Annotated in this window: 43 protein-coding genes; 15 read left to right on the top strand and 28 right to left on the bottom strand. The window is 72.3% G+C overall.

Features of this window, described 5'->3' with window-relative positions:
- The 3 genes from ABZ807_RS28245 to ABZ807_RS28235 form a co-directional block, all read left to right on the top strand.
- The coding region (locus ABZ807_RS28245) for a zinc ribbon domain-containing protein (protein WP_357164362.1) at nucleotides 1-255 on the top strand (255 nt) is incomplete at its 5' end.
- A gap of 15 nt (nucleotides 256-270) precedes the next feature.
- Nucleotides 271-525 (top strand): DUF6457 domain-containing protein, encoded by a 255-nt coding sequence (locus ABZ807_RS28240; protein ID WP_357164359.1) that lies wholly within the window; start codon nucleotides 271-273, stop codon nucleotides 523-525.
- 91 nt (nucleotides 526-616) lie between these two features.
- Nucleotides 617-1,726 carry a hypothetical protein gene (locus ABZ807_RS28235; protein WP_357164356.1) on the top strand — a complete coding sequence of 370 codons (1,110 nt, stop codon included), beginning with the start codon at nucleotides 617-619 and terminating at the stop codon, nucleotides 1,724-1,726.
- Between the two features lie 55 nt (nucleotides 1,727-1,781).
- Here ABZ807_RS28235 and ABZ807_RS28230 read toward each other — a convergent pair whose 3' ends face one another.
- Nucleotides 1,782-2,738, bottom strand: coding sequence for a zinc-binding dehydrogenase (locus ABZ807_RS28230; protein WP_357164353.1), 957 nt, complete (start codon nucleotides 2,736-2,738; stop codon nucleotides 1,782-1,784).
- Between the two features lie 66 nt (nucleotides 2,739-2,804).
- Nucleotides 2,805-3,263 carry an Lrp/AsnC family transcriptional regulator gene (locus ABZ807_RS28225; protein ID WP_357164350.1) on the bottom strand — a complete coding sequence of 153 codons (459 nt, stop codon included), beginning with the start codon at nucleotides 3,261-3,263 and terminating at the stop codon, nucleotides 2,805-2,807.
- Nucleotides 3,264-3,322: 59 nt separating this feature from the next.
- Here ABZ807_RS28225 and ddaH point away from each other — a divergent pair, with 59 nt between their 5' ends.
- Nucleotides 3,323-4,156 carry a dimethylargininase gene (gene ddaH / locus ABZ807_RS28220; protein WP_357164347.1) on the top strand — a complete coding sequence of 278 codons (834 nt, stop codon included), beginning with the start codon at nucleotides 3,323-3,325 and terminating at the stop codon, nucleotides 4,154-4,156.
- A 73-nt stretch (nucleotides 4,157-4,229) separates the two neighbouring features.
- Here the strand turns inward: ddaH and ABZ807_RS28215 are convergent, their stop codons facing one another.
- Both ABZ807_RS28215 and ABZ807_RS28210 read right to left on the bottom strand, forming a co-directional pair.
- Nucleotides 4,230-5,447, bottom strand: coding sequence for an ABC transporter substrate-binding protein (locus ABZ807_RS28215; RefSeq protein WP_357164344.1), 1,218 nt, complete (start codon nucleotides 5,445-5,447; stop codon nucleotides 4,230-4,232).
- A gap of 77 nt (nucleotides 5,448-5,524) precedes the next feature.
- On the bottom strand, nucleotides 5,525-6,322 hold the full coding sequence (locus ABZ807_RS28210; RefSeq protein ID WP_357164341.1) for an alpha/beta hydrolase: 798 nt from the start codon (nucleotides 6,320-6,322) through the stop codon (nucleotides 5,525-5,527).
- A gap of 80 nt (nucleotides 6,323-6,402) precedes the next feature.
- Here ABZ807_RS28210 and ABZ807_RS28205 point away from each other — a divergent pair, with 80 nt between their 5' ends.
- Entirely contained in the window at nucleotides 6,403-7,005 is a 603-nt protein-coding gene (locus tag ABZ807_RS28205; RefSeq protein ID WP_357164338.1) for a bacterial proteasome activator family protein, read from the top strand.
- A gap of 13 nt (nucleotides 7,006-7,018) precedes the next feature.
- On the opposite strand, the gene ABZ807_RS28200 is transcribed toward ABZ807_RS28205, so the two are convergent.
- The 3 genes from ABZ807_RS28200 to ABZ807_RS28190 form a co-directional block, all read right to left on the bottom strand.
- On the bottom strand, nucleotides 7,019-7,831 hold the full coding sequence (locus ABZ807_RS28200) for an HAD family hydrolase (protein ID WP_357164335.1): 813 nt from the start codon (nucleotides 7,829-7,831) through the stop codon (nucleotides 7,019-7,021).
- The gene (locus tag ABZ807_RS28195) at nucleotides 7,831-8,652 is read right to left on the bottom strand and encodes a Cof-type HAD-IIB family hydrolase (protein ID WP_357164332.1); all 822 of its coding nucleotides are present in this window, start codon (nucleotides 8,650-8,652) and stop codon (nucleotides 7,831-7,833) included. The genes ABZ807_RS28200 and ABZ807_RS28195 overlap by 1 nt, the downstream gene beginning before the upstream one ends.
- 198 nt (nucleotides 8,653-8,850) lie before the next feature.
- Nucleotides 8,851-9,570: a hypothetical protein gene (locus tag ABZ807_RS28190; protein WP_357164329.1), complete on the bottom strand. Its 720-nt coding sequence runs from the start codon at nucleotides 9,568-9,570 to the stop codon at nucleotides 8,851-8,853.
- A gap of 130 nt (nucleotides 9,571-9,700) precedes the next feature.
- On the opposite strand from ABZ807_RS28190, the gene ABZ807_RS28185 reads away from it, so the two are divergent.
- The 3 genes from ABZ807_RS28185 to ABZ807_RS28175 all read left to right on the top strand — a co-directional run bounded on the left by ABZ807_RS28185 (nucleotide 9,701) and on the right by ABZ807_RS28175 (nucleotide 11,415).
- Nucleotides 9,701-10,132 (top strand): OsmC family protein, encoded by a 432-nt coding sequence (locus ABZ807_RS28185; RefSeq protein ID WP_357164326.1) that lies wholly within the window; start codon nucleotides 9,701-9,703, stop codon nucleotides 10,130-10,132.
- A gap of 102 nt (nucleotides 10,133-10,234) precedes the next feature.
- Complete coding sequence (locus tag ABZ807_RS28180; RefSeq protein ID WP_357164323.1) at nucleotides 10,235-10,594, top strand: metallopeptidase family protein; 360 nt, start codon at nucleotides 10,235-10,237, stop codon at nucleotides 10,592-10,594.
- A 92-nt stretch (nucleotides 10,595-10,686) separates the two neighbouring features.
- A complete protein-coding gene (locus ABZ807_RS28175; RefSeq protein ID WP_357164320.1) occupies nucleotides 10,687-11,415 on the top strand; it encodes an AIM24 family protein in 729 nt (242 codons plus the stop codon).
- A gap of 40 nt (nucleotides 11,416-11,455) precedes the next feature.
- Here ABZ807_RS28175 and pheA read toward each other — a convergent pair whose 3' ends face one another.
- The 5 genes from pheA to ABZ807_RS28150 form a co-directional block, all read right to left on the bottom strand.
- Nucleotides 11,456-12,412, bottom strand: coding sequence for a prephenate dehydratase (gene pheA, locus ABZ807_RS28170; protein WP_357164317.1), 957 nt, complete (start codon nucleotides 12,410-12,412; stop codon nucleotides 11,456-11,458).
- Between the two features lie 10 nt (nucleotides 12,413-12,422).
- Nucleotides 12,423-12,920: a hypothetical protein gene (locus tag ABZ807_RS28165; RefSeq protein WP_357164371.1), complete on the bottom strand. Its 498-nt coding sequence runs from the start codon at nucleotides 12,918-12,920 to the stop codon at nucleotides 12,423-12,425.
- Nucleotides 12,921-13,058: 138 nt separating this feature from the next.
- Nucleotides 13,059-13,448, bottom strand: coding sequence for an ACT domain-containing protein (locus ABZ807_RS28160; protein ID WP_357164314.1), 390 nt, complete (start codon nucleotides 13,446-13,448; stop codon nucleotides 13,059-13,061).
- Nucleotides 13,449-13,523: 75 nt separating this feature from the next.
- Nucleotides 13,524-13,982, bottom strand: a complete 459-nt coding sequence (locus tag ABZ807_RS28155) for a PAS domain-containing protein (protein WP_357164311.1) — start codon at nucleotides 13,980-13,982, stop codon at nucleotides 13,524-13,526.
- A gap of 185 nt (nucleotides 13,983-14,167) precedes the next feature.
- Nucleotides 14,168-14,905, bottom strand: a complete 738-nt coding sequence (locus tag ABZ807_RS28150; protein ID WP_357164308.1) for a hypothetical protein — start codon at nucleotides 14,903-14,905, stop codon at nucleotides 14,168-14,170.
- Between the two features lie 163 nt (nucleotides 14,906-15,068).
- On the opposite strand from ABZ807_RS28150, the gene ABZ807_RS28145 reads away from it, so the two are divergent.
- Nucleotides 15,069-16,280: an arginine deiminase gene (locus ABZ807_RS28145; protein ID WP_357164305.1), complete on the top strand. Its 1,212-nt coding sequence runs from the start codon at nucleotides 15,069-15,071 to the stop codon at nucleotides 16,278-16,280.
- A gap of 12 nt (nucleotides 16,281-16,292) precedes the next feature.
- On the opposite strand, the gene ABZ807_RS28140 is transcribed toward ABZ807_RS28145, so the two are convergent.
- From ABZ807_RS28140 to ABZ807_RS28085, 12 genes are all read right to left on the bottom strand, one after another.
- Nucleotides 16,293-17,177, bottom strand: coding sequence for a DUF5926 family protein (locus ABZ807_RS28140; RefSeq protein WP_357164300.1), 885 nt, complete (start codon nucleotides 17,175-17,177; stop codon nucleotides 16,293-16,295).
- Nucleotides 17,178-17,238: 61 nt separating this feature from the next.
- On the bottom strand, nucleotides 17,239-17,655 hold the full coding sequence (locus ABZ807_RS28135; protein ID WP_357164368.1) for an ATP-binding protein: 417 nt from the start codon (nucleotides 17,653-17,655) through the stop codon (nucleotides 17,239-17,241).
- 70 nt (nucleotides 17,656-17,725) lie between these two features.
- A complete protein-coding gene (locus ABZ807_RS28130) occupies nucleotides 17,726-19,183 on the bottom strand; it encodes a PAS domain-containing sensor histidine kinase (protein ID WP_357164297.1) in 1,458 nt (485 codons plus the stop codon).
- A 52-nt stretch (nucleotides 19,184-19,235) separates the two neighbouring features.
- On the bottom strand, nucleotides 19,236-20,027 hold the full coding sequence (locus tag ABZ807_RS28125) for a glycerophosphodiester phosphodiesterase family protein (RefSeq protein ID WP_357164294.1): 792 nt from the start codon (nucleotides 20,025-20,027) through the stop codon (nucleotides 19,236-19,238).
- 11 nt (nucleotides 20,028-20,038) lie between these two features.
- Nucleotides 20,039-20,374 (bottom strand): rhodanese-like domain-containing protein, encoded by a 336-nt coding sequence (locus tag ABZ807_RS28120; protein ID WP_357164291.1) that lies wholly within the window; start codon nucleotides 20,372-20,374, stop codon nucleotides 20,039-20,041.
- Between the two features lie 49 nt (nucleotides 20,375-20,423).
- Nucleotides 20,424-21,365, bottom strand: a complete 942-nt coding sequence (locus ABZ807_RS28115; RefSeq protein WP_357164288.1) for an LCP family protein — start codon at nucleotides 21,363-21,365, stop codon at nucleotides 20,424-20,426.
- A 204-nt stretch (nucleotides 21,366-21,569) separates the two neighbouring features.
- Nucleotides 21,570-22,781 (bottom strand): LCP family protein, encoded by a 1,212-nt coding sequence (locus tag ABZ807_RS28110; RefSeq protein WP_357164284.1) that lies wholly within the window; start codon nucleotides 22,779-22,781, stop codon nucleotides 21,570-21,572.
- 172 nt (nucleotides 22,782-22,953) lie between these two features.
- Nucleotides 22,954-24,186 carry an LCP family protein gene (locus ABZ807_RS28105; protein WP_357164281.1) on the bottom strand — a complete coding sequence of 411 codons (1,233 nt, stop codon included), beginning with the start codon at nucleotides 24,184-24,186 and terminating at the stop codon, nucleotides 22,954-22,956.
- A 77-nt stretch (nucleotides 24,187-24,263) separates the two neighbouring features.
- Nucleotides 24,264-25,238, bottom strand: coding sequence for an NAD-dependent epimerase/dehydratase family protein (locus ABZ807_RS28100; RefSeq protein WP_357164278.1), 975 nt, complete (start codon nucleotides 25,236-25,238; stop codon nucleotides 24,264-24,266).
- A 99-nt stretch (nucleotides 25,239-25,337) separates the two neighbouring features.
- Nucleotides 25,338-27,011 carry a cation acetate symporter gene (locus ABZ807_RS28095; protein WP_357164275.1) on the bottom strand — a complete coding sequence of 558 codons (1,674 nt, stop codon included), beginning with the start codon at nucleotides 27,009-27,011 and terminating at the stop codon, nucleotides 25,338-25,340.
- Entirely contained in the window at nucleotides 26,989-27,360 is a 372-nt protein-coding gene (locus ABZ807_RS28090; protein ID WP_357164272.1) for a DUF485 domain-containing protein, read from the bottom strand. The genes ABZ807_RS28095 and ABZ807_RS28090 overlap by 23 nt, the downstream gene beginning before the upstream one ends.
- A 177-nt stretch (nucleotides 27,361-27,537) precedes the next feature.
- The gene (locus ABZ807_RS28085) at nucleotides 27,538-28,293 is read right to left on the bottom strand and encodes a flavin reductase family protein (protein ID WP_357164365.1); all 756 of its coding nucleotides are present in this window, start codon (nucleotides 28,291-28,293) and stop codon (nucleotides 27,538-27,540) included.
- 493 nt (nucleotides 28,294-28,786) lie between these two features.
- On the opposite strand from ABZ807_RS28085, the gene ABZ807_RS28080 reads away from it, so the two are divergent.
- From ABZ807_RS28080 to ABZ807_RS28070, 3 genes are all read left to right on the top strand, one after another.
- Nucleotides 28,787-29,572 carry a helix-turn-helix transcriptional regulator gene (locus tag ABZ807_RS28080; RefSeq protein ID WP_357164269.1) on the top strand — a complete coding sequence of 262 codons (786 nt, stop codon included), beginning with the start codon at nucleotides 28,787-28,789 and terminating at the stop codon, nucleotides 29,570-29,572.
- Nucleotides 29,569-29,787 (top strand): DUF397 domain-containing protein, encoded by a 219-nt coding sequence (locus ABZ807_RS28075; RefSeq protein WP_357164266.1) that lies wholly within the window; start codon nucleotides 29,569-29,571, stop codon nucleotides 29,785-29,787. The genes ABZ807_RS28080 and ABZ807_RS28075 overlap by 4 nt, the downstream gene beginning before the upstream one ends.
- An 81-nt stretch (nucleotides 29,788-29,868) precedes the next feature.
- The gene (locus ABZ807_RS28070) at nucleotides 29,869-29,997 is read left to right on the top strand and encodes a hypothetical protein (protein ID WP_357164263.1); all 129 of its coding nucleotides are present in this window, start codon (nucleotides 29,869-29,871) and stop codon (nucleotides 29,995-29,997) included.
- A gap of 64 nt (nucleotides 29,998-30,061) precedes the next feature.
- Here ABZ807_RS28070 and ABZ807_RS28065 read toward each other — a convergent pair whose 3' ends face one another.
- From ABZ807_RS28065 to ABZ807_RS28050, 4 genes are all read right to left on the bottom strand, one after another.
- A complete protein-coding gene (locus ABZ807_RS28065; RefSeq protein ID WP_357164261.1) occupies nucleotides 30,062-31,750 on the bottom strand; it encodes an ABC transporter permease in 1,689 nt (562 codons plus the stop codon).
- Nucleotides 31,735-32,499, bottom strand: a complete 765-nt coding sequence (locus ABZ807_RS28060) for an ABC transporter ATP-binding protein (protein WP_357164258.1) — start codon at nucleotides 32,497-32,499, stop codon at nucleotides 31,735-31,737. Before ABZ807_RS28060 ends, ABZ807_RS28065 begins: the two co-directional genes overlap by 16 nt.
- 123 nt (nucleotides 32,500-32,622) lie before the next feature.
- Nucleotides 32,623-34,263, bottom strand: coding sequence for a cation acetate symporter (locus ABZ807_RS28055; protein ID WP_357164255.1), 1,641 nt, complete (start codon nucleotides 34,261-34,263; stop codon nucleotides 32,623-32,625).
- A gap of 1 nt (nucleotide 34,264) precedes the next feature.
- Nucleotides 34,265-34,678, bottom strand: coding sequence for a hypothetical protein (locus ABZ807_RS28050; RefSeq protein ID WP_357164252.1), 414 nt, complete (start codon nucleotides 34,676-34,678; stop codon nucleotides 34,265-34,267).
- Between the two features lie 233 nt (nucleotides 34,679-34,911).
- Here ABZ807_RS28050 and ABZ807_RS28045 point away from each other — a divergent pair, with 233 nt between their 5' ends.
- The 3 genes from ABZ807_RS28045 to ABZ807_RS28035 all read left to right on the top strand — a co-directional run bounded on the left by ABZ807_RS28045 (nucleotide 34,912) and on the right by ABZ807_RS28035 (nucleotide 40,767).
- On the top strand, nucleotides 34,912-36,291 hold the full coding sequence (locus ABZ807_RS28045) for a hypothetical protein (RefSeq protein ID WP_357164249.1): 1,380 nt from the start codon (nucleotides 34,912-34,914) through the stop codon (nucleotides 36,289-36,291).
- Between the two features lie 155 nt (nucleotides 36,292-36,446).
- Nucleotides 36,447-38,525: a hypothetical protein gene (locus ABZ807_RS28040; protein ID WP_357164246.1), complete on the top strand. Its 2,079-nt coding sequence runs from the start codon at nucleotides 36,447-36,449 to the stop codon at nucleotides 38,523-38,525.
- Nucleotides 38,526-38,685: 160 nt separating this feature from the next.
- A complete protein-coding gene (locus ABZ807_RS28035) occupies nucleotides 38,686-40,767 on the top strand; it encodes a hypothetical protein (RefSeq protein WP_357164243.1) in 2,082 nt (693 codons plus the stop codon).
- The last annotated feature ends 741 nt before the right edge of the window (nucleotides 40,768-41,508 follow it).

The following is a 41,508-nucleotide window of genomic DNA, read 5'->3' as shown; positions in this document are numbered from 1 at the left end:
CGTAGCGGGGACCGGTTTCACTGCACCCGGTGCGGGGTGGTGTGGCAGGCCGACGTGAACGCCGCGATCAACATCCTGCAGCGAGCCGGTGATCCTGACATCACCCTGCACACTCCGCACCAGCGGGTGAAGCAGATCTTGCAGAACCGAACCGATCGCCACCGGACCAGACTGCCGGTCCAGGACTCCAGCGCGGCCACCACGGCCGGGCGGAGAGCGAATTATCCGAACCGCTCAACAATGAGCAAAAAGTAGGAAGCAGTGGACGCGATGACGGTGATGGACGACTGGGTCACGGCGGCCTGCGCCGAACTGGGGCTGGACCCGGCCGAGGTGCCGGTCTCGATGGTGCTCGGCCTGGCCGGGGACGTCGCCCACCAGGTGCTGCGACCGGGCGCGCCGGTCAGCGCGTACCTGGTCGGGGTGGCGGTCGGGCGCGGCGCCGATCCGGCGGACGCGGTCGCACGGCTGACCGGCCTGGCCGGGACCTGGCCGGTGGAGCTGGGTGGCGACCGCCCCGACTGAGCCGCACCGGCCGTGTTGTCCGATCCCGGCCGCGGTGGATTCGATCCCGGGTGGGCCTGGGTAGGGTGACCTTGACGGGACGGAGGCGATCATGACGGCAGAGCACCCCTCGAAGCCGACCGGTGATCAGCCCGGCGGTTCGCCGGAGCAGCACGAGTCGATCCTGCTGGACGAGCCGACCACGGCCGACCTGCGGGCCAAGGTGACCGAGGCGTGGCGGGAGTTCGCCCGGGCGCTGGCCGAGCGGCTGTCCGCACTGCCCACCGGGGCGCACGTCGAGCTGACCCTCGATCCGACGGCGTCCGGCACCGGCGACGCCGTCTACTCGATCAGCGTGAACGTGGGCGACGGGGGTCGGATCTCCGCGCGGGCGGTCGGCAACGCCACCCTGCCGCCGGGCTACCGGCTGGACCGGGCCGCCGTCGCTGACATGATCGCCTTGGGCTGGTCGCCCCCCGGGGTGCTGGAGGGCTCCCGCCAGCAGTTCGGCCTGGAGGGCTCGACCGGCGACCCCAGCAAGCTGGCCGCGCTGCTCTCCCGCACCCTGCGCGACGTCTACGGCGCTCCGCACCCGGCCTTCCTGGTCTACCTGGTGCACGACGCCGAGGGGGAGCCGCTGCCGGTCGAACCGCTGGGCACCGCGCGCAGCGAGTTCGGCCCGGACCTCGACGTCGAGGCGGACCTCGACGAGGCGCTGGCCGTCGCCGCGAGCGCGCAGCAGGGCGAGGGCGACGACGTGCTGGCGCTGGAGGACCGGGTCCGCACCGTCGTGTCGACCATGCTCAAGTCGAAGTCCGATCAGATCCAGGTGGACTCGGACGGCGACATCAACATCCGCGCCGGCTCGGCGATGGTGTTCGTCCGGGTACGGGACAGCCCGCCCCTGGTCGACGTCTTCTCCCCGGTGCTCACCGAGGTGGAGCCGACCGAGCGCCTGTACGTGAAGCTCTCCGAGCTGACCAACCGGATGCCGATCGGCCGGCTCTACTGCGCCGACGACACCGTCTGGGCCTCCATCCCGGTCTTCGGCCGCAACTTCCAGGCCACCCACCTGATGCTGGCGGTGCAGGTGATGACCGGGCTGGCCGACGAGCTGGACGACCGGCTGCACGGCGAGTTCGGCGGCAAGCGGTTCTTCGGCGAGGGCGACAAGCCGAGCCGGCCGGCGGAGTCCGAGCACCGGACGGGCATGTACCTCTGACACCCCCGCGCCGCGCGGCGGGTGCGTGGGCGCGGTCAGGGGGCCGCCGCTCCGGTCAGCCGACGTCGAGCAGGGTCTTGCCGACGGTGACCCGCGACTGCATGGCGGCGTGCGCCTCGGCGGCCCGCTCCAGCGGGAACCGCTGCCCGATCCGCGGGCGCAGCCGCCCGGCCGCGCCCTCGGCCAAGGCCCGCGCGGTGAGCGCGCGCAGCTCGTCGGGGCCGGCGGCCGGTCGCAGCAGGGTCACCCCGCGCGCCGTGGCGGTCGCCTCCGGCACGTCGGTCCAGCTGCCGCTGGCCAGCCCGAAGCTGACCATCCGGCCACCGGGGTCGAGCAGGTCGAACGCCGTACGGCCCACCCCGCCGCCGACGCCGTCGAAGACGACGTCCACCCCGCCGGTGGCGGCGCGTACCCGGTCGGCCCAGTCCGGCTCGCGGTAGTCGATCACGACGTCGGCGCCGGCGGCCCGCACCAGGTCGGTCTTGCGGGCGCCGCCGGCGAGCGCCACCACCCGTGCTCCCGCCCGCGCGGCGAGCTGGACCAGCAGGCCGCCCACCCCGCCGGCGGCCGCCTCGACCAGCACGCGTTCCCCGGCGCGCGGCGCGGCCGCGCCGGTCAGCAGCAGCGCGGTCCGGCCGTCGGCGAGCAACGCCACCGCCTCGTCCAGCGCCAGTCCGTCCGGCACCTCGACCGGCGTGGCCCGGTCCACCACGACCCGCTCGGCGTACCCGCCGGAGCCGCCGGTGCCGCTGACCACCCGCCGGCCGACGAGCCCGGGATCCACCTCCGGGCCGACCGCGCCGATCACACCGCCGACCCCGTTGCCGGGGATCACCGGCAACGGGCCGCGGAACGGCCCGAACCCGGTGGCCCGGAACATCGTCTCGACGAAGGTGAGGTTGACGTGTGCCACCTCGATCAGGACCTGCCCCGGCCCGGGCGTCGGGTCGGGTGCCGTTCCCGGCACCAGCACCTCCGGCCCGCCGAACTTCCGCAGCCACACCGCCCGCACGGTCCCCCCTCACGTCGTCGTCCGGCACAGTCGACGACATGAAGCCAGGTTGAGGTCAAGCGCGGGTCAGCCGGTGGACGGGCCGACGCCGGGGGACTCGACCAGGCGGGAGAGCACGATGGTGCTCCGGGTGGAGGTCACGAACGACTCCGCCCGCAGCCGCTCCAGTGCCTCCTCCAGGTGGGCGATGTCGGCGGCCCGCAGGTGCACCAGGGCGTCGGCCTCGCCGGAGACGGTGTACGCCCCGACCACCTCCGGGTGCCGGCGGGCGGCCACCCCGATCTGCGCGGGGGTGGTCCGGCCGGCGCAGAAGAGCTCGACGAAGGCCTCGGTGGTCCAGCCGACGGCGGCCGGGTCGACCACTGCGGTGAAGCCCCGGATCACCCCGGCGGAGCGGAGCCGGTCGACGCGTCTCTTGACCGCCGGAGCGGAGAGTGACACCCGGATGCCGATGTCGGCGTACGACGCGCGGGCGTCCGCCACGAGCAACGCAATGATTCGCTGGTCGACCGCGTCTATCTGCAACGTTCCGCCTTCACAAAGCAAGAGTTGTGGCTGTTACCAAAGTTCTAAGCTACCTACTCTTGGTCACCGTGAACCAGCAGCGAGTCCCGCGAAAGCGGACATATCTCATGTGCTCGCCCGGGCATTTCGCCGTCGAGTACGCGATCAACCCGTGGATGGACGTCACCACCGCCGTCGACGCGGAGCTGGCGGTCAAGCAGTGGGACCGGCTGCGCGAGACGCTGGTCGGTCTGGGCCACGAGGTGCACCTGCTCACCCCCGAGGCCGGGCTGCCGGACATGGTCTACGCCGCCAACGGCGCCTTCGTGGTGGACGGGACGGCCTACGGCGCCCAGTTCAAGCACGAGCAGCGCGCCGCCGAGGCGGCCGCCCACCGGGCGTTCTACGAGTCGCAGGGCTGGCGGTTCATCGCGCCGAGCGAGACGAACGAGGGCGAGGGCGACTTCGCGTACCTGCCGGAGGCGCACGGCGGGCTGGTCCTCGCCGGCCACGGCTTCCGTACCGAGCTGCCGGCGCACGCCGAGGCGCAGGAGGCGCTCGGCCGGCCGGTGGTGTCGCTGCGCCTGGTCGACCCGCGCTTCTACCACCTCGACGTGGCGCTCGCCTCGATCGACGACGAGAACATCGTCTACTTCCCGGGCGCCTTCTCGGCGGCCAGCCAGAAGGTGCTCGCCCAGCTCTTCCCGGACGCGGTGGTCGCGGACGACGAGGACGCGATGGCCTTCGGCCTGAACCTGGTCAGCGACGGGCTCAACGTCGTGCTCAACAGCGAGGCGACCCGGCTGGCCGGCAAGCTCAAGGCGGCTGGCTACCACCCGGTCCCGGTCGAGCTGGCCGAGCTGAAGAAGGGCGGCGGCAGCGTGAAGTGCTGCATCGCCGAGCTGCGCCACTGACGCCGGCACGACGTACGCGAGGGCCGGTCTCCCCGCGGGGAGACCGGCCCTCGCGGCGTACGGGCCCGGCGGCTCAGCCGAGCGTGGCGATCTCGTTGATCATGACGTTGGACAGCAGCCGCCCGTCGAACTGGACCGTCCGCAGGTACCACCGCTGCTGCGGCGTGCGGGGCTGGTTGAACTGCCACACCCCGCGCGGGCTGTCGATCTGGCCGATCTTGCCGAGGGCCAGGTTGACCTGCTGCGGGTTCGGTTCCGCCCCGGCGATCCGGATCGCCTTGTCGAGCACCTGCGCGGCGTCGTACGAGGCCATCGCGTAGGTGCTGGGGGAGACGTTGAACGTCTTGCGGTACGCGGAGGCGAAGACCCGGTTGGCGTTGTTGTTCAGGTCCGCGGAGTAGTTCGACACGGTGTGGATCGGGCCGGGCAGCATGGCGTCGGCGCCGTCCGCCAGCACTCCGCGCAGTTCGTCGAGCACGGTGCCCTCGGTGAGGAAGCCGGGCGCGTAGATCGGCCCGGTGTAGGCCGGGTGGGTCCGGCGCAGCTGCCGGATGAACTGGATCGCGGCTGTGCCGGAGAAGTGGCAGAAGATCGCGGTGGGCTTGCGGTTGAGCGCCTTCCGGATGTCGGAGGCGTACGAGTTCTCGCCCGGGTTGCCGGCGGCGCCCGTCCAGACCGGCCCGCCGGCGAGCCGCGGGTCGTCGACGCCGAAGCCCTGGCGGAAGCCCTGCACGACGTCGAGGCTGCCCTCCGGCGCGATGATCACCACCCGGCTGCTGGCGGGCAGCCGCTGCTTCAGGTACGCCCCGAGCGCCCGGCCCGGCTCGTCCAGCACGTACGAGGTGCGCCAGATGTAGACCACGCTCTGGAGGCTGACCGGCGAGGCGTTCGACCCGATCAGCGGCACCCGGGCCTCCTCCACGATGTCCCGGATGCCGGACATCACCGTCGGGTTGACCACCCCGGTGAGGGCGAGCACGCCCTGCTTGAGCAGGTCGTTGACGGCGGCCTGGCCGGTCTTGGCGCTGTCGCCCTCGTCGGCCTTGACCAGGGTCACCGGGTGCCCGCCGAGGCGCTGCCCGTGGGCGGCGAGGTAGAGCTCGAAGCCGTTGACGATGTCCTCGCCGATGGTCTTGCCGGAGCCTCTGTTGGGAGCGACGAGACCGATCTTGATCGGGGAGCCCGCCGCGGCCGATTCGCCCTCGTCGTCCGTGCCGCAGCCGGCGACCAGCCCGGTGGTACCGAGCGCGGCCAGCAGCTGCAGGGCACGCCTGCGGTTCATCTGCGACACCGAAATCCTCCCGGGAGCGTTGCCGGGCGTCACCGCCCCCTCGGCGTTCTACCCGGTTGGCGACGCTGCGTCAATGGCTATTGATCTTTGTGCAGCGACTGCAACGCATCCCTGACCCGCCGCCATGCCGCCGAATCCGGGTCGATGAGCCCGTAGTGCTCGCATTCCGGCAGCTCAACGAGGCTGACGTCGGATCCCACCGCCCGGGCCGCGGCGGCGTACCCCCGGCTGACGGTGACCGGCACGTGGCGGTCCCGGACCCCGTGCACGATCACGGTGCGTGTCCGCATAGGCACCAACGCCCGTGGATCGGCTGCCGCGTACCGGTCCGGGTACTCCGCCGGGCCGCCGCCGAGCAGCGCGGCCACCGCCCCCGCGTCCAGGTCCAGCCGGTACGCCTCGGCGAGGTCGGCGACCGGGGCCAGCGCCAGCACCCCGCGTACGGCGGCCGGGGCGTGCGCCGCCGCGTAGAGCGCGAGGTGCCCGCCGGCCGAGTGCCCGAGCAGCAGCGGCGGCCCGGCGGCCACCCGGCCGGGCAGGGCGCGGGCCGCCAGCTCGGGCAGCGCCGCCACCCCGGCCAGCACGTCGGTGAGGGTGCCCGGCCAGCCGCCGCCGGGTTGTCCGGTCCGGCGGTACTCCAGCTGGGCCACCGGCCAGCCCAGCGCGGCCAGCGCCGCGGCCAGTGGGCCGGTGTGGGTCCGGTCGTACTCGGCGCGCCAGAAGCCCCCGTGCAGCACCGCGACCAGCGGCCGGGCCGGGCCGTCCCCGGCGGGGCGGCGCAGGTCGACGATCTGGTCGGGGTGGTCGCCGTAGGCGACGGTCCGGTCGGGGGCCGGAGCGGGACGGGTGAGCACGGCGCGTGGGTCGGCGGGCATGTCGGCGACGGTAGCGCGACCGCCACCGGCCGGGGGTCGTGACCGGTCCCAATGCGTGCGGCTCGCCGGCGTGGGTAAAGATGGGTGCCATGACCGAAGCGCACTCCGCTGGACAGAACGACGAGCCGGGCCGCGAGGGCGCCGGACACTCGGGCACCGTGGTGGTGGTCGGCCCGGACGGCCGCCCGGTCGGCACCGTGCAGACCGACGAGGCGGCGGGCGAGGACCCGACCCGTCTGGTCGAGCAGCCGGCCAAGGTGATGCGGATCGGCAGCATGATCAAGCAGCTGCTGGAGGAGGTCAAGTCCGCCCCGCTGGACGACGCCAGCCGGCACCGGATGCGGGAGATCCACGAGCGGTCGATCGTCGAGCTCAAGGAGGGCCTCGCCCCCGAGCTGCGCGAGGAGCTGGAGCGGATCTCGCTGCCCTTCACCGAGGAGAAGGCGCCCAGCGAGGGCGAGCTGCGCATCGCCCACGCCCAGCTCGTCGGCTGGCTGGAGGGACTGTTCCACGGCATCCAGGCCGCGCTGGTCGCCCAGCAGATGGCCGCCCGGGTGCAGCTGGAGCAGATGCGCTCCGGCCGGCAGGCCCTGCCCAGCGGCCCAGGCGGGATCGTGCCCGGCATGCCCGGCATCGGCCAGCCGCAGGGCGGCGAGGCGCACCAGACCGGCCAGTACCTCTGACCGTCCGGTCCGCTCAGCCCACCCCGAAGACCTTCTCCAGGTACGCCGCCACGCCGTCCTCCGAGTTCGCCGCGGTCACCTCGTCGGCGATCTCCAGGACGGCGGGGTGCGCGTTGGCCACCGCCACCGCCCGACCGGCCCAGGTCAGCATCGGCACGTCGTTGGGCATGTCGCCGAACGCGAGCACGTCCCGCTCGTCCACGCCGAGCCGGGCGGCGTACCAGGCCAGCCCGGCCGCCTTGGTCACCCCGGCGGCGGAGATCTCCACCAGCCCGGTGTACGACGAGTGCGTCGCCTCGGCCAGCCCCTGCAGCGCGCCGGCCACCACCCGGACGAAGACGTCCGGGTCCTGCTCCCCCGCGCGGGCCAGCAGCTTCACCGCCGGCACGGAGAGCAGCTCCTCCGGTGACTCGACGGCCCGGATGGCGTCGTGGTCGGGGTCCCAGCGCAGCGGGTAGTGCGCCTCGTGCCGCATCTGCCGGCTGTCGCCGATCTCCACCGCGAAGCTCACCTCGGGCACCGCCGCGCGCAGCCGGCGAGCCACCTCGGCGAGCAGTTCCGGGGCGAGGGGGTCGGCTCGTAGCACCTCGTCGGCGACCGGGTCGTACACCACCGCGCCGTTGGCGCAGATCGCCGGCAGCGGGGCGGCGAGCTGGTCGTACACGAGCTGGAGCCAGCGGATCGGGCGGCCGGTGACCAGCACGACCGGCGTGCCCTGCGCGCAGATCCGCTGCAGCACCGCCGCGGTACGCGCGCTGAGCGTCCGGTCGTCGGCGAGCAGGGTGCCGTCGATGTCGGTCGCAACCAGTCGGGGTGTCTCTCCCATCACCGGGACAGTAGTCGGTCCAGGTAGACCGCGACCCCGTCGTCGTCGTTGCGCAGCGTCACCTCGTCGGCGGCGGCCCGGACCTCGGGGTGCGCGTTGGAGACGGCCACCCGGCCCCAGCCGGCCCAGCCGAACATCGGCAGGTCGTTGGGCATGTCCCCGAAGACCAGCACCTCCGCCGGGTCGACGCCGAGCTGCTCGGCCACCACGCTGAGCCCGGTGGCCTTGTCCACCCCCGGCGGGCAGATCTCGACGAAGCCCAGGCCGGCCTGGGTGAGCGTGGCCACCTGCGGCGGGACGATCCGGCGGGCGGTGGCCAGCAGCTCGTCCACGTGGTGGTCAGCGGTCCGGACGAACGCCTTGATCACGTCGCAGGAGAGGCACTCGGCGCGGCTGCGCGCCTCGAACCGGTCCTGGTACGGCCAGCTCGGGTGGTAGTCGCCCCAGAGCGGGGCGTCGTGCTCGTCGGACGCCTCGACCATCACGGTCATCGGCCCGACCTGGGTTTCCAGGTCGGCCAGCAGCCGGGCCAGTACCTCGCCGGGCAGCCGCTCGTCCCGCAGCACCACCGGGCCCGCCGGGTCGCTCTGGTCCACCACGCATCCGCCGCCGGCCATCACCAGGAAGTCGGCGGCGCGGATGTCGTTGCGGGTGAGTTCCTTGAGCCGGGGGCCGCGGCCGGTGGCGCCGACCACCGGGATACCGGCGGCCCGCACCCGGTCGAGCACCTGGTGGGTGTACGCGGACACGGTCTCGTCGCTGCGGACGAGCGTGCCGTCGAGATCGGTGGCGATCAGCTTGGGCAGGCCCGGGCGGATCATGGTTCCTCCTTCGCCCGCCGCCGTCGCAGCCAGCCGTTCGGTCATCGGCGCCTCGACCCGGAGTGACGGCGGGCAGCAACCGTACCTCGCGGTACCGGTCCCGACCATGGCGTTCCGGCGAATCCGGGCCCAACGCCCGGTGACGCCGTGCCCGGTGCCGGCGGCGTCACGTCACCGGCACAACCGGGCGGGTGGCGGTCAACCGGCCGACTCTCGGCGGGCGAACGGGACGGCCGGCGCGACGGTGAGGTCGGCGGGCGCGGGAGGCCAATCGTCCCCCGCCCGGCCGGGCCGGCGGAACTCGTCCGCCTCCGGTTCCGTGTCCTCGTCCGCCTCCGGCTGGTCGGCCGGCTGCCGGCCGGCGAGCTGGAGCGCGGCCCCGACCAGCGCGGTCGCCACGAAGGCCATCACCAGTCCCCGCCCGTAGACCACCTGGAAGCCGTCCTGGGACGAGTAGAACAGGGCCCGCTGCCCGGAGTCGTCCAGCGAGAAGGCGGTCGCTGTCAGCAGCGCCAGCAGCGCGCCGGCCACGGCGAGACCCGTCACCCGCGCCTCCCGGCGGACGGCCGGGCCCCCGCGCAGGGCCAGCGCCGCCGCGGCGGCGAGCAGCAGCAGCCCCATCAGGTACGCGACCCCGAAGCTGCCGACCTCGGCCACCCCGCCGGGTACCCGGACACTGACGTTGCCCTCCGGCCCCCCGTTCGGCAGCGTCATCACCAGCCACTCACCGACCAGGGAGGCCATCGCCGCGACCGCCCCGAGGGCGGTCAGCACCGGGGGTAGCCGGCGGTCCCGGGCCAGCCCGCCGAGGGAGCGGGTCCACCGTCCGGCCGGGACGGTGGACGGGGCGCCCCACTCGACGACGCTCGTGCCGTCAGAGCGGTCGTTTGGTCGGGGGACGGGGAGATCCTGGGACATCGGCCACCTTCCGCCGTCGCGGGCCTGAACCGCATCATGACACGCCCGGCGGCACCGGCTGGGGTACGACGTGGGCGCGGGTCCACCCGGTCGGTCGCCCGGCGGTGCGGTTTCGGTTAGCGTCGGGTGCATGCCTATCCGTACCGCTTCCGCACGTTGGCAGGGCGACCTCACCGAGGGGTCCGGGACCGTCCGCACCGGCAAGGGCGGGCTTGAGGGGAACTACTCCTTCAAGTCTCGTTTCGAGGAGGGCGAGGGGACCAACCCCGAGGAGCTGATCGGCGCCGCCCACGCCGGCTGCTTCTCGATGGCGCTCTCCAAGCAGCTCGCCGACGCCGGCGCGACCGGCACCTCGGTGGAGACCACCGCCAAGGTCCACTTCGACAAGACCGACGCGGGCATGACCGTGACCCGGATCGACCTGGAGACCGTCGGCCAGGTGCCGGGCATGGACGAGGCCCAGTTCACCAAGCTGGCCGAGGCCGCCAAGGAGAATTGCCCGATCTCGCGGCTGCTCTCCCCGGGCGCCCAGATCAGCCTCACCGCCCGCGTGGCCTCCTGACCTCGATCGTCGCTGCCGCACGCCATGAAAGGGTGCCGGACCGGCACCCTTCCGCGGCTCCGTACGGATCTTGACGGGCTGCGGCGCCCGGCGTCGGGGACAATGGGGGGCGTGGCGGTCGAGATGAGCCGGGAACGCTTCGAGGAGCTGGTCGGGGAGGCCCTCGACGAGGTACCCGAGGAGCTGCTCGGGCTGATGAGCAACGTGGTGATCCTGGTCGAGGACGACCCGCCGCCCGGCGAGGACCTGCTCGGCCTCTACGAGGGGCACGCGCTCACCGACCGGGGGTGGGACTACTCCGGCGTCTTGCCGGACCGGATCCTCATCTACCGGCACCCGATTCTGCGCATCTGCGACACGGAGGACGACGTGGTCGACGAGGTGGCGGTGACCGTGGTCCACGAGATCGCCCACCATTTCGGCATCGACGACGACCGGCTGCACGCGCTGGGCTGGGGCTGACCGGCCCCGCTCGGCCGATTTCGCTTGGCCGATTTCGCCGGTTGCGCTGGTCACCTACCCTCCGGTGAGACACCCGAATCAGGAGGAAATCGATGCGCAGCGCGCTGTTCTCCGCGGAGAACCTCGAGAAGGAGTCCGCCCAGCCCGGCATGCGGCTGCAGAACTCCAAGATGCTGAAGATCGAGCTCAACGGCGAGGCCATGGCCCGCGTCGGCTCGATGGTCGCCTACCAGGGGCAGGTGCAGTTCCAGGCGCTCGGCTCCGGTGGCATCGGCAAGTTCATCAAGCAGCGCCTGACCGGGGAGGGTGTGCCGCTGATGAAGCTCAGCGGCCAGGGCGACGTCTTCCTCGCCGAGCTGAGCAAGGACGTGCACCTCATCGACCTGGAGCCGGGCGACGCCCTCTCCATCAACGGCTCCAGCGTGCTGGCCTTCGACTCGACCCTCTCGTACGACATCAAGATGGTCGGCGGCGCCGGCATGGCCTCGTCGTCCGGGCTGTTCAACTGTGTCTTCAGCGGCCACGGCCGGATCGCCATCACCACCAACGGCACCCCGGTGGTGCTCAACGTCGACGCGCCCACCTACGTCGACCCGCAGGCCGCGGTCTGCTGGTCGGCCAACCTCCAGACCGGCTACCACCGCGCGGAGCAGCTCGGCCTGGGCACGCTGCTCGGCCGCAGCACCGGCGAGGCGTTCACGATGAGCTTCGCCGGCCAGGGCTTCGTGGTGGTGCAGCCCTCCGAGGAGCCGCCCGTCAGGGGCAGCGGCACCCAGCAGCAACAGCAGCAGGGTGGCCTGCTCGGCGGCCTGCTCAGCTGACCGGATCGGCGGGGCACCCGGCGCGGGCTGCTCCGCCGGGTCAGCTCAGCTCGCCGGCCCGCAGCCGGGCCAGCCAGGCCGCCGCGTCGGCGTAGTCGGTGTCGGAGAGCCCGGCGGGCGCCGGGACCGGCCGCTCAGCCACCCCGTCGGCCCAGCGGTGCCGGGGGTACGACCCGAGGAAGCGCACGTCGGCGCAGACCCGGCGCAGCCCCTGCAACGCCTCGCCCATCCGTACGTCCGCGACGTGCCCGGTGCAGTCGAGGAAGAAGACGTACCGGCCCAGGGCCTCGCCGGTCGGGCGGGACTCGATCCGGGTCAGGTTGACCCCGCGTACGGCCAGCTCCATCAGCACCGAGAGCAGGGCGCCCACCCGGTCGTGGGCGATGTAGACGGCCAGCGAGGTGACGTCGTCCCCGGTCGGGGGCGGCGGCGGGCCGGGGCGGGACACCAGCGCGAAGCGGGTCACCGCGTCGGGATGGTCGGCGATCTTGTCGGCGAGCACCGCCAGCCGGTGCCGGGTGGCCCCGATCGGGGCGCAGATCGCCGCGTCGTACTCGCCGGCCGCCGCGCCGGCCGCCGCCGCGCCGTTGGAGAGCACGTCGACCACCATCGCGTCGGGCAGGTGGTCGCGCAGCCAGTTCCGGCACTGGGTGGAGGCCTGCGGGTGGGCCGCCACGCTGCGCACCGCGCCCAGCGTCGTGCCGGGGCGGGCGCCGAGCACGAACTCCACCGGCAGGATCACCTCCCGGGTGATCACCACCGGGTCCCCCTCGGCCAGCTCGTCCAGGGTCACCCCGACCGCGCCGCCGATCGAGTTCTCCAGCGGCACCAGGGCCGCGTCGGCCTCCCCCGCCCGTACGTTGTCCAGCGCCTCGCCGACGCTGCGTGCCGGCGTACGGCTGCCGTGCTCGGCGGCGGGCACCGTACGCAGCGCCTGCTCGGCGAAGGTGCCCTCGGGGCCGAGGTAGACGAAACGGGTCGGTGGGGTACCGGGCATGTCGACCAGCCTACGCACCGGGCACCGGGCCCGTGCCGGCGTCGCAGGCCAAGGTCCGGATGCCGGGCGGCGCGACGGTGCGCACCTCGATCGAGCAGACGTCCGTCCCGGCGGTGACCAGCCGCAGCGCGGCGGACTCGGTGCGGGTGACCACCTGGAGCTCCTCGTGCCCGGCCACCGCGAACACGGTGTACTGCCAGTCGGCCGCGCACAGCGGCCCCGCGGTGGCCTTCACCGACACGTCCCGGGGGAGCACCCGGCCGCGCAGCAGGTCCACCACCCGGTCGGCGGAGGGACGGCCGGCGCATGCGACGGCGACCAGGCCGGGCGTGGGGCTGGGCGTCGGCGCGATGTCCGGCGGCGGGGTCACCGGTGGGGCGGCGGTCGGTGCCGCGGGGGTGACGAGCGCCGGCCGGGAGGTGGTGGCCGGCGCGGGGGCGCGTCGTTCCGGCGGGGCGCCGCAGGCGGCGAGGGGCAGGACGGCAACCAGGGCGCCGGTGACGACCAGCCGGCGGGGCGGGGTGCGGTGCGGTGCGTCAGGTGGCACGGACCGGTCCTCAGGGGGATGAAGCCTTGGTGGCATCGGGTCATGGTGGCCGAGGGGTGGCCGAGCCCATCGTAGGAGGATCGGGCGGCGCGGTGAAGGTCAGCGCAGCACCCGGTGCCCGGCCCGTTCCAGCGCGGCGGTCGCCGCGCCGAGGCGTACCGCGGGGACCAGCACGTGGTCGGTGTCGTAGGTGGAGAACGCGACCACGTTGACCCGGGCCTCGGCGAGCGGGTCGACCAGGGAGGCGAGGGTGCCGGTGACCGCGAGGTCGAGCGGCCCGACGACGCGTAGGCACCGCCAGTCGGTCTCCACGTCCGCCTCGGCGGGTGCCCGGGCGGCGGGGCAGATGACCGAGATCCCGTCGGCCGTCCAGCTCACCGTGACCACGTCCGCGACGCCGGGCTCGGCCCACAGAGCGGGGGGCAGGGGGGTGTCGGCGGCCAGCCGGCACACGGCGTACTCCCCCGGGAGCAGGGCGACATCGAGCATGAGGGCACCTTACGGCGTCGGTGAGGGCCCGCCCCAGCACCGCGACGTGCGGCGCCCGCCACACCTCACCGCAGGTCAGATCTCGGAGAAGAAGGTGAGTGAGCCGGCGACCGAGCCGTCGGTGAGCACCGGGGTGGAGATGGCGTCCACGGTGGCGTCGGGCGCGTCCTGGCTGGCGGGCCGGACCCGCAGCAGGCCACGGGCCAGCCGGCCGGAGTGCAGCGCCAGCAGCGGCGGGATCTTGTCGGTCTCCTGCTCGGTCAGCTCGCCCCGGGCGGCGGTGAAGTCGAGCAGCCGCAGGCCGCCCTCCAGCAGCGGCAGGCCCACCAGGTCCTCCGGGGCGCCCAGGCAGAGCAGCCGGCAGCCGGACGACGAGATGGCCACGACCCGGGTGTCCGCGTCGATCAGCAGGCAGGGCTCCTCGGCGTGGGAGACCATGGCGGACCACTGGCCGACGGTGTCGAAACCCGGCTCTGTCGGTGTTCGCGGCGCTGACGCGAACACTTCCGAGAGCGAGAGTTCGACGTGGGCCACCGAGCCTCCTATGTACACCGACGTTCTGTCCACGCTAGCCGGTCGTCGCGACGGTCGCTGTGCCGCGCCGGTGCCACCGGCCGCCGGTGACGATCGGATGCCCGGACTGCCTAGGGTGGCCGGCGACGGCGCGGACCGGCGGGTGCCCTCGGTGAACCCTCGGCCGCGTGGCGTCGTCGGTGACGTTACCGGCGGGCGGCGGGCTTGTCAGCGGCCGTTCGGCCCTCGTCGTACCACCGGTAGTCGGCGGCGGGACGGTACGTGCCGTTGAGCCACGTCTGCGGCTGCTGTGCGACCCGGGACAGCTTCTCGGCGGTGGCCGGGCTGATCCGGTTGCCGCCGGCGACGAGGAGCCGGTCCAGTTCCCGGTGGGTGGCCATGAGGCAGTCCTTGGGCAGGCCGTACACGCTGATGACGCCGGAGCCGACGAAGGTCAGCACCGGCGTCACCGGGATCGGCAGCCCGACCGCGTCGGAGAGCGCCCTGCTCGCCCGCTTGGCGTCCCGCCGGGCCTCGGCCACGTACGGCGGTCGCTTGCCGTTGATCTGGACCACGTCTCCGGCGACCAGCACCCGGGCGCGCCCGTGGTCGACGATGCTCACCGCGAATAGCCCGCTCGGGCCGATGGCGAGGAATCCGGCCCGGTCGTCCTGCCTGCGGTCGAGCAGCACGTCGACGGCGTCCGTACGCGGCCACTCGATGACGTGCCAGGCGGGGCCCAGGTGGTCGAGCTGACCGAGTGCGCGCGCACCGGCGGCCTCCAACCGACGCGCGCCCCGTTCCGCCCGGCGGCGGCGGGCCCACTCCAACGGGTTCGGACGGGCCGGCTCCAGCGCCGACGGCGCTTCGGCCCGGGGGTGCGGCACCGCCACGGGCGGCAGTGCCCGGGCGGGTGCGGCTCGACGAGCGGGAAAGACAGTCATCGCGACCTCCGGCAAAAGGTCCCTCGAAGTTATGTCCTCGCTACCCTACGTTGCAATCCCGGGGGTACGGCAAGTTGGAGCGCCGGAATGAGTGCGGATGAATGCCATATTCATCCGCACTTCTTTCCGTGAACACTCTTCGCACCTGCCCTACGCTGCGAGGGTGACGCACTACGTGGACAGCGAGGTCGGTCGGCTCGGCACGGTGCTGCTGCACCGCCCGGGGCCCGAGCTGGCCCGGCTCACCCCCCGCAACAACGACTCGTTGCTCTTCGACGCTATCCCATGGGTGGGACGTGCGCAGGAGGAGCACGACGCCTTCGCGGCGGCGCTGCGCGAGCGCGGCGTGGAGGTGCTCTATCTCGCCACCCTGCTCGCCGAGACCCTGGCCGTCCCCGACGCGCGCGTCGAACTGACCGAACAGGTGCTCCGTTCGCCACGGCTGGGCGACACCCTGCGCCGCCGGGTCGCCGACCACCTCGCCTACCTGGACCCGGCGGCGCTCGCCGACGTGCTCATCGCCGGGCTCGCCCACGAGGAGGTACGGGTCAGCCCGGAACGCCCCGGCGGACTGGTGTGGACGCTGATGGACCGGCACGACTTCGTCATCGACCCGCTGCCCAACCTGCTCTTCACCCGCGACTCGGCACTGTGGATCGGCGACCGGGTCGGGGTCACCAGCCTCGCCATGCCGGCGCGCCGGCGGGAGAGCACGCTGACCGGTGCCATCTACCGCCACCACCCGCGCTTCGTCGGCACCGAGTTCGTCTACCACCCCGAGCTGGAGCACCTGGAGGGCGGCGACGTACTGCTGCTCGCCCCCGGCGTGCTCGCGGTCGGGGTGGGTGAGCGGACCACCCCGGCTGGCGCGGAGCGGCTGGCGCGGCAGGTCTTCGCCGCCGAGCTGGCACACACCATCCTGGTGGTGCCGATCGCCCAGGAGCGCGCCACCATGCACCTGGACACGGTCTGCACCATGGTCGACGTCGACGCGGTGCTGATGTACCCGAACATCGCCAGCAGCCTGTCGGCGTACACCGTGATCGCCGGGTCGGACGGCGAGCCGCAGGTGGACGGGCCCTCGCCGTTCCTGCGGGCCGCCGCCGACGCGATGGACCTCGACCAGCTCCGGGTGATCGACACCGGGCTGGACCCGGTCACCGCCGAACGCGAGCAGTGGGACGACGGCAACAACACCCTCGCCCTGGCGCCCCGGCTCTGCGTCGGCTACGAGCGCAACACCGAGACCAACGCCCAGCTCGAACGGGCCGGCATCGAGGTCATCCCGATCGCTGGTTCCGAGCTGGGCTCCGGGCGGGGCGGCCCGCGCTGCATGTCCTGCCCGCTGGTCCGTGAGCCACTGCGGCCCGCCTGACCCGCGTGCGTGTCAGCGCAGGGTGAGCTGGCGGCCGAGCAGGCCCTGGCGGGCCCGCCGCCCGGCGGCGTCCAGCGGCTCCTTCTCCTCCAGCACCTCGGCGTACCGCTCGGCGAAGCCGGTCACCGGTGCCTCCCAGTCGGCGGCCGGGACGTCCTCGGGCAGGTCCCAGACCGGCACCAGCCGGCCGTGCGCGCGGAACATGCCAGCGAAGCGGGTGCCCTCGCCGAGGGTCAGGGTGCCGGCGGCGGAGAGCCGGGACAGTGCGTCCAGCGCGGCGTCCTCGTCCTCCGGCAGCACCCAGCGCACGTGCGCCTTCTCCGGCACCTGGCACCAGTAGGCGGCCCGGGCGGCGGCGAGCCGTACGGTCGGGTAGATCGCCGCGTTCGCCCGCTCCAGCGAGGCCTGCACCGTCGGGTCGTCGGCCGCGCCCGGGTCGAGCCAGAACTCGAAACCGTCGTGCATGCTGATCTCCAGCGGGCCGTCCACCAGGATGTCCTGCAGGCGCGGGCCCGGACCCGGCAGCGGCGGCACCGTCACCTGGCCGCCCGGCTCGGTGCGCAGCGCGCAGAGCAGCGCCTCGGCCAGATCGCGGGAGACGTCACCGGACTGCTGGTGCCGCTGCAACCCGATGAAGACCCGCCCGTCCGGCTTCGTCATCGCCGGGGCGGCCATCGGCAGCACGGTGGCGAGGGTGACCGGGCGGTCGCCGTACTCCTCGACCAGCTCCGGGGTGAGCCGCAGCGGCGCGGAGGCGGCCGGCACCAGCTCGCGCAGGGCGATCCACTCCGGCTCGTCCGCCAGCCCCGCGAAGGGACGGGGGACGAAGATGTCGCGGACCTTCTCCCGGCGGGGAGTCGCTTCGACGGCGCGCTGGTTCTTTCGACGCTTGCTCACGGCGAGACAGCCTAGAGGCCGGGCCGGGACGGCGTGGGGAGGACCCGCCCCGGGAGCCGGATCAGCCGGCGACGACCAGCTCCGACCGGGCCGAGCCGGTTGGGTTGAACTCCGCCCAGACGCTCTGGCCCAGGCCGTCCCGCTCGACCCACCAGCGAGTGGCCAGGCCGGAGACGATGTGCAGGCCACGGCCGTCGACCGCGTCCGGGCTGGCCGCCCGCATCCGCGGACCGGCGGGCGCGCCGCCGTCGGTCACCTTGATCGACACGCGCGGGCCGCCGGGTGTGGGCAGCAACCGCCAGGCCACCCGGACCACCCCGCCGGGCAGCGGGTCGGCGTGCCGCACCGCGTTGCCCACCAGTTCGGCCAGGACCGCCACCAGGTCGGCCAGCAGGACCGGGGGTACGACCTCGGCGAGCTCGTCGGCGAGCCGGTGTCGGGCCAGCCGCGCTCCGGTGGCGTGGTGGGGAACCACCACGCACCACGAACGCTCGACCGCGTGCGTCGACACCCTGCTCCTTCTCGCCCCGTCCCCCCGGCGCGGCGGGTCATCCCCGCGGCAGCCGCACCTCTGCGACCGTACCGCCACCGTTCCTCGGCCGGAGGGATACCCATCCATTCTGCTGTTCAACGATCCGGCGGACGAGATAGAGACCGAGCCCCGCGCCGGGATAGCCCCGGCGGTCCCCGGACTCGCCCTGCCAGAACCGGTCGAAGGCCCGTTCCACGTGCTCGGGCCGGATGCCGATGCCCCGGTCGCTGACCCGGAACAGGACGGTCTGCCCGTCCGTGCCGGCGGTGACCTCGATGGGCGACTCCGGCGGCGAGTACTTGCCGGCGTTGGTGCTCAGTTCGGTCAGCACGGTGGCCATGCTGTGCCGGTCGCCGAGCGCCTTGGGCAGGCCGGCCGGCAGATCGAGGACGAGCCGGTGGCGCAGGTCGGCGGGTAGGTCCGGCACGGCGGCGCGCAGCGCGTCGCCGAGGTCGAACCGGATCGTCGGGTCGCCGGCGGCCCGTCCGTCGGTGGCCGAGGAGAGCAGCCGGTCGACCAGCCGGGCCAGCTCGTTGGCGCGCTGCCCGATCACCCGGGCGGCCTGCCGGCGGTCGGTGTCGGTCAGCGACTCCCAGTGGTCGGTGAGGGTGTCCGCGTACCCCTTGATCACGGTGACCGGGGTGCGCAGCTCGTGGCTGGTCACCGCGACGAAGAGGTCGCGATCCTGGTCGCGACGCTGCTGGTCGGTGATGTCGCGGAAGGTGACGACCCGCTGCGTGCCGGGCCCGGCCAGCTCCCCGGAGGTGATCCGCAGCCAGCGCCCGTCCGGCATCTCGTGGTCGAGCACCCGGCCGGACGGGGGGAGCGGGAAGGGCAACGGCCGGTTCAGCGCCTCGGCGGAGGAGCGGCCGGTCACCTGGGCGGCGGCCGGGTTCCAGAGCCGGGCGTGCCCCTCCCGGTCGACCACGGCGAGCCCGTCGGCGAGCGCCGCGACGACCGGGCCGTCGCCGTGCACCGGCAGGCCGGTCTGGTCGCCGTACATGTGCGCGATGCAGGCGGCGACGTAGCCCAGCACGGCCTGCCCGTCGGGGTCCGCGGAGTCCTCGCCGTCGGCGTAGAGGGCGTGCAGGCTGCCGATGGTCAGCCCGCCGATCTCGGCCCGGGCCACGATCATCCGGCGCATCCCCCGGTCGGCCAGCTCACCGGCGAGCTGGCCGGGGAGGTGCTCCACCCGGACCTGCCGGACGCGGGGGCCGGCGAGCAGGCAGACGGTCGTCGGGTCGGACGCCGGCAGCGGGCGGCCGATGATCCACTCGGCGGCGCCGCTGGCCGCGATGACCCGGCCGCCGGTCGGGGCGAACTCGACGAAGGCCACGCTGGCCGCGCCGACGGCCGAGCGGGCGACCCGGAGCAGCTGGGTGAGGACGGGCAGCCCCGCGTCACCGGAATTGATCATCTCGATCACCGCGCTGTGGCCGGTGACCAGGGCGGCGAGATCGGTACGCTCCGGCATGTCCCGAGTGTGCCCCCTCGCCCGGAGTTCGGGCAGCCCCCTCCGGTGGGCCTCATCGGCCCAGCCGGGCCAGTGCCCGCGCCGGCCGGTCGGTTATCACCCCGTCCACCCCGGCGTCGAGCACCAGCTCCAGGTCGTCCGGGTCGTTGACGGTCCAGACGTACACCTGGTTGCCGGCGGCCCGCAGCGCGGGGACCAGCTGTGGGCGGGCCCGGACCAGGCCGATACCGGGCCCGGCGATCCGGGCGCCGAAGGGCAGCCGGCCGAGCCGCAGCCAGCGCGGCAGCACCTCCAGCAGCAGCACCGTGGGCAGCTCCGGGGCCAGCTCCCGGACCCGGCGTACGGCCAGCGGGGAGAAGGACATGACGGTGACCCGTACCGGGTCGTCCGGGCCGGGTTCGGCGAGCCCGTGCCGGCGCAGCAGCGCGACGAGCCGGCGCTCGACGTCGCCGGCGTAGCGGGACGGGTGCTTCGTCTCCACCAGCAGCCGGACCGGCCGGCCGGCGGCCAGCACGGCCTCCAGCAGCCGTTCCAGCGTGAGCAGCCGGGTGTGCGACTCGTCGAGCACCTCGTCGCCGTCGGCCGGTACGCAGCCCGGGTGCCAGGAGCCGAAGTCGAGCGTCTCCAGTTCGGCGAGGGTACGGGCGCTGACCAGCCCGCGCCCGTTGCTGGTCCGGTCCAGCCGGCGGTCGTGCACGCAGACCAGGTGCCCGTCGCGGGTGAGCCGGACGTCGCACTCCAGCCCGTCGGCGCCCTCGTCGAGGGCCCGCAGGTACGCCGCGAGGGTGTGCTCGGGTAGGTCGGCCGAGGCGCCGCGGTGCGCGAAGACCAGTGGATCGCCCATGCCGGCGGCGCTCAGACGACCCGGCCGGGCTGCCCGTCCCTGCCGACCACCGGGCGGCCGACGGCTTCCCACTGCCGCATCCCGCCGTCGGCGTTGCGCACCTGCTCCCACCCGTTGTTGAGCAGGTAGCCGACGACCTGGGCGGAACGCCCGCCGGAGCGGCAGATGACCGCCACGTCCCGGTCGGTGGGCACCTCGGCCAGCCGGGCCGGCAGTTCCATCATCGGCAGGTGGTGGGCGCCGGGGGCGTGGCCCGCGGCCCACTCGTCGTCCTCGCGGACGTCCAGCAGGTAGGTGTCGTCGTCGATCTCGGTCACGGGAACGCTGGGAACCTGGGGTCCGAACACGGGTAGCAGCGTAGATCCTCGGCGGCGGGGTCGACACCGGTACGTCCGGTCACAACCGGGTGACCCAGCGCGGGTTGGCCTCGGCCCAGCCCGGCACCCGCTCGCCGCGTACGGCGTCGAAGAGGCCGGCGCCGCCGTTGTCGAGTACCACGTAGGAGATCTCGTCGATGGTCTGCGGGTAGGACGGCACCTGCAGCCCGCTCAGCGCGTCCGCCGGCAGCGACCGGAGGGCCATCACCAGGTCCTCCACGGGTACGCCGTTGGTGTCCAGGGTCAGCGAGCCGCCCACCGCCCGCAGCACCCGGTCCGCCTTGACCGGGTCGCCGCGCAGGTTCGTCTCGCCGGCCTTGTCCAGCACCGCTCGCAGCATCTGCTGCTGGTGCCGCTGCCGGTCGAAGTCGCCGCCCGGCAGGTCGTAGCGCTGCCGGACGTAGTCCAGCGCGCGGGCGCCGTCCATCTGCTGGCAGCCGGGGGTGAACAGGGTCCTGGTGTGGATCGAACGGACCTCGGTGTCGACGCACATCCGGATCCCGCCGAGCAGGTCGATGACCTGCTTGAAGCCGGCGAAGTCGACCAGCGCGGCTCCGTCGAAACGGATGCCGGTGAGCCGGGTCAGGGTGGCGGAGAGCAGCCGGGCGCCGCCCGGTCCGCCGCCGCCGTGCTCGTACGCGGAATTGATCTTGTCCTGGCCGCCCCCGTAGCCGTTGCCCCCGGGCGGGATGGCCACCAGCAGGTCGCGCGGGATGGAGATCAGGTAGCCCTGCCGCATGCCCGGCGGGACGTGCACGATGAGGATGGTGTCCGAGCGCTGGTCCGGCCCGTCGGTGGCGCCCTGCCGGTCGGTGCCGACGAGCAGGTAGTTCAGCCCGTCGGAGAGGTCGGTCCGGGGCTGCCGGGCGGCCGGGGCGAGCAGTTGTTCCCGGGTGATGGTGCGCTCGTACCGTGAGGTGATGGCGTTCATGCCGACCACCGCGACGACGGCGGCCAGCACCAGGGCGAGACCGACGCCGAGCAGGACGCGCGGCCGGCGGGAGGTCCGGCGGCCGGGTGGCGGTGTGCCCCGCCCCCGGTCGGACCGCGCTGACCTGAACGTGACGTCCTCCCCGTGGCCGTGACGTGAGACCTGCTCACTTCAGGCTACGGCCCGGTCACCCGCTCCGGGCGGCTTCGCCGTGGCTACCGGCCGGTCACCGGTTCACTTGCGGTTGGAGAGCACGGTCGGGTTGGCGTACACGAATTCGCCCAGCTTGTCGTTCTTGACCGCCTGGAACATCTCCAGGGTCTGGGCGCTCAGCGCCTCGCGCTGGTTGGCGTTGCCGTTGAACGTGCCGCCGTTGGTGCGCAGCATGGTCAGCTCGTTGGCGGTGACGCCGCGCAGGGTGAAGACGAAGTTGGCCACCGGTGCGCCGCCGGTGTCCAGGATGAAGGCCTTGCCGGCCGCCCGGATCAGCTGGTTGATCTTGACGGGGTTGGTCAGCATCCCGTTCTCGGTGGCCTTGCGAGCCATCGCCTTGATCAGTTGCTGCTGGTTCTGCTGGCGGTCGTAGTCGCCGCCCGGCAGGCCGTAGCGCTGTCGGGAGTAGTCCAGCGCCTGGAGCCCGGACATCTCGCGGCAGCCCTTCTTGTAGACCACCGGGGTCATCGGGCGGCCGGTCTTCTTGGCGTCCGCGTTCCACATCTGCTTGCCGTCGACCAGCTTCATGTGGTGCGACTTCACCTCGTGGCTGACGCAGATCCGCACGGTGCCGAGGGTGTCGATGACGTTCTTGAATCCGCCGAAGTTGATGATCGCGGCGCCGTCGAAGCTGACCCCGGTCATGTTCTTGATGGTCTGGGCCATCAGCTGGGCGCCGCCCTCCCAGCCGCCGCCGTTGCGCGCGCCGGCCTGGAACGCGGCGTTGATCTTGTCGGTGCCGCCCTGGTAACCGCTCTTCTTGAACGCCGGGATCTGCGCCTCGGTGTCCCGCGGGATCGAGATCAGGTACGCCTGGTCGTGGCTGGCCGGGATGTGCAGCACGATGATGCTGTCCGCCCGGACGTCGTCGACGGCCCACCGCTCGCGGGCGTCCACGCCCAGCAGCAGCATGTCGATCGGACCGTCCAGGTCGGCGCCGCCCTCGGCGTCGGTCTTGCCCGCCCCGCCGAGCAGGTTCTTCTGGGCGATGTTGCCGGTGGCCTGGCTGATCAGCGCCTTGCTGCCGACGATGGCGACGCCGCTGGTCACCATGAGCACCGCGCCGAAGATCACCGTCAGGCGGGCCCAGAGCGGGTCCTTGCGCTTGGTGCGCCGGCCGGCGCCGCCGGTGCGCCGCCCGCCCCGACCGCCCTGGGACGGGATCGTCGCCGACGCCCGTGGGTACGGGTCGGAATCCGACGACGTGGGGCGGGGGCTGGTGTGGACCGGCATGCGTGCTCCAGCTCGCGTGATCGGGGGGCGGAACCACTGTACGTACCGCTTCCCGTCAAGGCGAGATCATCACATGTTCAATTTTTGGATATCCCCGACTGTTACGACGGCAATTCAGCCGAACGGATGAGTCAATGCGTCTGCTCGGTGGTTGGCGATCGATGATCGACCATCAGTTGCCCTTGGTGTCCGGGTTCTGGTTGGCCGCCACCCAGGCCGCCATGGTGTCCGCCGACATCGCCTTGTACATGGCCAGCGCCTTCTCCCGGTCGGAGACCACCACCGACTCGCCGTTGATCGTCTCGCTGCCGGAGTTCGGGCTGGTGATGAAGGTCAGCTTGTCCCCGCGCAGGCTGCGGAACTGCAACCCCATGTCGACCAGCGAGAAGCCGTTGTCCACGGTCACCGCGTCGGTGACCGACTGGAGGAAGGCGTTCAGCTTCTTCGGATTGGCGAGCGTGCCCGTGCTCGCCGCCTTGTCCATCAGGGCGCGCAGGAACTCCTGCTGGTGGCGCATCCGGGCGAAGTCCCCCTCGGGGAACTGCTTGCGCTGCCGGATCCAGTCCAGTGCCGTGGCGCCGTCCATGTGCATGGTGCCCTTGGTGAACTTCCGGTACGGCTTGTGGATCGAGGTGATGCTCCGCTCCACCTTGAGGTCCACCCCGCCGAGCGCGTCGGTGACCTCCTTGAAGCCGCCGAAGTCGATCGCCATCACGTGGTCGATCCGGACGTCGGTGAAGCACTCCACCGTGCGGACCGCCAGCGGCAGGCCACCGAACGCGAAGGCCGCGTTGATCTTCGCGCGCTGGCCGGAGCCGCAGTCCGCGCCGGCGCTTTCCGGGATCGGCACGTACAGGTCACGTGGGATCGAGACCAGGTAGGCCGACTGGTGGTCGGCGGGGATGTGCATCACGATGATCGTGTCGGCCCGCCACTGGCTCCGCTTGTCGACCGGCGCGTCCGGGTCCCGCGAGTCCGAGCCGACCAGCAGGATGTTCAGCGCGCCGTCCACCGCCTTGGCCGGCCGTCCGCCGGTGATCTCCGAGAACGGGTCGGTGCGGGCCAGGTCGTCGTTCAGGTTGTTGGTGTAGAGCCACGCGCCCACGCCGCCGAGCAGCGCCAGCACCAGCACCGCCACCCCGGCGACGAGGCCGATCCGTCCCCAGCGGGGGCGGGGGCCACGCCGCCCGGAGCCGCCCGGACCACCCGGCCCCGGCGGCGTGCCGGGACCGCCCGGGCCGCCGGGCCCGCCGGGGCGGGGCGCCTCCTCGTCGTACGACGGGTACCACTGAGCCTCGGACGGCCGGGCGCGCCCGGCGGCCCGGTCGGGACCGGGGACCGCGGCGCGTCCGGCGCTCCGGTGCAGGTACGGGAGCGGGACGCCGGCTGACGATGTGGCGGACATGCGATTCAGCGTACGTAGGCTGGTCGAACCTTGCCCGAAGGTGAACGTCGGTCACGCCCCGCGTGCCGCGCGGGAAGCTACCCTAGCCGCGCCCGGAAGTGGTCGATCGTGCGTCGCAGGCCGTCTTCGGGCGTCACGGTCGGTTCGTATCCCAGCAGCTTCCGGGCGAGGGTGAGGTCCGGCCGCCGCATCTCCGGGTCGTCCGCGCTGCGGGTGATGTAGGTCACCTGCGAACGGCTTCCGCAGAGTGACACGATCGTCTCGGCGAGTTGCCGCATGCTCATCTCGTGTTCGGTGCCGCAGTTGATCGGCCCGGTCTCGGTCGAGTCGAGCAGCAGTAGGATGCCGCGCACCAGGTCGTCGACGTAGCAGATCGAGCGGGTCTGGTTGCCGGTGCCGTGCACCGTGATCGGCTCGCCGCGCAGCGCCTGGGAGATGAAGGTGGGGATGGCCCGGCCGTCGTCGGGGCGCATCCGCGGGCCGTACGTGTTGAAGATTCGGACGATCGCCGCGTCCAGCCCCCTGCTCCGGTGGTACGCCATGGTGGCCGCCTCGGAGAAGCGCTTCGCCTCGTCGTAGACGGCGCGCACCCCGATCGGGTTGACGTTGCCCCAGTAGGTCTCGCGCTGCGGGTGCTCCTTCGGGTCCCCGTACGCCTCGGAGGTGGAGGCCATCAGGAACCGGGCACCGTCGGCGAGCGCGCGGTCCAGCAGGTGCAGGGTGCCCACCGACCCAACCCGGAGGATCTCCACCGGCAGCTTCTCGAAGTCGGTCGGGCTCGCCGGGGAGGCCATGTGCAGGATGGCGTCGAACCGCTCCGCCAGCGCCGGGTCGGCCGGCAGCCCGTCGGAGATGTCCGCCTCGACCAGGGTGAAGGACGGGCTGTCCAGCAGGTGCGCGACGTTGTCCTTCGAGCCGGTGACGAAGTTGTCCAGCGCGACGACCTGGCAGCCGCGCCCGACGAGGGCGTCGACCAGGTGGGACGGCACGAAACCGGCGCCGCCGGTGACCAGGACGCGGTGACCGCTTCCGAAACGCGGGGCTACCTTCATGCCGGCCAGCCTACTCACCAGCCCCCTCGGACGCGGCGCGGCCTGCGGCGAAAGGAGCCCCGACGCGTGCGCGCCGGGGCCCCTTTCTCGTGGTGGACGTCAGTGCGCTCCCGCGCCGGTGAGGGCGCGCACCTCCAGTTCCGCGTACTTCTCCTCGTCGTGCTCCTTGGAGATCAGCGTGCCGATCCAGCCGCAGAGGAAACCGAACGGGATGGAGAGGATGCCCGGGTTGGACAGTGGGAACCACTGCCAGTCGTGGTCGGGGAACATGGCCGTCGGCGCCCCGGAGACCACCGGGGAGAAGAAGACCAGCAGCACCGCCGAGAGCAGGCCGCCGTAGATGGCCCAGACCGCGCCGGAGGTGTTGAACCGTCGCCAGAACAGGCTGTAGAGGATCGCCGGCAGGTTGCCCGAGGCGGCGACCGCGAAGGCGAGCGCCACCAGGAAGGCGACGTTCAGGCTCTGCGCGAAGATGGACAGGACGATCGAGACCGCACCGATGACCAGCGCGGAAACCCGGGCGACGGTGACCTCCTGGCGTTCCGACGCCTGGCCGTTCTTCAGCACGTTGGCGTAGAAGTCGTGCGCCAGGCTGGACGACGACGCCAGGGTCAACCCGGCGACCACCGCCAGGATGGTGGCGAAGGCGACCGCCGCGATGATCGCCAGCAGGCTCGCGCCGCCGAGGCTCCCGCCCAGGAAGTCCCGGCCGAGCGCCTCCGCCAGTTGCGGGGCGGCGGTGTTGCCGGCCTTGTCCTGCGCGATGATCTCCTTCCCGCCGACCAGTGCCGCGGCGCCGAAGCCGAGCGCGAGGGTGAGCAGGTAGAAGGTGCCGATGATGCCGATCGCCCAGAGCACGCTCTTGCGGGCCGCCTTGGCGGTGGGGACCGTGTAGAAGCGGATCAGGATGTGCGGCAGGCCGGCCGTGCCGAGCACGAGCGCGATACCGAGCGAGAGCAGGTCCATCTTGTTGTAGAAGGTCTGCGTCGCGTCGCCGGCCTTCTCGACGCCGTACCGGAGGCCGGGTTCGAGGAAGGCGTCCCCCTTGCCGGACGCGGCGGCGGCGTCGCCGAGCAGCGACGACAGGTTGAACTTGTACTTCGCCAGCACCAGCAGGGTCATCAGCAGGGCGCCGGCCATCAGCAGGAACGCCTTGACGATCTGGACGTACGTGGTGCCCTTCATCCCGCCCACCGTGACGTAGATGATCATCAGGGCGCCGACCATGATGATGGTGGCGACCTTCGCGGTGTCGGCGTCCATGCCCAGGAAGGTGGTGCCCGGCTTGATGCCGAGCAGCAGCGCGACCAGCGCGCCCGCGCCGACCATCTGGGCCAGCAGATAGAAGATCGACACGGTGATGGTGGAGACTGCGGCGGCGGTACGCACCGGACGCTGGCGCATCCGGAACGCCAGCACGTCGGCCATCGTGTACCGGCCCGAGTTGCGCAGCAGTTCGGCGACGAGCAGCAGCGCCACCAGCCAGGCGACCAGGAAGCCGATGGAGTAGAGGAAGCCGTCGTAGCCGTAGAGGGCGATGATGCCGGCGATGCCGAGGAAGGAGGCGGCCGACATGTAGTCGCCGCCGATGGCCATGCCGTTCTGGAAGCCGGAGAAGGAGCGGCCGCCGGCGTAGAAGTCGGTGGCCGTCTTGGTCTGCCGGCTGGCCCAGATGGTGATGGCCAGCGTGATCGCGACGAAGACCAGGAAGAGCGTGATGGTGAGGTTTCGGGCGGTGCTGCCGCCCACCTCAGCCGCGAGGACCGTGTTCATGGGTCACCTCCCCGATCTCGGCGCGGATCCGGTCGGCGATCGGGTCGATCCGCCGGTCGGCGAACCGGGCGTAGAGCCACGCGATGACGAACGTCGAGACGAACTGGAGCAGGCCGAAGATGAGCGCGACGTTGATGTGGCTGCCGAACAGCTTCGTGCCCATGAAGCCCCGCGCGTACGCGGAGAGGATGACGTAGAGCGCGTACCACAGGAAGAACGCGATGGTCATCGGGAAGACGAAGCCGCGCAACGCGCGACGCAACCCGGCGAACTCGTCCGACCGTTGTACGGCGAGGTACCGCTCCGCCGCCGACTCGGCGGGGGCGGACGCGGGTGTGTCCGTGGACATCTGTGGATCACCACCTTCACAGGCGTGGGGAGTTTCGCGCACGGTAGAGAGCGCGCTCCCATCCGGGGAAGGCCGAGATCGGGGCCGGTCGGCGGCTGCGCCGAACGGTCTGCCGGCTGCGCCGAGTGACCCACGTCACTCCGGCGAGCGGTCAGTCGAGCGGTCGTCGCCGGGCCGTCAGGTCAGTTCGTGGTACCGGCCCCGGTAGTGCAGCAGCGGCATGGTCTCCCCGGCCAGGTCGACCGCCTCGATGGTGGCCTCGACCAGCAGCCCCCAGCCGTACTCCCGCGCGGCGTCGAGCCGGCAGCCGGCCCACCCGCCCGCGTCGGTGGGAACCGGGCCGTAGGGGGTTTCGGTCCATGATCCGGTGGCGAACAGCCCGCCCGGGGAGGGGAAGAGCCCGGCGAACCGGTCGGCGAGCTGCCGGTGCGGCGGCCCGAGCGGCGCCACCGCGAACCGCCCGGCCTCCTCCACCGCCGCCCAGAGGTCCGACTCCGGGTCGACCAGCCCGAGCAGCCGGTCCGGCTCGCCCTCGGCGACGAGGGTGGACGAGACGGTCAGCCCCGCCGGCCCCGGCGCCGTCCAGAGGGTCACCGGCGCCGCCAGCCGACCCCGCAGCCGGCGTACGGGCGAGCGCTGCCCCGCGGGCACCGCGAACGGATCGGTGTGGTGGATCTCGGCACCCGGCTCATGATTCACGTGAAACATTGTGCCGCCCCGGGGCCGCGCCCAGCCGAGGAAGCGCTCGTGCAGGTCGGCCGGCCGGGCCTGCGGGTGGAGCCGGGCGAGCTGATCGGCGGCCTCGGCCATCAGCCCGCCCAGGTACACCAGCAGCGCCGTCCGGTCGTGCCGGTACTCGACCAGCAGACCGAGCCGAGCCGGCTGACACGGCCAGGGCGCGCCGCAGGCGCGGCACCGCCACAGCGGCCGCATCGGCAGGTGCGGCACCCGTCTGCTCACCGCCGGCCCCCGGTGCCGGTCCGCGCGGTGCGGGTGGGTGCGGCGGTCACCACCGCCCGCCGTTCGCCCGCCAGGTCTGCGCCGGGGTCAGCCAGCCCGCGCGGCCGGGTCGTGGCAGGGCCACCGTCGGCGCGGTCGCCCACGCCGGTGGCTGGTTCGGCCGGGGCGGTCGCTGCTCTGGCATCGCCGTGCCCGACACCGCCGTCGCCGGTCCTGCCTTCCTCTGGTACGACCGACCGGCCGCGTTCCGGCGGCGGAAGAACCCGAACATGCTGATCTCCTCCCGGTTCAGGGGGTCGCCCCGGTCGGGGGAATGACCGGGGCGACCCGACGCAGGACCGGTCGCCGGGTCGTCGCCTCCACCGGCCGGGCCGCGCGTCCTCCACCCTGGACGGCGGGCCGCCGGCAGGGGAGGATGCCAGGGCTTACTACGCAGCGCGGTCACGTACTTACCGGAGAGGTAAGGATGAACGTCGAGATGTGGATCCGGGCGCTGAAGGCGGCCCGGGCCGGTGCCGAGGTGTCCCAGGAGGGGCTGGCGGCCCTGATCAAGTGGAGCCCGTCCACGGTGGCGGCGATCGAGACCGGCCGCCGCCGACCGACGATGGAGTTCGCCGTCGCCGCCGACCAGGCCCTCGGCACCGGCGGCCTCCTCGCCGGGCTCCTCAGGGAACACGAGGGGGATCGCTCACCGTCGTGGTTCCTGCCCTGGCGGAGCTTCGAAAAGAAGGCTGTCCGGCTGCGCCACTTCGAGCCTTGTCTGATCCCCGGACTTCTTCAGACCGAGGAATACGCCCGGGCTATCTTCACGGCTGGTGGGCTCAAGCGCGGTGAGCAGGTTGAGCAACTCCTAGCCCTACGAATGAGCCGCCAGCATGTGCTGCATCGGACCGAGCCGCCGGAGTGCGTCTTCGTCATCGACGAAAGCGCCCTGCATCGTCCGATCGGAGGACCCGCCGAGATGGACCACCAACTCGGCAAGCTGCTCGAGGCAGCTGAGCTGCCACAAGTAAATCTGCATGTCCTGCCGCTGGATGTCGGCGCACACGTCTCTCTGGGCGGCGGATTCGTGATTGCGGAACTGCCGGGCAATGAGCATGTGCTTTGCCTCGACAACTCGGCTCGAGGGCAGATTGCGGACTACCCGGACTGGGTTGGCCTGATGCAGCGCAAGTGGGAGAGTCTGCTTGGTGAGGCGCTGTCCGAGCGTGCCTCTCTGGAACTGATCAGCAAGTTGAAGGTGACGCCATGACCCGTGTCGGACCCCTCTGGCGCAAGTCGACCCGATCCGACGATGCTGGCAACTGTGTGGAGGTGGCGGACAACCTGCCCGGGGTGGTGCTGGTGCGGGACAGCAAGCACCGCTCCGGCCCGACCCTCACCTTCGCCCCCGACGCCTGGCGCGCGTTCGTCGCCCGGACGCCTCCCTGGCCCCCGGATGACCGAGGTGCGGCCCTTACCGCATGATCCACCCGCCTTTGCGGCATGTCGCGGTATCCGGGGGTGCGGGATACCGCGACATGCCGCAAAGGCGGAAGGTGCGTGATCTTGCCGGAAGCGGGACGCTCGCCCGGATGGAGGCCGTCGAGCACCTGGTCGAATTACGGCTGGGAGCTGGTCAACATCACCTCGGGCACCGGCAGCCACTTCCTCTACGCCTTCATGCGCCGCCCATGAGCGCCTGGCCGGGGCGATTCGCACGGTGGTGCCGGAACGGTCGTCACCGCCTCGACGACCGGCGTCAGCGCCGGGGGGTGACGGTCGCCAGGAGCTCCGGCATCCGCCGGTCCAGCACGTCTCCGGCCAGGTACGACCCGAGCAGCGCCGCCCCCAGCCCGTACGCCGCGCCGAGCGGCAGGGCCAGCCAGAGCCAGGCGTCCCCGAGCAGCGCCGCGGCGACCACCATCGGAATCGCGGCGGCCGCCGAGCTGATCATGGACAGCAGGGCGAGGAGACTCTTCGCCATCCCCGCCCCGGTGTTCATCGCGAACGGGTTGCTCGTCTCCGGCAGCGAGTACGCCCCCAGCACCGAGACGAATCCGTTGATCGCCAACCCGGCCCCGTACGCGGCGAGCAGCGCGCCGGCGGCGACGCCGATCCAGCCGGGCTCGCCCACCACCAGTGCGATCACCACCGACACCACGCCCAGCATCGGCACCACGTACACCGAGAAGGCCGTCATCCGGGCGCGCAGCTCCAGCCGGCCGGGCACCCCGGCCACCACGTTCGCCGCGTACGCGCTGCCGTCGAAGCCGAACTGGTTCGCCAGGGTCGCCGAGGCGAGCACCCCGACGAAGAGCATCGACAGGCTGAGCAGCACCGGGGACGAGCTGCCCGAGAACTCGAAGCCCTCCTCGGTGGCCGTGAAGCCCGAACCGCCCAGGTTGACCATGACCGGCACGAAGATCCCCACCACCGCGATGGTGATCAGGTTGGCCCGGCGCCGGGCGTCCCGCCACCAGTAGCGGGCTTCCCGGGCGACCAGCGCGCCGAACCGGTCCCGGCGCGTCCAGCCCAGTGCGCGGGGGAAGAGCTGCGCGACGGCCCCACCCGCCGGGCCGCGCCGGCCCTTCGCGGGGGCGGCGCTGGCCGCGCCCACCATCGCCGACTCCAACGACCGCGACCACCAGAGCAGCAGCACACCGATGGTCGCCGCCGTGATCAGCAGCTTCACCGGTACGGCCCAGGCCCGCCCCTCGGCCACGTCCACGCCGACCGTCCAGGGCGCGCCGAACGGAGTCCAGCCCGCCACCTCGGCCACCCCGGTCAGCCGGTCCCAGTCGGCCTCCCGTACCGCCGCCAGCACCCCGATCTGCAACGGTCCGAGCAGGGCGGCAATCACCGCGAGCAGTACGGCGGCCAGGTCGCGCACCCGGCGGGACCGCAGCATGGTGGCGAACGCGCTGGTAACCGCGCGGCTGACGGCGACGCAGAGCAGCAGCCCCGCGACCACCCCGACGGCCGCGACCAGCCCGGCCGGCCAGCCGCCCAGCGCGGCGGCGGTGACCACCAGCCCGGAGACGGCGAGCAGCACCGCCAGGACCGGGACGCTGACCAGCGCCGCCGCGAACAGCCCGGCGACCAGGGTGCGCCGGGGCAGCGGCAGCAGCGCGAACCGGGCCGGGTCGAGGGTCTCGTCCACGCCGAAGAAGACCAGCGGCAGCAGCAGCCAGCCGAACACCAGCAGGCCGCCGCCGAACGCGGCGGTCATCAGCGCGTACCGCGGCTCGTCGGCGAAGCCCGGCGCGGCCAGCGCCAGGAAACCGCCGGCGGCGAACCAGAGGCCGCCCAGGAGGCCGAGCACGAACATCGCGATCCGCCAGCCCTGGCCCCGGAAGTTGTTGCCCATCACCCGCAGCTTGAGCCGGACGAAGTGCCGGGCGGAGACCCGCCGGGACGGTTCGGCCGGGACGGTCACCGCGACAGCCACGCCAGCTCCTCACCGGTCGCGGTGCGGCCACCGACCACCTCGACGAAGACCTCCTCCAGGGACCGGTCGCCGCGTACCTCGTCCAGGGTGCCGACCTGCTTGATGATGCCCCCGGCGAGGATCGCCACGTGCGAGCAGAGCCGCTCGACGACCTCCATCACGTGGCTGGAGAAGACCACCGTGCCGCCGCCGACGACGTACCGATGGAGGATGTCGCGGATCAGCGCGGCGGAGACCGGGTCGACCGCCTCGAACGGCTCGTCCAGCACCAGCAGCCGGGGGCCGTGCAGCAGCGCGCAGGCCAGGCCGATCTTCTTCTTCATGCCGGCCGAGTAGTCGACCACCAGGGTCCGGCCGGCGTCGGTGAGCGCCAGCACGTCCAGCAGCTCGGCGGCCCGCTGGTCGACCACCGCCGGGTCCATCCCGCGCAACAGACCGTGGTACGCCAGCAACTCCGCCCCGCTGAGCCGGTCGAAGAGCCGTACGCCGTCCGGCATCACGCCGAGCAGCCGCTTCGCGCCGACCGGGTCGCCCCAGACGTCGTGCCCGAGCACCCAGGCCCGGCCCTGGTCGGGCCGGAGCAGCCCGACCGCCATGGACAGCGTGGTCGTCTTGCCGGCGCCGTTCGGGCCGAGCAGCCCGTAGAAGGAGCCGGCCGGAACGGCCAGGTCGACGCCCGCCACCGCGACCTTGCCGTCGAACTGCTTCGCCAGGCCGTGCAGCGCGAGCGCGGGATGCCCATCAGTCATGCGTCCGACCGTATCCGGGCCGGACCAGTCCACCCTCCGGCCGCAGGATGATCCCAGGTCATCCCCAGGGCGTATCCTCACACAACGCCCGAGCACTGTTCTGCTTCCGGATCCCGTCGGGCATTACGAGCGCAGCGCCTCTGGGGCGTGCAGCCGGAGCATGGTGGCCCCGACGTCGGCCGGCGCCCGGCGGCGGGTCGCCATCGAGATGGCGACCATCACGGTGAAGGCGAGCGGCACCGTCCAGGCGGCCGGCTGCGCGATGAGCGTGGCCGGCCAGCCGGACAGCGGCGGCCCGAGCACGGTGACCAGGACCGCCCCGACCGCGGCGCCGCCGCCGACCAGGATCCCGGCCGCCGCGCCCAGGTCGGTCAGCCCGCGCCACCAGATGCCGAGCACCAGCAGCGGGCAGAAGCTGGACGCGGCCACCGCGAAGGCCAGCCCCACCACCTGGGAGACGTCCAGCCCGGAGAGGTTGAGCGCGAGCACCGCCGGCACCCCGCCGGCGATCACCGTGGCCAGCTGGAAGCCGCGTACCGAGCCGCGCCCCAGCACGTCGGTGGAGATCACCCCGGCGACGCTGGTGAGCAGCCCCGACGAGGTGGAGAGGAAGGCCGCGAACGCGCCGGCCGCGACCAGCGCGGCGAGCAGCCGGCCGGTGACCCCGTCGCCGAGCGCCGCCTCGGGCAGCAGCACCACCACCGCGTCGGTCTGCCCGGTGACCAGCAGCTGCGGGGTGTAGATCCGGCCGAGCACGCCGTACAGGGTGGGCAGCAGGTAGAAGACGCCGACCAGGGCGAGCACCACCAGCGTGGTGCGGCGGGCCGCCGCGCCGTCGGGGTTGGTGTAGAAGCGGACCAGCACGTGCGGCAGTCCCATGGTGCCGAGGAACGTGGCCAGGATCAGCGAGTACGTGGCGAAGAGGCCCCGGTCGTCGTCCCCGGCGGTGCTGGGCAGCAGCCAGTCGGCCGCGTCGGTGGCCACCCCGGACACCGCGGGCACCGGGTCGCCGGCGGCGAAGTCGAGGCGGTCGCCGGGGCGTACCTGCCGGATCGTGCCGTCGGCGAAGGTGAGGGCCGCGCGGTGCTCGACCACGACGGTGGTCGCGGTCCGGAACGCCGGCCCGTCGGGCGGGGTCACCGCCGGGCGGGCGTCGGCCTGCCACTGCAACGCCAGGAAGATCGCGGGTACGGCGAGCGCGGTCAGCTTCAACCAGTATTGGAAGGCCTGCACGAAGGTGATCGCCCGCATCCCGCCGAGCGCCACGTTTGCGGTCACCACGGCGGCGACCAGCAGCGCCCCGACCGGGTACGGCGAGCCGGCGACCGTGGCCAGGGTGAGCCCGGCGCCCTGCAACTGCGGCACCAGGTAGAGCCAGCCGATGAAGATCACGAAGATGGTGGCCAGGGTGCGCAGCCGCCGCGAGCCGAGCCGCAGCTCGCAGAAGTCGGGCAGGGTGAACGCGCCGGAGCGGCGCAGCGGCGCGGCCACGAAGAGCAGCAGGGCGAGGTAGCCGGCGGCGAAGCCGACCGGGTACCAGAGCACGTCCACGCCGTACTTGAGGATCAGCCCGGCCACGCCGAGGAAGCTCGCCGCCGACAGGTACTCCCCGCCGATCGCGGCGGCGTTCCAGGTCGGACTCACCGCGCGGGAGGCGACCAGGAAGTCGGAGGTGGTGCGGGCCAGCCGCAGCCCGTAGAAGCCGATGCCGAGGGTGACCAGGGTGACCGCCACGATGGCCGGGACGACGTAGCCGTTGCCCATCTCAGCGCTCCGGCCGCTGGACCAGGTCGGTGAAATCCTGCTCGTTGCGTTCGGCCAGCTGCACGTACGCCCAACCCACCGCGATCAGGAAGGGGAAGGAGGCCAGCCCGAGCAGCAGCCAGGGCAGGTTGACGCCGAACACGGTGACCCGGCCGACGGCCGGCGCGACCGCGAACAGCCAGGGCAGGCCACCGAGCCCGATCAGCACGACCAGGCTCATCCGCAGCGCGAGCGCCAGCTGCGCCCGGACCAGGCCCCGCACGAGCGCCTCGCCGACCCGGGTCTGCTGGGCGAGCTCGGTGCGGGTCCGTTCGGCCCGGCTGTCCCGGCGGGACACCTCTGCCAGCACGATCCGCGCCCGCCCGGACGGCTGTGGCGCCCGGGGGGCCGGCACCGGATCGTCGGCAGCGGTCACCTGGGCAGTCTCGCCTGCTCGACGCGGATGTCAAGGGTGTCCACCGGGGTTGTGGACAACCTGTGGAGAACGCGTCACCCCTGTGGACAACTCCCGGGCGGAACATTAAGACGCCATTAAGTCCCGGCGCGTTCACCCGTTGTGTCGGGTCGGGGTATGTCCTTGCCGGTATTGACCCCACCCCCTACGCTGAGGCGGCCAATCCCTGTTTCCTCATCCTCTACGGGGTTTCTATGCGCAAATTCCGCACTCTGATCGGCGCGACCCTAGCCGGGGCGTGTGCACTGGCCGTGGTGCCGGGTACGGCGTCCGCGGCTCCCACCGCCGCGCCGCAGCAGGCGATGGCGGCTCTCGCCGACACGACCGGGGCCTACTACGAGGTCTCCCCGGCCCGTCTGATGGACACCCGCGAGGGCCTGGGCGCGCCGAAGGCGAAGATCGGCCCGCTGGGCAAGGTCGACCTCCAGGTCGCCGGCCGGGGTGGCGTACCGGCCAGCGGCGTCGGTGCGGTCGTGCTGAACGTCACCATCACCGGCCCGACGATGGACAGCTTCGTCACCGCCTACCCGGCGGGCGAGGCCCGGCCCGACGCCTCCTCGGTCAACTTCGCCAAGGGCTGGCTGGGCTCCAACAACGTCACCGTGAAGCTCGGTGCGGGCGGCAAGGTCTCCGTCTACAACCGCAACGGCTACGTCGACGTGGTGGTCGACGTGGTGGGCTACTACGCCAAGGACAACTCGATGACCAACCGCAACGGTGGTCAGTACGAGTGGTACGAGCCCGAGCGGTACTTCGACACCCGCAACGAGCCGGAGGGCAAGCCCGCTGCCGGCGACACCCTCGATTACGCGCTCGACTTCGGGCCGGAGCTCAACCCGCACATGAGGACCCTGGTCGTCAACCTCACCGCGGTGGCGCCGGCCAAGGCCGGTTTCCTCACCGCGTGGTCGGGCGCCACCGCCAAGCCGACCGCGTCCACGGTGAACTACGGCGCGGGCGTGAACGTGCCGAATACGGCGTTCGTGCAGACCACGCCGTGCACCGGTACCGAGCAGGGCCAGTGGTGCACCCCGGGCTCGCGGAAGTTCAAGATCTTCACCTCGGCCTCCGCGCACGTCCTGGTCGACGTGGTCGGCGCGGTCGACGACGGCTTCTCGGAGTGGGGCATGCGCTTCAAGCCGATGAGCCCGACCCGGATCGTGGACAGCCGCACCAACCTGGGCATCACCGGTGCCATGGGCGCCGGTAGCGTCCGTCGGGTGGCCGTCCCGGGCGCGCTGGTCACCCCCGACACCGGCGTGGCGGTCATGAACGTGACCGCGGTGAAGCCGACCAAGAACACGGTGATCACCGTGTGGCCGGCGGACATCCCGGAGATGCCGAAGCCGAACACCAGCAACCTGAACCCGTACGCCAACCAGATCGTGTCCAACGCGGTGCTCGGGATCATCGAGCCGAACAACGCGTTCAACGTGCACAACCTGACCGGCAGCACGCACCTGGTGGCCGACATGGTCGGGACGTTCTACTACCCGGCCACGGCCACGGCCTCGACGCTCGCCGGTGACGCCGGCAAGAGCCAGCCTCAGATCGTGGGTTCCTCCCACCGCTGAGCAACGCACCATCGAGGGCGCCCCGGCCGACGGCCGGGGCGCCCTTCCCGCCTTTTGCGTACGCGAGCTCGTGGCGGTGTTACGGGGTTGTCGCCGTCCATCGACGCTCGTAGTCTGAGCCGACCAATCCTCTCTCCTTCCTCCACGGGGTCTTCATGCGCAAAATCCGCGCTCTGCTCGGCGTGACCATCGCCGCCGCATGTGCGGTGGCCGGCCTGCCGGGAGTGGCGCTCGCCGCCCCGGCCGCGCCGTACACCGTTCTCGTCATCGACCTGAACGACCACCAGCGGCTCAGGACCGACCTGTTCACCGGAGCCTGGGACGGCGACAACAGTTCCGGGATGGAGGCTCAGCTCGGCGACGGGGACGCGATCACCCTGGCTGCCCACTGGCGGGACGAGACCGACCACCTCTGGAACGCCGTTCGCACCGCACCGCCGGCCGGCGAGAGCTGGCAGGTGGGGCGCACGTACGCCGCGACCAGTGCCGGCGGGGCCGGCGCCACGCTGAGCTTGGACGGCAGCGGGCAGACCTGCGCCGGTTCCGGAGAGGTCACCGTCAAGCGGGTGGAGCGGGACGCCGCGACCCAGCGGATGAACGCGTTCGCCGCCGCGTACGCGTTCCACTGCGACGGCGACCGGGGCGTCATCGACGGCGAGATCCGCTGGAACTCCGACCTCGGCTACTCTGCGCTGGACCACACGTCCCGCCTCGACTTCTCGGAGGTGGTGGTCGGGGGCACGCCGAGGACGACGGCCTCCTTCACCCCGCAGGGCACCGTGCCGGTCACCTTCGGTGCCGCTTCCCTCGGTGGAACCGACGCCGCCGCCTTCGAGATCGTCGAAAACACCTGCTCGGGCCGCACCATTGCCGTCGGCGACATCTGTGACGTCCGGGTCAGGGCGGTGCCGACCCGGGCCGGCACCCAGGAGGCAATCCTCTTCCTGGCCGACGGCAGCAGCTACGGCAAGCGCAGGGTGCCGGTGACCGTCCAGGGCTACCACAGCGCCGTCGGCACCTACTACCCGGTGAAGCCGGGCCGGATCATGGACACCCGCCAGGGCTTCCCGAACCTGCCGCAGGCCCCGATCGCTCCGGGCGGCGAGGTGGACCTTCAGGTCGCCGGCCGGGCGGACGTGCCGGCGGACGGCGTCAGCGCGGTCGTGCTGAACGTGACCGTGACCGGGCCGACCGCCGACGGCTTCGTGACCGTCTACCCCTGGGGAGAGGCCCGCCCCACCGCGTCCTCGGTCAACTTCGCCAAGGGCTGGCTGGGCTCGAACAACGTCACCGTCAAGCTGGGCGCAAACGGCAGGGTCAAGCTCTACAACCGCAACGGCTCCACCCACGTGGTCGTGGACGTGGTCGGCTTCTACGCCGGCAGCAACGGCGTCCGGCAGACCAACGGGCTCGGTGCGCAGTTCCACCCGGTCAAGCCCACCCGGCTTGTTGACACCCGCACCACCGGAGCGGCCATCCCCGCGGGTGGCAAGCGCCGGTTCTTCGTGGACTTCGGGCCCAAGTTGAGCGGGCGGGCCAGCGCCCTGGTCCTGAACATCACGGCGGTGGCCCCGGAGAAGAGCGGCTTCCTCACCGCGTGGTCCGGACTGGGTGACGTCCCGTCGGCGTCGACCGTCAACTACGGCGCGGGCAAGGTGGTGCCGAACCTGGCGGTGGTGCAGTCGAACTACCAGTGCGACTGCGGCACCACCTACGCCGTGAACACGTTCACCCTGTACAGCTCCCAGAAGGCGCACGTGGTGGTCGACCTGGTGGGCGTGATGGACGGCGCGCTCACCCCCAACGGCCTGCGCTTCACGCCCACCAGCCCGACCCGGATCGTGGACAGCCGCAGCAACCTGGGCACCACCGGCGCCCTCGGTCCGAACGTGACCCGCAAGGTGACTACGCCGCCGGCCCTGGTCACCGACGCCACGCAGGCGCTGGCCATGAACGTCACCGCCGTGGCGCCGACGAACGCCACCGTGCTCACGGTGTGGCCGGCCGACGCCGGTCTGACCAAGCCGACCGCCAGCAACCTCAATCCGGCGGCGGGGCAGACCGTGTCCAACGCGGTGATCAGCGGGATCGGCCCGGCCGACGCGTTCCACGCGCACAACCTCGCCGGCACCACCCACCTGGTCGCCGACGTGGTGGGCCGGTTCGACCTCTACCCGTACACGGCGGGCAGCGGCGGGACCTTCACCGTGGTCCGTTCGGGCCCGGCGGTGTAGCCGGGGTCGGCTCCGGCCTGAGAATGGGCGTCCCGGTCCGTCCGGGACGCCCTTTCCCGTGTACGGAGATCGAACACGCTGGTGACGGGGTTGCCGTGAGCCATCGACGCTTTTAGGCTGTGTCCGCCAATCCATCACCTCCTTCTTCCACGGGGTACCCATGCGGAAAATCCGCACCATCCTCGGCGCGTTCATCGCCGGGGCCTGTGCGCTGACCGTGCTGCCGGGGGTGGCGCTCGCCGCGCCCACCGCGCCGTACACGGTCCTCACCGTCGACGTGGGTGACGCCTACGGCAAGCCCGTCAAGCAGTCCGGCGTCTACGACGGCACCAACTCCACCGTGTCCGGGCGGGCGTACGGCACCGGCGGCGTGAGCATGGGCGCGAGCGGCCTGCCGGGCGGCTCCACCATCGCCATGTGGATCACGCCTCCGGTCGGCCAGTCGTTCACCGCCGGCCAGACCTACCAGACCTCCGGGTCCGGCAACTCCACCCACGCCGGCCTGGACATGTCCTCGGATTCGACCGGCTGTAACGGCGCCTACTCGTACGGCAGCCTCACCGTCCGCGAGATCGCCTACGACGCGGGCACCGGGGCGGCGACCGCCTTCGCGGCCGCGTACGAGTTCCACTGCTCGCCGACCGCCGGCGCGGTCACGGGTGAGCTGCGGTGGAACTCCAACCTCGACTACGTCGGGGTGACCTCCTTCCCCACGCCGGTCGTCGACTTCGGCCGGGTGGCGATCGGCGGCGTCGTGCCCAGCACGACGGTCACCTTTACCGTCAAGGGCACCGTCCCGAGTACCTTCGACGTGGCCCGCATCTCCGGGGCCAACCCGTCGTCGTTCTCCATCGTCGGCAACGGTTGCACGGGCAAGACGATCGCGGTGGGCAACTTCTGCCGGGTGGTCGTGGCGCCGAAGGCGCTGCGTTGGGGCGACTACACCGCCAACCTCGAACTGGCGGACAACAGCGGCTACGGCAAACGGGTGGTGCCGCTGAAGTTCACCGCGTACAACACGGTGATCGGCATGTACTACCCGCTGGCGCCGCAGCGGCTGCTGGACACCCGCGAGGGGCGGGGGCCGGTCGGCGCCAACCAGGCGACGGAGTTGCAGGTGGCCGGGCGGGGCGGCGTGCCGGCCAGCGGCGTCGGTTCGGTGGTGCTGAACGTGACGGTCACCGGTCCGACCGCGAACAGCTTCCTCACGCTCTACCCGAGCGGCGAGTCGACCCCCACCGCCTCGTCGATCAACTTCCCGGCCGGCTGGCTCGGCTCGAACAACGTCACGGTCAAGCTCGGCGCGGACGGCAAGATCATGATCTACAACCGCTCCGGCAGTACCCACGTGGTCGTCGACGTGGTCGGCTTCTACGCCGCCAGCGACACGGTGAAGAGCAGCCTCGGCTGGGGCGGCCAGTACCAGCCCGTGGAGCCGACGCGACTCATCGACACCCGTCCCACGGGCCTGGTGGCGAAGTCGAGCATCGACAGTTACGTCGACTTCGGCCCGTCCAGCCCGCACGTCAAGGCGCTCGTCCTCAACATCACCGCGGTCAAGCCGGTGAAGTCGGGCTTCCTCAGCGCCTCGTCCGGTGACGGACCGGCGCTGACGACCTCCACGGTCAACTACGGCGCCGGCAAGGTGGTCCCCAACCTGGCCTTCGTGCGGACCGGCCAGTGCACCAACTGCAACAACCTCCCGTACGCGGTGCCGACCTTCTCCATCTACACGTCCCAGGCGACCAACATGGTGGTGGACCTCGTCGGGGTCATCGATGACGGCTCCCTGCCGGACGGGCTGCGGTTCACCCCGTTGAGCCCGACCCGGATCGCGGACAGCCGCAGCGGTCTCGGCACCAGCGGCGCGCTCGGTGCCGGTGAGATCCGGAAGATCACCGCCCTGTCGGCGGTGGTCACCCCGACCACCGAGGCGCTGGCGATGAACGTGACCGCGGTGACGCCGACGAAGGACACCGTGATCACCGTCTGGCCGGCGGACGCCGGCATGGCCAAGCCGGGCGCGAGCAACCTCAACCCCGCCGCCGGGCAGATCGTCTCCAACGCGGTGATGGGCGGGATCGGCCCGCAGGACGCCTTCAACGTCCACAACCTCACCGGCAGCGTCGACCTCGTCGCCGACGTGGTCGGACGGTTCTACCTCTACTCGGGCACCGCGAGCACGACCGCGCTGGCCGGCGGGCAGCCGCTCACCGTACGCGGCACCGGCGTACCGGACTGACCTTTGTCGCATGAAGGGCGTCCCGGCGGTGGCCGGGGCGCCCTTCGCGTATCCGCCGATCGGCCGATGATCCCGGTGACGTGGCCAGCACCTTGCCGTTTACCGATCACGGTCCTAACCCTGGGCCGACTCTTCCCCCTCTTCTTTCCTACGGGGTTCCCATGCGCATGTTCCGCGCGCTGCTCGGCGTCGTCGTCGCCGTGGCGGGTGTGGTGTCGGGCGTGCCCGGTGTAGGTTCTCAACATCGATGACGCTTTTTCAAGATCGTGTCGCTGTCAATGTCGCTTGCGACATGGATGCGAGAACGTCGGCACGGCGGTTGTCCGGTCTCGGCGGAGTTCGCGGAGTCCCCGGCTCCGTGCGAGCGTCGCAGCGGGTTCTCGCAGGGCGGATGCGGGGTTCGACTCCCACTTCACCAAAACTCGTCTCCACCAATCTGTCATGGCTCAAGTTGCACCCTAGTAGGATGATCGATCCCTGAGACCGGACAGTGGCGCGGTGAGGGCGCGCTGCCGCTCAGCAGCCTAGTACGGCAGCCGCCATTGGCGGTCTGACCTGGCGGGATGCGGTGGGGGGGTGTGCGAAGTGGACGCAGCCGCCTGTTGATCATGTGTTTGTGAGAACTACAAGATCGAAGGCGGCTGCTGCTGCCAGGGTAGCGGCTGGGCGTGCGGTGCGGGCACGGGCCGAGCTGTTGGAGGAGCTGCGGTCGTGTTTCGTGCGGACGCAGACGTGGCAGCA

Source organism: Micromonospora sp. NPDC047548, assembly GCF_040642975.1.
In the GTDB taxonomy this organism is placed as follows: domain Bacteria; phylum Actinomycetota; class Actinomycetes; order Mycobacteriales; family Micromonosporaceae; genus Micromonospora.
This window is presented reverse-complemented; position numbering and strand designations above follow the sequence as displayed.

Bases quoted from the DNA above. Each gene is read 5' to 3' on its own strand.
- ABZ807_RS28095 (WP_357164275.1), bottom strand. From the start codon at position 27,011: ATGAACACGGTCCTCGCGGCTGAGGTGGGCGGCAGCACCGCCCGAAAC.
- pheA (WP_357164317.1), bottom strand. From the start codon at position 12,412: ATGCCCGGTACCCCACCGACCCGTTTCGTCTACCTCGGCCCCGAGGGC.
- ABZ807_RS28100 (WP_357164278.1), bottom strand. From the start codon at position 25,238: ATGAAGGTAGCCCCGCGTTTCGGAAGCGGTCACCGCGTCCTGGTCACC.
- ABZ807_RS28180 (WP_357164323.1), top strand. From the start codon at position 10,235: ATGGGGGGCGTGGCGGTCGAGATGAGCCGGGAACGCTTCGAGGAGCTG.
- ABZ807_RS28085 (WP_357164365.1), bottom strand. From the start codon at position 28,293: ATGCGGCCGCTGTGGCGGTGCCGCGCCTGCGGCGCGCCCTGGCCGTGT.
- ABZ807_RS28080 (WP_357164269.1), top strand. From the start codon at position 28,787: ATGAACGTCGAGATGTGGATCCGGGCGCTGAAGGCGGCCCGGGCCGGT.
- ABZ807_RS28035 (WP_357164243.1), top strand. From the start codon at position 38,686: ATGCGGAAAATCCGCACCATCCTCGGCGCGTTCATCGCCGGGGCCTGT.
- ABZ807_RS28125 (WP_357164294.1), bottom strand. From the start codon at position 20,027: ATGGGCGATCCACTGGTCTTCGCGCACCGCGGCGCCTCGGCCGACCTA.
- ABZ807_RS28200 (WP_357164335.1), bottom strand. From the start codon at position 7,831: ATGGGAGAGACACCCCGACTGGTTGCGACCGACATCGACGGCACCCTG.
- ABZ807_RS28175 (WP_357164320.1), top strand. From the start codon at position 10,687: ATGCGCAGCGCGCTGTTCTCCGCGGAGAACCTCGAGAAGGAGTCCGCC.
- ABZ807_RS28210 (WP_357164341.1), bottom strand. From the start codon at position 6,322: ATGCCCGCCGACCCACGCGCCGTGCTCACCCGTCCCGCTCCGGCCCCC.
- ABZ807_RS28205 (WP_357164338.1), top strand. From the start codon at position 6,403: ATGGGTGCCATGACCGAAGCGCACTCCGCTGGACAGAACGACGAGCCG.
- ABZ807_RS28160 (WP_357164314.1), bottom strand. From the start codon at position 13,448: ATGCTCGATGTCGCCCTGCTCCCGGGGGAGTACGCCGTGTGCCGGCTG.
- ABZ807_RS28190 (WP_357164329.1), bottom strand. From the start codon at position 9,570: ATGTCCCAGGATCTCCCCGTCCCCCGACCAAACGACCGCTCTGACGGC.
- ABZ807_RS28185 (WP_357164326.1), top strand. From the start codon at position 9,701: ATGCCTATCCGTACCGCTTCCGCACGTTGGCAGGGCGACCTCACCGAG.
- ABZ807_RS28240 (WP_357164359.1), top strand. From the start codon at position 271: ATGACGGTGATGGACGACTGGGTCACGGCGGCCTGCGCCGAACTGGGG.
- ABZ807_RS28195 (WP_357164332.1), bottom strand. From the start codon at position 8,652: ATGATCCGCCCGGGCCTGCCCAAGCTGATCGCCACCGATCTCGACGGC.
- ABZ807_RS28090 (WP_357164272.1), bottom strand. From the start codon at position 27,360: ATGTCCACGGACACACCCGCGTCCGCCCCCGCCGAGTCGGCGGCGGAG.
- ABZ807_RS28060 (WP_357164258.1), bottom strand. From the start codon at position 32,499: ATGACTGATGGGCATCCCGCGCTCGCGCTGCACGGCCTGGCGAAGCAG.
- ABZ807_RS28055 (WP_357164255.1), bottom strand. From the start codon at position 34,263: ATGGGCAACGGCTACGTCGTCCCGGCCATCGTGGCGGTCACCCTGGTC.
- ABZ807_RS28150 (WP_357164308.1), bottom strand. From the start codon at position 14,905: ATGACTGTCTTTCCCGCTCGTCGAGCCGCACCCGCCCGGGCACTGCCG.
- ABZ807_RS28075 (WP_357164266.1), top strand. From the start codon at position 29,569: ATGACCCGTGTCGGACCCCTCTGGCGCAAGTCGACCCGATCCGACGAT.
- ABZ807_RS28105 (WP_357164281.1), bottom strand. From the start codon at position 24,186: ATGTCCGCCACATCGTCAGCCGGCGTCCCGCTCCCGTACCTGCACCGG.
- ABZ807_RS28235 (WP_357164356.1), top strand. From the start codon at position 617: ATGACGGCAGAGCACCCCTCGAAGCCGACCGGTGATCAGCCCGGCGGT.
- ABZ807_RS28110 (WP_357164284.1), bottom strand. From the start codon at position 22,781: ATGCCGGTCCACACCAGCCCCCGCCCCACGTCGTCGGATTCCGACCCG.
- ABZ807_RS28130 (WP_357164297.1), bottom strand. From the start codon at position 19,183: ATGCCGGAGCGTACCGATCTCGCCGCCCTGGTCACCGGCCACAGCGCG.
- ABZ807_RS28040 (WP_357164246.1), top strand. From the start codon at position 36,447: ATGCGCAAAATCCGCGCTCTGCTCGGCGTGACCATCGCCGCCGCATGT.
- ABZ807_RS28045 (WP_357164249.1), top strand. From the start codon at position 34,912: ATGCGCAAATTCCGCACTCTGATCGGCGCGACCCTAGCCGGGGCGTGT.